Genomic DNA, 56,567 nt, shown 5'->3' with positions numbered 1-56,567 from the left:
GCTGGCCGAGAAGGCCTTCGCCTGAGGCTGTTCCTCCTCGCTGGAGGAGCCGCCTCAGCGCGCCCGCGACAGGTCGTACCAGGTGACCGCCGTCGCGAAGCCGTTGACGGAGCGCCCGAGGCGGCGCTGGTAGGCGACCAGGCCGACGTGGGTGGTCCAGTCGAGGACCCCGGTGACCTTGACCCGCTCCTCGGTGCGGGTGGTGGAGTTGAGGGCTCGCTGGAGGTCACGCACCTGGTCGCCGGCGGAGCCGCGCTTCAGGATCGGGTGCCGGTTGGCGGCCCAGAGCGTCTTCCAGGCGCCCCGGGTCCACAGGTCGCGGACGGCCAGGCCGTGCGTACGCTGCCAGCTGTGGACGGCGGCGCGGAGCGCCGAGCCGTAGTAGCCGCTCATCACGCCGTCGAAGGTCCCGCGGGTGCTGAGCATGCACTTGAGCGCCTTCACGTACGCGGCCGGCGGGGTGTAGGTCGACGTGGCCGGGCGCAGATCGGGGTAGTAGTCGAAGTCGACGCGTACGCCACCGCACCTGACCACCGGCGGGGCGTAGGACCCGCGGCCGACGTCGAGATAGTCGGAGTCGATGTTGATCGTGACGCCGCCGTGGGTCTCGTCGTGGCCGCCGCGATACTGCTTGACCCGGTCGTGGTCGCTCCAGACCGAGTCCGGGATGTAGGTCGTCGAGGTGTTCGCCTTGCCGTCCCAGTCGGCGATCCACAGGTCGGCGGGGTAGGTGAAGCCGCTCGGCTGGGCGCGCCGGACGTCGTAGATCGCCTTGATCCCTGACGCTGCGCTGGAGTACATCGCCGGGCGGTAGCCGAGCACCTTGATCCGGTGGCTCCAGGCGGAGATGAACCACATCGCCGACTCCCGGCAGGTCCGGTTGGCGATGTCGAAGGCCTCCAGGTCGTAGAACATCGTGCTGCCCGCGGCGATCCCGTAGCCCTTGGCGGCGGTGACCGCCGTGTTGGCCTCGTTGATCGCCTGGCGCCTCGCGGCCGCATAGCCGTCGGCCGGGTCCGGGTCGATCTTCGGGTCGTCGCCGTAGCGCGGATAGCGGGGGTTGCACGAAGCCTGCGGGCCGAGCGTGATCGGCAGCAGCCGCCAGCCGCGCGCGAGCTGGTTGCGTACCCAGGTCGCCGAGAGGTACGTCTGGGTGCGGCAGGCGCGCGACCTGCCCGCGATGTAGATGCCAACGCCGGTGAAGTTCGAGTCCGCCCACCAGCGGTCCATCGCGGTCTGCGACGGCGCCTGGCACTGGTCGAAGCCGAAGCCGGTGAAGTTGCCCGGAGTGACCGGGTTGGCAGCCGTCGCGGGGCCGGCCGAAGCCAGCCCCGCGACGGTCATGACGCCTGCGAGGACGCCGGCGCAGAGTGCGCGCCGGGCATGCCTGGAACTGATACCCCCCATGGTTCACGGCATAGCACCAGGACTCGCCACGCGCCATAGCCCGAGCGGCTCATCCCGTGGGCCACCCGGTCGGCGACGCCTCAGTCGACCTCGACCGCGGCTCGCCCGGCGACGTACGAGGGCGCTCCCGACGGGCGCCGGAGCACGACGCTCAGCGAGGCGATGATGCCGAGCGCACCGAGCGCGGCCGCGGCGTAGAAGGCCTCGCGCATGCCCGGTACGACCTCGCCGGGGGTGCCGTTGGCGACGTAGACCGAGGCGATCACGGCCAGGCCGATCGAGCCGCCGAGCTGCTGCATCGTCTGCACCAGACCCGACGCGGACCCGGCGTGGGCGGCGTCGACGCCCTCCAGGCCGAGGGCCGTGGTGGAGGTGAAGACCAGCGAGGCGAAGGCGCCGTTGAGGAGGAACGGAGCCAGGACGGCGCCGGCGTACGTGCTCGTCTCCGACAGCGTGCTCAGCCACAGGAACGACACCGTCAGACCGGTGGCGCCCAAGACGAGCACCCGCGACATCCCGATCCGGGCTGCGATGCGAGGCGCGACCCGGGACATCGCGAAGATCATCAGGGTGAGCGGCAGGAACGCCAGCCCGGAGGCGAACGGACCCATGCCGAGCACGCCCTGCAGGTAGATCACGGTCAGGTAGAACGTCGCGAACTGCGCTCCGACCAGCCCCACCGCGGCGATGAACGCGGCGACGCGGCGGTGGCTGTTGAAGAGGTGGAGCTGCAGCAGCGGGTGGGCGACCCGGCGCTCGGTGAGCACGAGGGCGACCAGCAGGAGCAGGCCGACGGCGATGCCGCCGATGGTGCGCGCCGAGGTCCAGCCGTGCTCCGGGGCGCCGATCAGCGACCACACGATCGCGGCCGCACCACCGGTGGCGGTCACCGCGCCGACGATGTCGAAGCGTCCCGGCCGCCGGGCGGTCTCGGAGACGAGACGGCCGACGAGGGCGAGCACGACGAGCCCGATGGGTACGTTGATGAACAGCGTCCAGCGCCAGGACGCGATGTCGGTCAGGATGCCGCCGAGGATCAGCCCGATCGAGGCGCCGCTGGAGGAGACCGCGGCGAAGAGCGCGATCGCCCGGGCCCGGCCGGCCTCGTCCTTCGCGGACGTGGTCAGCAGCGCGAGCACCTGAGGTGCGGCGATCGCGGCACCGAAGCCCTGCAGGGCGCGGGCGATGACCAGCAGGTCGTCGGTCGGTGCGAGCCCGCCGGCCAGGGAGAAGAGGGTGAAGACGGACAGGCCGGCGACGAACGTACGCCGCCTGCCGAAGACGTCGCCGAGGCGGCCGCCGAGCAGCAGCAGGCCGCCGAAGGCGAGGGTGTAGCCGTTGAGCACCCAGGTGAGCGCCGCCGGGGTGAACTCGAGGTCGTCGGCGATCCGGGGGAGCGCGACGTTCACGACCGCCGAGTCGAGCACGATCATCAGCTGGGCGACCAGGACCAGGGCGATCCCGGCGCCGGCGGCCTTGGTGGCCGCGGGTGGCGTGGGTGGTGCCACGGTGGATGTCATTCGAGAGCTCCTGTTGGAGTCGGAAGAGGAGTACAGTGAAGCGGAGGAAGTCTCCGCTTGGTCTAGACACTACCGGAGAGTGTCTCCGGTTAGCAACGTATTTAGCTGGCCGGGCGGTGGCTGCTGTTAACGTGAGGCCCCCGCAGTGCCGCGGGAGCCACTGAGGAGGTCCTGATGAGAGCCGACGCGCAGCGCAATCGCGAGCGGCTGATCGAGGTCGCCCATGCGGTCTTCAAGGAGCGTGGTCTCGACGCGCCCCTGGACGAGGTCGCCCGGCGGGCGGGCGTCGGTCCCGGCACCCTCTACCGCCACTTCCCCACGCGCGAGGCGCTCCACGAGGCGATCATGGCGACCTGGATCGAGGAGGTCTCCGCCCACGTCGAGAAGGCGATGGCCACCGAGGGCGGGTGTCGCGAGAAGCTGCTCGCCTGGTTCGAGGAGTACGTCGCCCTGCTGACCCGCCACCAGGGCGCCGCCGCCAAGATCACGGCCTCACTGGGGTGTCAGGACTCCCCGCTGCGCACCAAGTGCCAGACCTACGCCGACGCCAACGAGAGCGTCCTGACGGCGATGGCCGACCACGGAGTGCTGCGCGAGGGCGTCGACAACCTCGACGTCTGCCGTCTCCTCGGCGGCGTCGCGACCATGGCCGACCAGTCCTCGCTCGACCCCAAGGACGTACGTCCCATGCTCGACGTCATCGCGAACGGCATCCTCAAGAACTGACCTGGGCTGAGGCAGACTGGAGGTATGTCCTTCACCTCGCCGGTCGGCGGCCCGCAGAGCCCGCTGAAGCTGGAGTTCCCCCAGTCGCTCGCGACCTATGACGACTACGCGGCAGCGCAGAAGTCGGTCGACTTCCTCTCCGACAAGGAGTTCCCGGTCGAGAACTGCATGATCGTCGGCACCGAGCTGAAGCAGATCGAGCGGATCACCGGCCGCCTGACCTGGAGCAAGGTCGCGCTGGCGGGCGTCCTCTCCGGCGCCTGGCTCGGTGTCTTCGTCGGTCTGATCATGTCGCTCTTCGGCGGCGAGAACTTCCTCTTCATCCTGCTCTCGACGGTGCTCCTCGGTGTCGTCTTTGGCCTCGTCTGGTCGCTGATCGGCTACGCCGCCACCCGCGGCACCCGCGACTTCTCGAGCGTCAAGATGATCGTCCCGACCAAGTACGAGGTCCTGGTCGAGCACAAGGTCGCCGCCCGCGCCCGCGAGCTCCTCGCCGACCTTCCGGGTGCCCTCCCCAACCCGTTCTCCTGACGCCGCGCCGAGTCGGCTCGTTCTGACGTCGATCGAGGCCGAGTCGGCCCGTCAAGACGGGCCGACTCGGCCTCGGGTCGCGCGACTCAGCGGCCGTGGGCCAGGTCGTACCAGGTCACCTCGGTGGCCATGCCGGTCGCGGTGCGGCCGAGGCGCTTCTGGTAGGCGACGAGGGCGACGTGGGTGTTCCAGTCGAGGACGCCGGTGATCTTCGGGCGCTGGGGCGCGGAGGTGGCGCTGAGCGCACGCTGGAGGTCGCGGACGCTCTCGCCGGCGGAGCCACGCTTCAGGAGCGGACGGCTGTTGGCCGCCCACAGCGTCTTCCAGGCGCCCTTGGTCCAGGTGGCCCGCACGGCCAGCCCGTGCGCGCGCTGCCAGGCGTTGATCGACCGCACCAGCCCCGCGTCGTACGTCCCGTCGATGGGACCGCCGAAGTTCCCGCGCTCGCGGAGCATGCACTCGAGCGCCTTCGTGTAGATCGGCGAGGGGGTGTAGGAGCCGCTGCGCGGCTTCAGGTCGGGGTAGTAGGTGAAGCTGACCGGCACGCCGCCGCAGTGGGTGACCGGCCGGGCGTAGGAGCCGCGGCCGAGGTCGACGTAGTTGGAGTCGATCTCGATGGTGGTGCCGCCGTGGGTCTCCTTGTGGGGCCCGCGGTACTGCTTGACGCGGCGGTGCGGGTTCCAGGGGGTGTCGGGGATGTAGCGGGTCGAGGTGCCGGCGCGGCCGTCCCAGTCGGCGATCCACAGGTCCGCGGGGTAGACGAACCCGCGCGGCTGGGCGTGCCAGACGGCGTACATCGCCTTGATCCCGGACGCTGCGCTCGAGTACATGCCCGGGCGGTAGCCGAGCACCTTGATCCGGTGGCTCCAGGCGGAGACGAACCACATCGCCGACTCGCGGCAGCGCTTGTTGCCGATGTCGAAGCCCTCGAGGTCGTAGAACATCGTGCTGCCGGCGGCGATGCCGTAGCGCTTGGCGGCCTCGACGGTGGCGTTGGCCTGGTTGATGCCCTGGCGCTTGGCCGTCGCGTACTGGTTCGTCGGGTTCGCGCTGATCCGCGGGTCGTCGCGGTAGCGCGGGAAGTGCGGGTTGCACGACGCCTGCGGACCGAGTGTGATCGGCAGCAGCCGCCAGCCCCGGGCCTGCTGGTTGCGCACCCAGGTCGCGCTGAGGTTGGTCTGGTTGCGGCAGCCGCGCGAGTTGCCGGCGATGTAGATGCCGACGGCGCCGAAGTTGGAGTGCTTCCACCAGCGGTCCATCGCGGTCTGCGACGGTGCCTGGCACTGGTCGAAGCCGAAGCCGGTGAAGTTGCCCGGTGTGACCGGGTTCGCGGCGGCCGCGGGGCTGGGAATGGCCAGCCCCGCGACGCCGACGACGCCGGAGATCAAGCCGGCGCCGAGAGCCCGTCTGACGTACTTGAACCTGGTGAAGTCCCCCATAATTTCGTCACGGTAGTCACAACCGTCACTCAGTTACCAGTGGACTCGCGCAGGCGACGCCGTTTGGTTGACGTGACACTAGGAGTACGGCAGCAGCGTCTCGTCGATCTTCTCCCAGGCCGCCCGGAGCTCTGCCAGGTCCTCAGGTCGCTTCCGAGCCAGGTCGGCCTGCTCGCGTACGTCCTCGCTCAGGTCGTAGAGATGGTCCACACCGTCGAGCCGCAGGTACTTGAGCGGGCCGCGGCGCAGCGCCCGCTGTCCGCGCATGCGCCAGAAGAGGTCCTGGGTCTCGCGCGGCCGGCCGCCGAGGAGGAACGGGACCAGGCTGGTGCCGTCCAACGGGTAGTCGTCCGCCGGGGTGGCGCCGGCGAGCTCCAGGAACGTCGCGGTCCAGTCGGTCGTGGCCACGGGCTCGTCGCTGACCTGGCGGCCGGGCAGGGTGCCGGGCCAGCTCAGGATCGTTGGCACCCGGATGCCGCCCTCGTTGAGCCCCGACTTGGCGCCGGTGAACGGCCATACGTTGGAGAACCGCTCGCCGCCGTTGTCGCTGGCGAAGAAGACGACGGTGTCGCGGAGCTGTCCGGTGCGCTCGAGGGCCCGGACGACCTGGCCGATCGACTGGTCCAGGTCCTCGACCATCGTCTTGTACGTCGCCAGCGAGCCGCCGTCGTTGTGGAAGAGGACACCCTTCTCGCCGCCCTCGATCCGGGCGGTCAGCTCGTCGCTCACCGCCTTGTCGTCCGGGCCCTCCCAGGGCCAGTGCGGCGTGGTGAAGTTGAGGTTCAGGAGCCACGGGGTGTCGTGGTCGCGCTCGATGAAGCCGGCCGCCTTCTCGGTCACGATCTCGGTGTAGTAGCGCAGGTCCTCGACCTCCACCTCGTCCTCGTAGAGGTCGTGGTCGCCGTTGTGGTTGACCTTCGAGAAGTAGTCGAGGCCCCCGGAGAAGTTGCCGAAGAACTCGTCCCAGCCGACCCGCGTCGGGCTGTACCAGGGCAGATAGCCGCAGTGCCACTTGCCGAACAGCGCCGTCCGGTAGCCCTGCTCCTTGAGCAGCGAGGCCAGCGTCGGGTGGTCGAGCGGGATGCCGTGCAGCTCGTTCGGCGACGAGATGGGCTCGGGCAGCCCTCCCGCGAGCCGACCCGGGTAGCGCCCGGTGTAGAGGCCGAAGCGGGTGGGGGAGCAGACCGAGGAGGCCGAGTACGCGTCGGTGAACCGCACGCCCGAGGCGGCGAGCCGGTCCAGGTGGGGCGTGTGGATGTCCGGGGAGCCGTAGGCGGACAGGTCGGCCCAGCCGAGGTCGTCGCCCAGGATGACCAGCAGGTTGGGCTTTCGCTGGGGACGGCTCACCTTGCGGGCCTTGAACGGCACTTCGGTGGCGGCGTTGGCGGGGGTGGCGAGGCCGGTGGCGGCGATCGCACCGGCCCCGGTGGCCAGGAGGCTGCGTCGGCTGAGCGTGCTGGGGGAGGGCACCGTATGGCCTTTCTTTAGTGAATAACTGCAAATAGAAGACTAAGGGGTGGCCTGCCCGGCGGGCGAAGGTCTCGGCCGGCGGACGTTTCCAGGACATTGGTCCTGGTCGATTTGCCCTAACCAAAGCCACAGAGTGGCGTTAACTTGGTAAAGGAACGGATGCAAGGGGGTGGGGGCCTGTGCAGAAGCGACGTGACCGGGTGACGCCGGTCCTCTTCGCGATCACCGTTCTGCTCGCGCTTACGGTCGCCGGGATCATCCATGTCGCCCACGGCGGCGAGGTCGTCGCGCCGTTCGCGGCCGCCGGCCCGGTCAGCTCCACCACGAAGCGGGTCAACACGCCCTACGTCTGCTGGGACGGCAACGGCTCCGGATCGCTGACCCGGTGCCCGGACCCGCGCGGCGAGGACGGCATGAAGTGGGTCTTCCCCGGCTACGCCGACGCCGCCCGGGCCGGCGACTGCGCCCACGCCGACGCCGGCCCGCGCGACCTGTTCGTGGAGTGCTCGATGTCGTGGCGAGGCGGTCAGGTCCACCTCCACTACGCCTACTGGAGCGAGTGGCGGACCGGCGAGCGGAAGTACGCCGCCACCGGGTCGACCCCGAGGATCGAGCAGCGCCCCGACGGAGCCATGTCGCTCTCCTGGCGCCCGCGCCGGCTGCCCACCCCGCACGGCGAGGCCTCCTGGATCACCGCCGAGATGGTCGAGGGCCACGGCTGGAGTGTCGCCGCGTACGCCGGCGACGGCGAGGCCGCCCGGCAGGTGCTCGAGGAGTTCGGTGAGATCCGCGACCTGCGGGAGTGGCGCGGCCTACCCCGCTGACGACCGCTGGCGACCGCTGACGACTCGGGGGTTCGGGCACTTCTGACGTAGATTTCTGCCCGTGACCGAGACTTCGTCCGCTGCCGTTGCGTCCGATCTTCCGCTCCTGGACACCGTGCACCACGCTGCCGGTGACCCCGACCGTGAGCAGCCTTGGGCCGAGCTCGGCCTCAAGGAGGACGAGTACGCCGAGATCAAGCGCATCCTCGGCCGCCGGCCGACCGGCGCGGAGCTGGCGATGTACTCGGTGATGTGGTCGGAGCACTGCTCCTACAAGTCCTCCAAGGTCCACCTGAAGCAGTTCGGCGAGATCCCGCAGGAGACCCCCGCCGGCAAGATGCTCGCGGGCATCGGCGAGAACGCCGGCGTGCTCGACGTCGGTCAGGGCTACGCGGTGACCTTCAAGGTCGAGTCCCACAACCACCCCTCCTACGTGGAGCCCCACCAGGGCGCCGCGACCGGAGTCGGCGGCATCGTCCGCGACATCCTCGCGATGGGCGCTCGGCCGGTCGCCGTCATGGACCCGCTCCGGTTCGGGCCGCTGGCCGAGGAGGACACCCACCGGGTCCTGCCCGGGATCGTGTCCGGCATCGGCCACTACGGCAACTGCCTGGGCCTGCCCAACATCGGCGGTGAGGCCGTCTTCGACGCCTCCTACCTCGGCAACCCGCTGGTCAACGCGCTCTGCGTCGGCGTGCTCCGCCACGAGGATCTCCACCTCGCCAAGGCGTCCGGCGCCGGCAACCTGGTGATCATGTACGGCGCGCGCACCGGCGGCGACGGCATCGGCGGCGCCTCCATCCTGGCCTCGGTGGAGTTCGACGAGGACGGTCCGGCGAAGCGGCCCAGCGTCCAGGTCGGCGACCCGTTCATGGAGAAGCTGCTGATCGAGTGCACCCTCGAGCTCTTCGCCGCCGGCATCGTCCGCGGCATCCAGGACTTCGGTGCGGCCGGCATCTCCTGCGCCACCTCCGAGCTTGCCGCCGCCGGTGACGGTGGCATGCACGTACACCTCGAGCGGGTGCCGCTGCGCGACTCCACGCTCGCTCCGGAAGAGATCTTGATGAGCGAGTCGCAGGAGCGGATGATGGCGGTCATCGCGCCCGAGGACGAGGCGACCTTCATGGACATCTGCGCCAAGTGGGACGTCGAGGCGGCCGTCATCGGCACCGTGACCGGCGAGGGCCGGCTGCGCGTGGACTGGCACGGCGAGACCATCGTCGACGTCGACCCGACCACCGTGGCCCACGACGGTCCGGTCTACGAGCGCCCCTACGCCCGCCCGTCGTGGCAGGACGCGCTGCAGGCCGACGTGGCCGAGAAGCTCCCGCGCGCGGCCTCCGCCGACGAGCTCCGCGAGACCATCCTGAAGCTGGTCGCCTCGGAGAACCTCTGCGACAAGTCCTGGATCACCGAGCAGTACGACCGCTACGTACGCGGCAACACCGTCCTCTCCCAGCCCTCCGACGGCGGCATGATCCGCGTCGACGAGTCGACCAACCTCGGTGTCGCGCTCGCCACCGACGCCAACGGTCGCTTCGCCAAGCTGGACCCCTACGCCGGTGCCCAGCTGGCGCTGTCGGAGTCCTACCGCAACGTCGCCTCGGTTGGTGCCAAGCCGCTGGCGATCTCCGACTGCCTCAACTTCGGCTCCCCCGAGGACCCCGACGTGATGTGGCAGTTCGCCGAGGCCACCCGCGGCCTGAAGGACGCCTGCCTCGAGCTGGGCATCCCGGTCACCGGCGGCAACGTCTCCCTCTACAACCAGACCGGCGACGTCGCCATCCACCCCACGCCGGTGGTCGCGACGCTCGGTGTGATCGAGGACGTCACCACGCGTACGCCGTCGCAGTTCCAGGCCGCCGACGAGGTCGTCGTGCTGCTCGGCGAGACCCACGAGGAGCTCTCCGGCTCGGAGTGGGCCCACGTCGTGCACGGTCACCTCGGTGGTCTGCCGCCGAAGGTGAACCTGGCGGCCGAGAAGGCCTTGGCCGAGCTGCTGCTCGAGGCCCGCTTCGTGACCTCCGCCCACGACCTCTCCGACGGCGGCCTGATGCAGGCGCTGGCCGAGCCCGCGATGTCGTCGGGCATCGGCGTCTCGGTGACGCTCGCCGGCGACCCCTTCGTGGCGCTCTTCTCGGAGTCGGTCGCCCGCGCGGTCGTCACCGTGAGGGCCGACGACCTCGAGCGGCTCACCTCGCTGGCCGAGCGCCACGGCGTCGCGGCGACGAAGCTCGGTGTGACCGGCGGGTCGACCTACGAGGTCGCCTTCGACGGCGGCACCGTCGCGATCCCGCTCGAGGAGCTCACCGGTGTCTGGCGCTCGACGCTGCGGGACGCGCTGGCCTGACGCTCGGCGCGGTCCGCGCGCCGGCGGGCCGCGCCGGCGCGGTCCGCGCGCCGGCGCGGCCTGCGGTGGATGATCCACTCGGCGATCAGCAGGTTCACGATCCAGCTGACCCATGCTGAGGCTGCGGCGGCGCTGGCGAAGGTCGCGTCCTCGGGGCCGATGTCGGCGCCGGTCATGACGTCCGGCACGAAGATCATGATCAGCACCACGCCCCAGAAGCGGTTGGTGATGATCGAGAACGCCATCGCGTAGCTGCGGTACATCCACTCGCGGTGGTCCTTGAAGCGTCGTTGCCGGGCAGCGCGGAAGCCGAGAACGGTGAACAGCAGGAACAGGGTGGCCAGGAAGGTGTTCGCCACCTGCTGGGACGGCCCGGCCATCGGGAACTGGCTGGTCACCAGCGCAGCCACACCGGTCGGGATCGCGGTGACGACGTAGGTGCGTCCGGTCCAGCGGTGCACCCGCGGATGGTTGTTGCGCAGCCACGGCCAGAGCTGGAGCACGCCGCAGCAGAGCATCACCGACCCGAAGAAGATGTGGGTCACCAGCGCGGGGTAGAAGGCCGGCCTCGGTCGGCGGGGGAGAGCGACTGCGACGGGTCCAGCCCGACGTATCGCGGCAGCGCGGTCACCAGGAAGATCACCGTCGCGGCGGCCAGCGGGAAGACCCACCATTGGCGCGCCAGAGGTCGTGGAGGTGTGCTCATGAGCCGTCCGATCTAATAGCGTATGACGTTAACTGTTTATAGATTACGCAGATAAGCCGGGCGGTCAACCGGTTTCGGGAAGGAGCAGGGCATGATGGACGCGATGAGTTCTGACCTGATCCCGCGTCTGTGGGGCAAGCCTCCGGCCGGCCGGCGCGGCCCCAAGCCGGCGTTGAGCCTCGCTCAGATCGTCGAGGCCGCCTACGACATCGCCGACGAGCAGGGCCTGGCCGCCGTCTCGATGGGCCGGGTCGCCGAGGCGGTGGGCTGCTCGCCGATGGCGCTCTACCGGCACGTGAAGAACAAGGACGAGCTGCTCATCCTGCTCGCCGACCGGCTCTGTGCCGACCTGCCCGCGCCCGACCGCGACCTGGGCTGGCGCGAGGGGCTGGCGGCCTGGATGCGTGCCCAGGTCGACCTCGCGGTGCGCAAGCCGTGGTTCCTCGACCTGCCGGTCGCCTCCACCCTTCCCGGGCCGAACCGCCTCGCCTGGATCGACCTGGGCTTCTACTACCTGCGCGACGTGGCGCTGCCCGCCGAGGAGAAGCTGGCGATCGTCGGGATCATCGCGCAGTACGCCCTGGGCGAGGCGAAGATCGAGGTCGAGGGGGCTCTCTCCGACCGCGAGAACCCCTATGCCTCGTTCGAGGAGATGCTCGTGACGTACGCGGATCCGGAGCGTTTCCCGAACCTGATGGCCTCGATGGCCACCTGGCAGCCCGCCGCCCCCGGCGCGGCGTCGGACTCGGACGACCCGTCCGCCTTCGGGCAGAGCCTGCTGATGGCCGGGATCGAGGCGCACATCGAGCGCCACATCGAGCGCGGCGCCCCAGAGTAAAGGTCGATACCCTGGCGGGGATGTTCCCCCACATGCATCGCCTCGCGTCCTGTGTCCTCGCCCTGTTGCTGGCGGCCGCCGCGCTGCTCGTCGGTGCCGCCCCCGCGTCCGCGGGGGAGGGCGGCGCGATCAAGCGGCTGGCCAACGCGGCGCGGGCCGAGGCGGGCCTGGACCCGCTCACCCGCGACTCCGACCTCGACGAGCTGGCGCGGACGTGGGCCTACAAGATCGCCGCCGACGGCGAGCTCTCCCACAACCCCGACCTCGCCGAGCAGGTGCCGGAGGGCTGGCAGGGAGTCGGGGAGAACGTCGCCATGGGCTACCCGACCGGTGCCGAGATGCACCGCGGCTGGATGAACTCCGACGGCCACCGGGCCAACATCCTGGGCGACTACACCCACATCGGGATCGCGTTCGTCGTGGGCGATGGCACGAGCTGGGGCGTCCAGGTCTTCGCGAAGTACCCGCCCGGTGTTCGGCCGACCGCGGAGCCGAAGGCCGAGGCGCCGGCGCCGACCGCTCCGGCCTCGACCAGGGCGCCGACTCCTCGGCAGACCCCGAAGCCCGAGAAGTCGGCGACGGCCTCACCGACCCCGTCGCGTACGCCATCTGCTTCGGCGTCGCCATCGAAGGCGCCCTCGGCGCCGCCGTCCGCATCCCCGTCGGAGTCGACCTCGGCCTTGGCCGGCGACTCGGAGACGGCCGGCCCGGTGACGTTCACCGACGCCTCGGACTCGCCGAGCCCGGCCTCGAGCGGGCTGTTCGGAATCGGGTACGTCGAGATGGCCGTCGCGATCCTCGCGCTGTCCGGCCTCGGGCTGCTCATCGCCTTCCTGCTGGCCCGGCGCCGGCGCCGCGAGCAGCACCGGCGCGACCTCGAGGCCTACCCCGCTCGGCATGTCCGACCCGCCGGGCCCTACCCGGGCGGTGGCCCGGTCCACCGTGGCCAGGTCCATCCCGCCCGGCCGCACCCCGGCCCGCACCCCGGCCCGGGCCGTCCCCGCCCGTTCCCCGGCGACGGCCGCCCGTGGTAATCGCCTAGTCGACGATCGCGGCCACCGGCTGACGGTTGTCAGCAGGAGCCGGCCGAGCCGACGGCGTACGCCGGAAGGCGATGACCGCGATCACGGCTGACGCCGCCATCATCGTGACCGGCAGCCAGAACGCGACCTGCAGGGCCTCGGCGGCGAGCGGAGCGACGGCCGCGAGCTCGGCGGGCGGGACGGAGCTGAGCGCCCCGACGCCGTCGTCGCCCAGCCCGGGAAGTCGGGAGGAGAGTGCGGAGGCCAGGAGCACGGAGACGCCGGCGGTGCACAGCGCGGTGGCGACCTGGTTCATCACGTTGATCATCGTCGACCCGGCCGGGATGGCGCTGTCCTCGAGGTAGCGAGTGGCGATGGTCATCGTCGGCAGCAGCACGAACCCGGCACCCGCGGTCGCGATCGCCTGGGTCACGACGATCGCCGCCATGGACGCGTCGGCGCTGAGCTGGAGCGCCAGGGCGCCGAAGCCCAGGGTGGCGACCACGATGCCGGAGCCGATCACCGGCAGCGGTGGGAAGCGGTCGATGAGGCGGCCGGAGATCTGGATCATGATTCCGGCCGCGATGCCGGCCGGAGCCATCAGCAGGCCCGCGGTGGTCGCGGACTCGCCGCGTACGACCTGCCAGTAGAGCGGAACCAGGATCATCGAGCCGAAGTAGCCGCCGGCGAAGCAGACCAGCAGGGCTGCGCTGCCACCGGTCAGCCGCCGGCGGAGGAGCCGGATGTCCAGGAGAGGGGCAGCGGCGCGGAGCGCGTGCCGGACGAAGAGCGCCACCAGGACGACCCCGGCCCCGATCGGGACCAGCACCTCGGGGGCGATCAGGGTGCCCTCGGCGAACGAGGTGCCGAGGACGAGGAGCGCCATCGCGGGCGGGAGCAGGAGCAGGCCGCGTACGTCCAGACGGGCGCTCGGCCCGGCCTCCAGGCGCGGCAGGTTGCGCAGCCCGAGGACGACGCCGAGCACGCCGAGGGGCAGGTTGATGAGGAACATCCACCGCCACGACATGGTGTCGAGCAGCCAGCCGCCCAGAACCGGCCCGAAGACCGGGCCGACCAGCACCGGCAGGCCCATCAGGGCCATCAGCCGGCCGCGCTGCTCGGGCGGCGCCGAGCGTAGCGTCAGGGTCATCGCGGCCGGCATCACGAAGCCGCCGCCGAGCCCCTGCAGCACCCGGAACGCGATCAGCGACTCCACGTTCCAGGAGGCTGCGACGAGGCCGGAGCCGATCGTGAAGACGCCGATGGCGGTCAGGAAGACCTGGCGGGCGCTGAACCGGCTGATCGCCCACGCCGCGGCCGGGATGACCGTCGCGAGGGCGAGCGTGTAGCCGGTGGCGACCCATTGGATCACGGGTAGCGAAGCGCCCGTCTCCTGGGAGAGACGGGCGATCGCCACCGCGACGATCGTGATGTCGATCGGGATCATCACCGTGCCGGCGATGACGGTGAGCACGATCGTGGTCGGGCTCGGGGAGGTGCGGGGTCCGGGTGTCATGCGTCCAGTCTGGAAGCTAAAGTGAACTTGAGGTCAAGGGGGTTCGGCCCGACCGTTCAGCTCGATCGCTCCATGGTGCGTACGCCGACGAGCACCCCGGCCGCCGCGACGACTGCCGCCGCCACGAAACCGCTGATGACGACATCGGCCGGGAACTCACCGGCGAAGAGCGCGCGCTCCGCCTCCACGACGTACGTCATCGGGTTGATGTCGCTGAGGAACGTCAGCCAGCCGGGTGCGCCGTCGAGCGGGAGGAGGACGCCGGAGAGGAGCAGCAGCGGGAAGATCAGCATCTGCTGCACCGTCCAGAAGATCCAGTCCTGCTCCTTCGCGGCCGTCGCCAGGGCGAAGCTGAACGCGCCGAGCCCGATCGCGAAGAGCGAGACGATGACCGCTCCGACCAGGACCCCGCCGAGGTGGAGGTCGAAGCTGAACGGCGTCACCACGACGAGGATGACCGCGGCCTGGAACAGGACCGGCACGACCTCCTTCAGGGCCCGTCCGACCAGCAGCGACGGCCGGGAGAGGGGCGAGACCAGGAGCCGCTCGTGGGAGCCCGAGCGGATCTCCGCGGTCAGGTCGGCGCCGGTCATCGAGGCACCCATCAGCGCCGTCATGACGACGATGCCGGGCACGAACCACTGCAGTGCGCTGCCGTTCTCGACGGCGGGCAGGAGCGGTGCGAACAGGCCCAGGAAGACCAACGGCTGCACCATCGCGAAGAGCATCGACGCGGGCTGGCGCAGCTTGGGCGTGAGCTCGCGGACCAGCACGGTCCAGGTGTCGGTGAGGAACCCGGTCGGCTTGCTCAGTGGCTGGGTCGTACGTCGGACCCGGGTGGCGGGGACGGTGAGGGTGGTCATGCTGCTGCTCCTTCGGTCTGGGTGGTGGAGTCGGCCGACTCGCGCAGGCTGCGGCCGGTGAGGTCGAGGAAGACGTCGTCGAGGGTGGGGCTGTGGACCTCCATCCGGATCGCCGGCGTGCCGTGGGCGGCCAGGTCGATGGCCAGCGCGGGAGCGCTGTCGGCGCCGCGCGGGGTGCGGATCGAGACCTGCGTGCCGGCGCGCTCGATGAGGGTCGGGCCGGACAGCACCGACTCGGCTCGGGTGGCCGCTGTCGTGGCGTCGGCCTCGGTGCCGAAGCCGAGGAGGACCAGGTCGCCGAGCTTCTCCTTGAGCCGCGAGGCGGTGTCGTCGGCGATCACCACGCCGTGGTCGACGACGATGACCCGCCCGGCGAGCGCGTCCGCCTCCTCGAGGTAGTGGGTGGTGAGCACGATCGTGGTGCCGTCCTCGTGGAGCCGGCGGATCTGCTCCTGCAGGTTGGCGCGGTTCTGCGGGTCGAGGCCGGTCGACGGCTCGTCGAGGAAGAGCACCTCGGGGTGGTTGAGCAGCCCGATCGCGATGTCGAGACGCCTCCGCTGGCCGCCGCTGAGCGTCTGGACCGGGCGGTCGGCGTACTCCTGCAGGTCGAAGGCGGAGAGCAACTCGTCGATGCGGGCCTTCGCGGCCGCCCGCGGGATGCCGTGGGCGCGCGCCTGGGACATCAGCTCGTCGCGGCCGCGCTGCACGAAGGCCGCGGCGTTGCCCTGGCCGACATAGCCGATCGAGCGCCGGACCGCTGCACGGGAGCGGACGACGTCGTGGCCGGCCACCTCTGCGGTGCCGGAGGTGGGCGGGATGAGCGTGGTCAGCATCCGCAGGGTCGTCGACTTGCCGGCTCCGTTGGGGCCGAGGAAGGCGACGAGCTCGCCCTGATGGATCTCGAGGTCGAGCCCGCGAACGGCCTCGACGGTCTTCTTTCCGCGGGTGAAGTGCCTGGTCAGGGCCTCGGTGCGGATCACCGGCCGCTGGTTGGTGTGGTTCGTCATGCCTCCAGCCTCTGACCTCATCCGGCCAGTTTCTGTCCGCTTTCGAAAAATCTTTGCGCGATCCGGTTTAGAAGTCCGAGCAGCGGGTAAGAGGGGGTAGCGCGACACGGTCGGCTCGAGGAGGGGGCGAGCCGACCGTCGCGCGATCTCGGACCGGTCTGCGCGAATCAGGTCACGACCTGGCCGCAATGACGCCTAGAGTCGACGGCATGAGCACGAGCGCCCGGATGCTGCAGCTGCTCTCGCTGCTGCAGACCCACCGTTTCTGGCCCGGCACGGAGCTGTCCGTACGCCTCGAGGTCAGTGAGCGTACGCTGCGTCGCGACATCGAGCGGCTGCGCGATCTCGGCTACGACGTCGATGCCACCCGCGGGGTGGCCGGCGGCTACCAGCTCCGGGCCGGCAACGCGCTGCCGCCGCTGCTGCTCGACGACGAGGAGGCCGTCGCGATCGCGGTGGGGCTGCGCACCGCCGCGGCCGGCCTGGTCGCCGGGATGGGCGACACGTCCGCCCAGGCGCTGGGGAAGGTGGTCGCGCTGATGCCGCCGCGGCTGCGTCGGCGGATGGACGCGGTCGCCTCGCAGACCGACTCGCTCCCCTGGGGCGGCCGGGTGCCGTTGGACGCCGGCGTGCTCGGCGTCCTGGCCCAGGCCTGCCGCGACGACGAGGCCCTCACCTTCACCTATCAGGCGCCCGAGGCCGAGCCGACCCGGCGTCGCGTCGAGCCGCACCGGCTGGTCACCATCGGCAACCGCTGGTACCTCCTCGCCTACGACCGGGTTCGCCACGACTGGCGCTCCTTCCGGGTCGACCGGATCAGCGAGTCGACGACCACCGGCCAGATCTTCCGTCCGCGGGAGATCCCCGGCGGCGACGCCGCGAGCTACGTGCAGGCCGGGATCCGCTCCCGGTCCGCGGTCCACGACATCTGCGTCCTGATCCACGTCGAGCCCGAGGTGGTCGCGCGGCGGGTGGGGCGCTGGGGTGAGGTCGAGCCCGCCGAGGGTGGCTGCCGGCTGCGGATGCAGGCCGACGACCTGGGCTGGCCGATGATGATCCTCGCCGGGGTCGAGGCCGAGTTCACGGTCGAGCAGCCCGCCGAGCTGGCCGAGATGGTCCGGCAGGCGGGGGAGCGGTTCGTCCGCTCAAGCCCCTGAATCGGCGGAGCGACCTAGCCATTCCTCGCGCAGCAGCCCGTAGACCACCAGGTCGCGGCGCTCGCCCGGGTAGGCCTGCGCCCCGCGCATGGTGCCCTCGTGGGTGAACCCGAGCCGCTCGGCGACCGCCCTGCTGCGCTTGTTCATGACCGAGGTGTCGATGATCGCCCGGGCGATGTCGTACTCGTTGAAGAGCACGTCGAGCAGCGCCGAGACGGCCCGGGTGACCAGGCCACGGCCCTCGTAGGCCTCGCCGAGCCAGTAGCCGATGGTCGCGGACTTCTCGTAGAGGTTGATCCGCGCGGTCGTCGCGCCGGCGACCTCGCCGTCCTGGCGGATGACGCACGGGATCGCCTCGCCCTTGACCCACTGGGTGAGCAGGTAGGTGCCGAAGCTGGAGATGCTGATCATGGACTGGTCGCCGTGCGCCCACGGCTCCCACTCGCGCAGATGGTCGAGGTTGGCGTTGATGAGCCGGTGGACGGCGAAGTCGGTCGATCGGTCGCGCAGGACCATCTCCGCGCCGCTCCCGAGGTCGATGCTGAACAAACTGTGCTCCTACTGGGCCGGACCGGGACCTGCAGCGTAGCCGTCCTGCAGCGCATCCAGGAGCAGCGTGCCGTAGGCGCGCATCTGTCCCAGCACCGGGACGACCTCCCCCTCGAAACGGCAGATGACCGCGTACGCCGCCCGCCGGCCGCCCACGTCGAGCAGCCCGACCTCGGCTCGGACGCCGTCGTCGGTTCCGGTCTTGCTCCACACCTGGAGCTCGTGGTCCGGCTCGGTGTGGGCCAGCGGGTCCAGGCCGAAGGCCGAGGAGACCATCGACAGGTCCGTGGACGCCGCCAGCCAGGACATCACGGTCGGGTGCGGCGTACGGAAGTAGGAGACCCAGTCGGCGGCACAGCCGATGGAGAGCATCGGCGGGTCCTCCGGCGTCCGTACGTCCCGGACGGAGTCGTGCAGCATCGACCCGCCCGGGGCGAGCCGAGCGGCGACGGCCTGGACCGGGGTGAGACCGACGTGGTCGAGGAGCACGTTGGTGGCCAGGTTGTCCGAGACCGAGCCGACCAGTCGGGCACAGTCGTTCAGGGTCAGCGCGGGGACGTCGAGGTACTGCCACAACCCGCTGTCTGCCACCGGCGCGACGCTGTCCTTGCGCAGCAGCAGGTGGCCGAGCGACGGGTCGTCCTCGAGCAGCTCGGCGAGGTGGTGGAGCAGGAAGATCTTGCCGACGCTGGCGGTCGGCAGGAGACGGTCCGGGGTGGACTCGACGAGGGTCTTGCCGGAGCCGGTGTCGACCGCGAGGATCGACCACTCCGTGAACTCATGCGGGTGAGCCTAAACAGAAGAAGACGACTGGTCTTCGCGCAGCTCGCCCACGACCTGGATCTTCTGCCAGATCTTGCGGGAGAGATCGACGGTGAGGCGCTCGACGGTGCTGACCGTGTCGAGGACGACGTTGTCCTGGGAGTCCTCGGCGCAGAGCGCGGCCGTCTTGCCGACGAGGCTGAGCAGCTCCGAGCAGTACTCCAGGTAGTGGATCAGCTCGTCGGCGTCGAGGGTGAGCTCGCCGCTGGCCGAGGTCGCCGTGAACCCCGTACGCAGCCGCTCGGGGTCCTTGGCGAGCTGGTGCATGTCGATGATGTGGGCCAGCGACCGCAGCCGGTGCAGCAGCCGCAGTGCGCGCGACCGCAGCAGCCGCTCCGGGATCGTGTAGAGGAAGAAGATCGCGACTGCGGCGAAGACGAGGTCGTTGACCGTGCTCTCCATCAGCGGCAGCCACTGCACGCCGGTGAGGGTCTCGTCGCCGAACGCCGTCGCGAGGCCCCAGACGATGGCGACCAGCGTCAGCACGAGGACCGCGACGATCAGCGTCCGCGAGACCGCACGCGTCCACACCAGCCGCCGGCGGAGCCGTTCCCCGACGCCGGAGGAGCCCCGGATCAGGCCGATCAGCTGCTCCGCGACCTTCACCAGGCCGCGGTCGGGGAAGCGTGCCGCGATCCGTCCGCGCAGCGTCTCCGCGGTCCTCAGGACCATCTCCGACTCGAGTCTCTCCAGTCCCACGTCACCGGAGCGTAGTGCTCGCGCGTCGCCGTCGTGGGAAACTGCCACCGATAGGCTGGCGACGTGCCAGCCCGACTCAAGCCCGCGGCCGCCGCCGACGTGGCCGAGGCTCTCGATCGCGTCCGCGCCGAGGAGCCCGCCAAGGCCGACCTACGACTCCTCACCAAGCACTATCTCGCCCTGCTCGAGGAGCGCGCGCCGGGGAAGAGCGTCGAGGTGCGCGTCCCGCCGTACGCCGCGGTGCAGTGCATCGAAGGGGTCAGGCACACGCGCGGCACCCCGCCGGCGGTGATCGAGACCGACGCGGCCACCTGGATCGCCCTCGCCACCGGCGCGATGACCTGGTCCGAAGCCGTCGACCAGGCCCGGGTCAGGGCCTCGGGAGAGCGCACCGACCTGTCGGCGTACCTGCCCTTGTAATCTCACCCTATGACCCTCTCCACCGAAGACATCAAGACCCGTGTAGACGAGCTCTTCCCGGGGATCCGCAAGGACCTCGAGGACCTGGTGCGGATCGAGTCCGTGAGCGCCGATCCCGAGCGCCTGAGCGAGGTGGAGAAGAGCGCGGAGAAGACCCGCGACCTCTTCGCGGCCGAGGGCTTCGAGGTGGAGATCGTGCGTGCCTTCGACGGCGCCCCGCCGGCGATCGTCGGTGAGAAGAAGGGCCCCGAGGGCGCTCCGACGGTGCTGCTCTACGCCCACCACGACGTCCAACCCGAGAACGACCACGCCGACTGGGACACCCCGCCGTTCGAGCCGACCGAGGTGGGCGACCGCCTCTACGGACGCGGCGCGGCCGACGACAAGGCCGGCATCGCGGCCCACATCGGCGCGATCCGCGCCCTCGGCGACGACCTGCCGGTCACCGTTCGGCTCTTCATCGAGGGCGAGGAGGAGGTGGCGTCCGCGACGCTTCCGCAGCTCCTCGAGAAGTACCAGGACAAGCTGAAGGCCGACGTCATCGTCATCGCCGACTCCGGCAACTGGGACATCGGCGTCCCGGCGCTGACCACGTCGCTGCGCGGCCTCATCCGCGTCGACGTCGAGCTCCGCACCCTCGGCCACGCCGTCCACTCCGGCATGTGGGGCGGTCTGGCCCCCGACGCGATCATGGCTCTCGTACGTCTTCTCAACACCCTCTGGGACGAGGACGGCGCTCCGGCGGTCGAGGGGCTCGTCTCCGGCCCTGCGGCCGACGTCGAATACCCCGAGGAGCGGCTCCGCGCCGAGTCGGGCGCCATCGCCGGCCTGCAGTGGGTCGGCAAGGGCAGCGCGGTCGAGCGGATGTGGACGCAGCCGGCGATCACGATCACCGGGCTGGACGCTCCCAAGGTCGACGGCGCCTCCAACACGCTGTCCCCGAGCGCCCGCGCCAAGGTCACCATCCGGATCGCCCCGGGCGACTCCGGCGAGAACGCCGTCGCCGCGCTCACCAAGCACCTCGAGAAGCACGTCCCGTGGGGCGCCGAGCTGACCACCAAGGTCGTCGACACCGGTGAGCCGATCGCCCTGGACGCGACCGGCCCGGCCTACGACGCCGCCCGTGCCGCGTTCACCGAGGCCTGGGACGGCACCGCCCCGATCGACATGGGTGTCGGCGGCTCGATCCCGTTCATCGCGGAGTTCCTGGAGGCGTTCCCGCAGGCCAGCGTGCTGGTCACCGGCGTCGAGGACCCCGACACCCGCGCCCACGGCGCCAACGAGGGTCTCCACCTCGCCGAGTTCCGCCGGGTCGTCGTCGCCGAGGCGCTGCTTCTCCAGAAGCTGGGCGTCTAGGAGACACCGGGCAGCGTCAGCGCCACCCGGGTGCCCTCACCGGGGCGGGAGTCGAGCTCGACCAACCCGTGGTGGCGGCTGGTGATCTGGTCGACCAATGTCAGCCCGAGCCCAGCTCCGCGCGAACCACCGAGCGCGGAGTTGGTGCCTCGGTAGAACGGCTTGTAGACCTCGGACTGCTCCTCGTAGGCGATGCCGACACCGGCGTCGGCCACGATGATCGTGACCTCGCTGCCGGCGCTGTAGAGCATCACCTGCACCCGTGACCCGCGGTAGCTGTAGGTGAGCGCGTTCTTCACCAGGTGGAGGAAGGCGGCCCGCAGCTCGCGCGGGTCACCGACGACGTACGCCGGACCGGTCGGCGTCGTCAGGACGCACTCGATGTCCTTCTGAGCGGCGTCGGGATCGAGCTCGTCGAGCACGTCGTCGAGCATCTCGGAGACCTCGATGGTGGTCTGGCCGGGCGCGTTGGCCGGGTCGCTGATCCGGGAGAGCAGCAGCAGGTCGCTGACGATGCCCTCGATCTGGGCGCTGCGTACGGTCAGCGTCTCCACCTGGACGATCCACGGCAGGGTGTTGGGCTGCTCGTCGCTCAACGCGGCCAGCGACGTGCCGAGCGCGTTCACCGGGATCCGGAGCTCGCGGGCGACGGCCTCGATCAGCTGGTTGCGCTCGCGGTCGGCGTCGGCGAGCTGCTGGGCGAGGTCGCGCTCCTGGGTGTAGGCGTTGGCGGTGAGCACGATGCGGCCGAAGTCGCGGCCCAGCTCCATCGCCAGCCTGCCCTCGGCATCGGTCCAGGTGGGCCGGCCGGGGGAGCGGAGCAGGACGATGTGGCCGAGCCACTCGTGGTCGGCGCCGACCGGAACCACCAGCGCGCTCTCCGCCCCGAGGGTCTCGAAGAACCTGTCGACGACGGCGGCCTGCTCGTTCCACTCCGCGGAGTCGGTGATCCGATCGCGGCACAGGATCGCGTAGGTGCCCTCGGCCCAGTAGCGGGTCGTGTTCCGCGCGGTGAGCGCCGCCAGGCCGGGGTCGGGCTCCCAGTCGAGGCCCGGCGTCGCGTGCACCACCATCGCCCGGCGGGGGCCCTTGGTCGCCATCCAGATCCCGTCGGCACCCAGGCCGCGGATCAGCGCGTCGTGGCTGGCGTCGAGCACGTCGGCCAGGCTGAGCTTGGAGCTGGCGTCGCGCAGGAACTCCTTGGCGGTCTCCAGGTTCGCGGCACGCTCGTAGAGCCGCTCGCGCTCGATGTAGCCGAGCACGACCCGCCGGGCACGTTTCGCGAACCGGTTGAGCACCCGACGCTGCGTGAAGTCCGGCCGGCGGCCGCTGACCGGCATGTCGATCGAGAGGCATCCCTGGAGGGAGCCGTCGTCGCCGTAGATGGGCGCGAGCAGCATGTCGTGGGGGTGCCAGGCGTCGGGGGCGTCGATCATGTTGGTCGTGGAGACCCAGCTGCCCTCGTGGAGGTTCACCCGGTCATGGGGGATGAACCGCCAGGCGCCCCAGTTCTCGCCGCGGGAGAGGTTGATCTGCACGTCCGCGAGCGGCCACCGGGCGCCGAGGACCTCCTCCGCGGTCTCGCGCCGCCCGTGGGCGGCGTTCAGGCCGCTCGTGAAGCCGTGGATCGCGACCATCTCGACCTCGTCGCCGCGGACCACGTTGATCGCGGCGATCCCGAAACCGAGCAGCTCGCAGATCCCCTCGGCGATCATCTGCAGAGCGGGATCGGCCACCGGCAGCGACGTCCTGCTCGGCGTGCTCCGCGGCACGTCGAGGGCATCGACTGACTGTTGTGGGGGCATCCTTGCTCTCAGGTAGGTCGGTCAGGGCGGTGTTGCAACGGCGTGGCAGTCCTGAGGACCTGGGCACCACGGAGTGTTGCACGAAACACCCAACCTGTGCAGGCGTCGGGCGCCGTCTCGACCAGATTGTGACGTTCGGTTAACCGAACGAGATCATGTCGTTGGCCAGCGGAAGGACGAGCGAGACGCGGGTGCCGGTGCCGGGCTCCGAGCGCAGCGTGACCCGGCCGTCGTGGCGGCGCGCGACCCGGTCGACGATGCTGAGCCCGAGGCCGACGCCCTTCCGGCCACCGATCGCCTGGCTGCTGCCGCGGTAGAACTCGGTGAAGACCTGCATCTGCTCGGCTGCGGGGATGCCGACCCCGTTGTCGGTCACCGAGATCGCGGCCTCGTTCGCGCTCTCCACGATGTAGAGACGTACGTGACCACCACGGTGGGTGTAGACCAGCGCGTTGTCGACCAGCCGCAGGATCGCCGCCTTGATCTCGCTGCGGTCGCCCAAGACCTGCACGCTGTGGGAAGGCACGTCGATGGTCACCTCGATGCCACGCTTCTCCGACTCGTACGTCCTCTGCTCGAAGATCTCGCGGAGGAGAGGCACCAGGTCGACGTAGGCCAGGGTCGGCCGGGACGAGGGGTCGGAGAAGCGGGAGAACAGCAGCAGGTCGTCGACCATCGCGACCAGCTGGTCGGACCGGCTGATCAGGTTGCCGACCTGCTGGAACCAGGCGGTCGAACCGCGCTCCTCGTGACGCAACGCGTCGATGCCGGTGGTGAGGGCGGAGAGCGGGTTGTGCAGCTCCTGCGCCACCGACTCGATGAGCTGGCTGTGCACCTTGTCCGCGGTGGCGAGCCGCTGCGCGAGGTCGCGCTCCTGGGTGTAGGCGTTGGAGGTGAGGACGATGCGGCCGAAGTCGCGCCCGAACTCCATGGCGAGACGTCCCTCGGCGTCGGTCCAGCGTGGCCGGCCCGAGCCGCGCAGCAGCACGAGGTGGCCGAGCGCGGTGGTCTCCACGCCGATCGGCACGACCAGGAGCGAGTCGGCCTCGACCGCGTCGAGGAACTCGAGCCCGATCTTGGCGAACATCCGCTGCTCCGGGTCGCTCTGGTGCAGCCGGTGGCGGAGGAGCTCGCGGTTGACGATCGCGTGCTGGCCCTCGTTCCAGAGCCGGGTGGTCTGGTAGGCCTGGCCCGCGGCGATGTTGCCGCTGTCGTTGGCGTTCCACCGGAGGCCCGGCGAGGCATAGACCACGGACCCGCCGTCACCGGCCTGAGCCTGCACGTAGAGACCGTCGGCGTCGAGACCTCGGCTCATCGCCTCCTGGGTGGCCTCGAGAACCCCCTTGAGGCCGAGCTGGGAGTTGGCCTCGCGCAGGAAGCTCTGGGCCTCGAGCAGGTTGTTGGCCCGCTCCTCGAGGTATTCGCGTTGCAGCGTGAGCAGCACCGCCCGTTTCGCCTGGCGCGCGAACCGGTTGAGGATCCGCTGCTGCCGCCTCCCGGGGCGGCGGCCGTTGGTGGGACGGTCGATGGAGAGTACGCCGACGAGCTCGCCGTTCTCGTCGTAGAACGGCGCCAGCAGCTCGTCGAGCCGGTGCCAGTCCTGCGGGTCCTTGAGGATGTCCTCGTCGGTGTCGGGGACCCAGTAGCCCTCCGCCTCGCCGATGGTGTTCTTCTCGTGCGGGACGAACTTGATGTCGCCCCAGTCCTCGGACATGTCGAGCAGGTCGGTGACGACCGAGACCGGGAACCGGGTGCCGAGCATCTCGGCGACGGTCATCTCGCCGTCGGTCGTGTGACCGGTCTCGTCACCGTACGCGGCGACTATCTCGAACTCGTCACCTCGCCGGATGTTGATGACGGCGGCGCCGAAACCGACGAGCTCGGTCACGCCCTCGGCGATCAGCTGCAGGCCGGGATCCGGGGTCGGGTACGCCTCGGAGGCGCCGTCTGGCACGTCCGGACCCTCTGAGGGCGTACTGGTCATGAGCTCTCCGCCGAGATGAAAATGCAACCCGTTCCCGGGGCGTCAGGTTAAACAATGGGCAGCGTCACACGGAATGTGCTTCCCACGCCAGGGGTCGAGTCGACCGATATCAGCCCCCCACGGCGGCTGACGATGCGTGACACGATCGTCAGACCGAGGCCGGTGCCCGGTTGCTTGAGGGCGGTCGGGTTGGTCGAGCGGAAGAACTCGGTGAAGAGCCGCTCCTGGTCCTCCGGCGAGATGCCGAGGCCGTGGTCGGTCACCCGGAGCTCGAACCAGCCCGGGCTGGTGCGAGTGCTCACGATGACCTGGCCGCCGTCGGGACTGTATTTGATCGCGTTGGTCACCAGGTTGATCACGACCCGGTCCAGGTCGCCCGGAGCGAGGGTCACATGGACGTCGTCGGGCGGCATCTCGAAGACGAGCTCGTGGGCGTCGCTGGTCGGCATCTCGGCGCTGAGCTGGCTGTAGACCTCCTCGAGCACGCGCGCGACCTGGATCGGCACGGTGGTCGGCAGGTGGTCGGGGTCGGAGACCTTCGACAGCATCGCCAGGTCGGCCACGATCTTCTCCGTGCGGTCACGGTTGCGGGTGAGCGCGGTCAGGACCTCGGCGTACTCCTCCTCGGACTCCGCGTAGGGCAGCGACTCGATGTTCCACCGGAACGCGGACAAGGGGTTCTTCAGCTCGTGGGCGACCGTCGCGATCAGCCGGCTCTTGTGGGCCTCGAGCTCGCGCAGGGAGTCGACCGCCGCCTTCTGGCGAAGGTAGGCCCGGGAGTTGTGGACGACGCGGCCGAAGTCGCGGCCGAGGTCGGCGGCGGTGATCAGCTCGAGCTCGCTCCAGTGGGGCTTGTCGGGACCACGGCCGAGGAGCATCGCGCCGTACCAGGTCTGGCCGGAGCCGATCGGGACCCCGACGATCGAGCCGACCTTGTAGTGGCGGATCCACTCCGTGATCCGCTGCTGCGCCTCCGGGTCGGGGTGGGGCAGTCGCTCGGCGCCGTCGGGGGTCTGGACGGTGATGCTGCGCTGGTCCCACAGGTATTGCCCGTACTCGACCATGAACGGGCTGGTCAGGTCGCCGATCGGGAGCTTGAAGTCCTCCCGGTAGACCTTGGTGCGGATGCCCCGGCCACCCGGCTTGGACATGTGGAGCCAGAAGTCGGTCAGGTCGAGGACGTCGACCAGCCCGGTGCTCAGCGAGTTGAGGATCTCGTCGGGGTCCAGCTCACGCCCGGCGCGGCGGATCACGTCGCGGGCGGCCTCCGCCAGGCGTACCTGCTCGGAGAGCTCCTCGCGCTCCAGGGCGAGCAGGATCGCGCGCTGGGCCTGCACCGCGTGGCGACTGAGCACGGCGCGCTTCTCCCGGTCGGGGCGCAGGCCGTCGGTCGGGATGTCGACCATCAGCGTGCCGCGAAGCCTGCCGGTGTCGTCGCGCAGCGGCGCGACCAGGAGGTCGAGGGGGTTCCACGCGCCGGCGGCACCGCTGGGCGCCATGGCAGGAACCCAGCCGTACGCATCGGCGGGCGACTCCAGCCGCTCCGCCGGCACGAACTTGAAGGTGCCCCAGTCGTCGGCCCGGGCGAGATCCGCCTCCAGTTGCTCGATCGGGGTGACGGTGCCGAGCAGGTCGGCGCGGGCGGACTCCTGGCCGGAGACCACCACCATGTGGAGGTGGCCGTCGGCCCGGGCGACGCTGATCGTGGCCATCTCGAACCCGGCCAGCGCGGTCAGGCTGTCGGCGATCAGCTGAAGGTCGGAGAGGTCTTCGCCCGGGGTGAGAAGACCACCGATCTCTGCCAGATCGGTGGTGATCGTCGTCATCGTCGTGGTGAGGTCGCTCCTGGCGCTCTTCCCGCCCAACGGTGGTGGGGCGAATCCCGGCGGCACCGTCAGACGGTGACCGCCGGCGGGCTTGGGCGCAGGAGATGTCATCGGGTCGATTATCCGGGAAGACCGTCCCGGGCGGTAGGGCAGACGTGGATAGTTCTTTGCATTCATGATCCCCAGACGTTCATGTGACCACTCTTACAGGACGGTCAAGGGTTCGTGGATCGCCAGAGTGCGGCCTTACACTCGATGCCGTGGTCAACCTCACCAGCTCAGGTAGGCACGTGTCCCGACGCAAGGGTGGCGACGGCCGGCTCACCGCCGCTCTCGACCCCCACGACCAGGGTCCCCAGGACCACTGCGGAGTCTTCGGTGTGTGGGCGCCGGGCGAGGACGTCGCGAAGCTGACGTACTTCGGCCTGTACGCGCTGCAGCACCGTGGCCAGGAGTCGGCCGGCATCGCCGTCAGCAACGGACGCCAGATCCTGGTCTACAAGGACATGGGCCTGGTCAGCCAGGTCTTCGACGAGCCGACCCTCGAGTCGCTCAAGGGCCACGTCGCCATCGGCCACGCACGTTACTCCACCACCGGCGCCTCGGTGTGGGAGAACGCGCAGCCGATCTTCAAGCCGACCCCGGACGGCTCCGTCGCGCTGGGCCACAACGGCAACCTGATCAACGTCGCCGAGATGCGTACGGCCGTGGAGGCGCTGCCCGAGCACTCCGAGGGACGCCACGCCCCGGTGTCCACCAACGACACCTCGCTGCTCACCGAGCTGCTCGCCTTCCACCCCGACTCCTCGCTGGAGGCGCGTGCGCTGGAGGTGCTGCCGACCATCCGCGGCGCCTTCTCGCTGGTGTGGATGAACGAGGACACCCTGTTCGCCGCGCGTGACCCGCAGGGAATCCGCCCGCTGGTGCTCGGGCGTCTCGACCGCGGCTGGGTGATCGCCTCCGAGGACGCCGCCCTGGCCACCGTCGGCGCGAGCGTGGTGCGCGAGGTCGAGCCCGGCGAGATGATCATCATCGACGAGTCCGGCCTGCGCTCGGTGCGCTTCGCCGAGGCCGACCGCAAGGGCTGCGTCTTCGAGTACGTCTACCTGGCCCGCCCCGACGCCAACATCGCCGGCCGCAACGTCCACGAGTCCCGCGTCGAGATGGGCCGCGAGCTGGCTCGCGAGTACCCGGTCGACGCCGACCTGGTCATCCCCGTGCCCGAGTCCGGCATCCCGGCAGCCACCGGCTACGCCCTCGAGAGCGGTCTGCCGTTCGGGCAGGCGTTCGTGAAGAACGGCTATGTGGGACGTACGTTCATCCAGCCGTCGCAGACCCTGCGCCAGCTCGGCATCCGGCTCAAGCTCAACGTGCTCGAGCACATGGTGCGCGGCAAGAAGGTCGTCGTCGTCGACGACTCGATCGTGCGCGGCAACACCCAGCGCGCCCAGGTCCGGATGCTGCGCGAGGCCGGTGCGCTCGAGGTGCACGTGCGGATCTCGTCGCCGCCCGTCAAGTGGCCCTGCTTCTACGGCATCGACTTCGCCACCCGCGCCGAGCTGATCGCCAACGGCCTCTCCGTCGAGGAGATCGCCGCCTCCGTCGGTGCCGACTCGCTGGGCTACATCTCGCTCGACGGGATGATCTCGGCGACCCGTCAGGAGCGCTCGTCGCTGTGCACCGCCTGCTTCACCGGTGAGTACCCCGTGGAGCTGCCCGACCAGAGCATGCTCGGCAAGCACCTCCTCGAGGTGTCGCTGCAGTCCCCGACCGCGGGCAAGGCCCTGCCGGTCCTGAACAACCCGTGATCGGAGATCCATCAGTGAGCCAGACCGAGCCGACCAACGCGTACGCCGCAGCAGGTGTCGACATCCACGCCGGTGACCGCGCCGTGGATCTGATGAAGGTCTGGATCGAGAAGTCCCGGCGCCCCGAGGTGCTCGGCGGGGTCGGCGGCTTCGCCGGTCTCTTCGACGCCTCGGCCCTGAAGGCGTACGAGCGGCCGCTGCTGGCCACCTCCACCGACGGTGTCGGCACCAAGGTCGCGATCGCGCAGGCGATCGACAAGCACGACACGATCGGGTTCGACCTGGTCGGCATGGTCGTCGACGACCTGGTCGTCTGCGGCGCCGAGCCGCTGTTCATGACCGACTACATCGCCACCGGCAAGGTCGTCCCGGAGCGGGTCGCGGCGATCGTCAAGGGCATCGCGGAGGCCTGCGTCGAGGCCGGCTGCGCGCTGGTCGGCGGCGAGACCGCCGAGCACCCGGGCCTGCTGGCCGCCGACGAGTACGACGTGGCCGGCGCGGCCACCGGGGTCGTCGAGGCCGACAAGCTGCTCGGTGCCGACCGGGTCGAGGCGGGCGACGTCGTCCTCGCCATGGAGGCCTCCGGTCTGCACTCCAACGGCTACTCCCTGGTCCGCCACGTGCTGCTCAACTCCGGCGCCTACACGCTCGACCAGCAGGTCGCCGAGTTCGGCCGTACGCTCGGGGAGGAGCTCCTCACCCCGACCCGCGTCTACGCCAAGGCCTGCCTGGACCTGGCCCGCGGCACCCGCACCCACGCCATGTCTCACGTCACCGGCGGCGGCCTCGCGGCCAACCTGGAGCGGGTCATGCCCGCGGAGCTCTCCGCGCGCATCGACCGCACCACCTGGACCCCCGCCCCGGTCTTCGACCTCGTCCGCCGCACCGGCTCCATCGCCCTGGAGGACCTGGAGATGACCCTCAACTGCGGCGTCGGCATGGTCGCCCTGATCGCCCCCGAGGACGTCGACGAGGCCGTCCGCATCCTCGCCGGCTACGACATCCGCGCCTGGGCCGCCGGTGAGGTCACCGCGACCCCGGGCGGCAAGGTCGAGCTCACCGGGGCGTACGCGGGCTGGTGAGCTCGTAGGAATACCCGGTTAACCGGGTATTCCTGCACTTCTCTGGCATTGCAACACCTGAGAAGTGCAGGTTTCACCGGTTAACCGGGTATCCCGTTCAGCCGATCAGGCCTTACGCACCTGCACGACCGACGGCCGCGGACCGGCGAACTCGCCCTCACCGGCGGTGCCCTCGACGTAGTCGGGGAAGCGCGAGTTCGGAGCCTCCCAGGTCCCCTCCTCGCCCGGGTGCTGGACGGCGACGAAGACGGAGCCGTCACGGTCGTGGATGACCGGACCACAGGTCTCGGCGTCGCGCGGCACCGAGAGGAACTGCTGGACGTGGCCGCGCTCGGGGCCCTCCAGCGGAACCTTGAAGAGACCGTCGTTCTTCTGGATCGAGCTCGGCGCACCGTCGGTGGAGATCCACAGGTTGCCCTCGGAGTCGAAGGCCAGGTTGTCCGGGCAGGAGACCGGGGAGACCTTGTCCTGCGGGTAGCCCGCGAAGTAGGTCGACCCGTTCACCGCCGGGTCACCGGCGACGATCACGAGGTTCCAGCGGAAGACGCGCGAGGTGTGGTCGCCGTCGTCCTCGGTGATCTCGATGACGTGGCCGTCGCGGTTGGTGTTGCGCGGGTTGGCCTCGTCGGCGGCGGCCTTGCCGGTGGTGCCGCGCTGGGAGTTGTTGGTGCACGCGACGTACACCTTGCCGGTCTTCGGCGAGGGCTGGACGTCCTCGCAGCGGTCCATCTTGGTGGCGCCGGCCTTGTCGGCGGCGAGGCGCGTGTAGACCAGGACCTCCTCGACGCTCATCCCGGCGACCTTGCTGCGGCCGTTGACGACGAGCGGGATCCACTGGCCGTAGCCGTCGAACTTGCCGTCGCTCGGCAGCGTGCCGGTGCCGTCGATCTCGGCGGCGGGGGAGTCGCCGTGGAAGCGGGCGACGTAGAGGCTGCCCTCGGTCAGCAGATCGAGGTTCTTCGCCCGGTTGTTGGGGTCGTACGTCCGCTTGGAGACGAACTTGTAGAGATAGTCGAAGCGCTCGTCGTCGCCGGTGTAGGCCACGACCTTGCCGTTCTCGGCGATGACGACGTTCGCGCCCTCGTGCTTGAGGCGGCCCAGCATGGTGTGCTTGCGCGGCGTCGAGGTCGGGTCGGTCGGGTCGATCTCGACGATGTAGCCGAACCGGTTCGGCTCGTTGGCGTAGTCGGCCGAGCGCGCGTCGAAGCGCGGCTCGATGGCCTCCCAGCCGTAGGTCGAGGCCTTGTCGGCCAGGCCGTAGCGCTTCTCCTCTGCGGAGGTGCCGGTGGCGCGGAAGTAGCCGTTGAAGTTCTCCTCGCCCGACAGGATCGTGCCCCACGGCGTGGTGCCGCCGGCGCAGTTGCCGATCGTACCCAGCGCCACGGTGCCGGTCGGGTCGGCGGCGGTCTTGAGCAGGTCGCTGCCGGCCGCGGGACCCGTGATCTTGAACGGGGTGGAGGCGGTGATGCGGCGGTTCTTCGGAGCCGAGGGGACGTACGTCCACTTCTCGCCCGGCGCGGAGCGCTCGAGCTCGACGATGCCGAAGCCGTGGGCTGCCATCGCGATCTTGAGCTGCTCGGTGGCGTCGAGGCCGGGCGGGAACATGATGCCGGCGTTGACGTACTCGTGGTTGCAGCACAGCAGGGCCTTGGTGCCGGCCTTGTTGGTCACGATGACGTCGGTGTAGTCGTTGTTGTAGCCCCAGGCGAGCGCCTGCTTCTCGGCGGTCTGGTTGTTGACGTCGAACGGAACGCCGCCCGGCAGGATCGGGTCGCCCCAGCGGATGATCGGGTCCCACGTGTAGCCCTGCGGGACCACGAAGGTGTCCTCGGTCGACGCGACCGGGGTGATCGCCTTGAACGGCAGGTTCGTACGTCCGGCCGAGCCGCGACCGGCGGCGAGACCCGCCTGGACGGGGCTGGCGGCGGCCGCCAGACCGCTGCCGCCGACGGCGAGGGCGACGGCGCCCGCACCGGCGAGCCCGAGCGCGTGGCGGCGGCTGAGCGCCTTGCCGGCGATGTCACGGAAGTAGCCGTTGTCGGAGGTGTTCGGCGCGGGCTTGGCGCACGCGCTGTCGCACTTGAGGGCACAGGTCACGGCGCTGCGCTTGCCGCGCGTGTGGCCGGCCATGGGCAGGAGGGACAGCATGGTGCGGCGGCCGTTCGTGACGGCGGGCGCAGCCTGGTCGCTGCTGCACGAGGGACAGGCGGTGTCGGTCTGGATGTCGCTCAGTTCGGTCACTGCATTTCCGTTCAAGACGCGTTTTGTCAGGTCTCCCAAGAATCGGAAGGGAGGCTATGCGCGGCGAGACAACCGACCGGCCCCGCAATCTGTCGTCGAAGTGAACGGGGGATGACGAGTCACGGGGCCGGTCATCAGGCGGGGAATCGTGTGACGTCGGTAACATTCGCTGCTAGCGAACGCATTTTCGACACCCCGGCGTGCGGATTCTTGGGAGTAACCGGTAGCGTTGTCCTTACGAGAAACCTGTGAACAGCCCGGGACTATCCCGGCCAAGTGCGACGAGGGGGCTGGACCCTATGGGGCGCGGCCGAGCGAAAGCCAAGCAGACGAAGGTCGCACGCGACCTGAAGTACCGGACCTATGAGACGGACTTCGGGGCCCTTGCGCGCGAACTTCACGGTGATGACGACACCAGTCAGAAGTCCGGTCAGCAGCCGGACGACTATGACGACTGGTCGGACTACGACGCGGGATCCTCGCGCGACTAGGATCGGTCGACCAAAGCGGTGACGCCTTGGTCGACAGCATCCTCAGTCCGATCGACCTCGTGTCGATCGGCTCAGGACAACCTCCCCGTGAGTGCCGTAACCGGGTAGGCGACCGCCGTGAGGCGTGCCGTCGAAGGCGACGTGCAACCACTCCTCCCCGAGCGGGATCAGGGTGGGCCACGGAAGGTTCGTGACGTACTCCGATCGGAGCTCTGCGACCTCGTTGAGGTCCAGGTCGAAGATCGGGTAGCGAGCGCGGACGCGACGCGGGTTGTCGCGTCCGTCGCTGGCGCCTACCACGACTGTGCCGCCCAGCGGGACAAGCGTGGTGCCCTCGGTGGCCGTCCGGTCGGTTCGTGCTGCCCGCAGGCTGAGCGCGTCCAGGCTCGGCCCGGTGGCGAGCATGGGATGGAAGTCGAAGTACTTCCTCGCGCTCACGTAGCCGACCAGCCACTCGCCGTCGTGGCGCACCAGGTGGGGGTCCCAGACCCCGACCGACGCGACCCCGTCGGTGGGCAGCGCCAGCGGTGCCGCGTCGAGGACGTGCTCGCCACGCGTCAGGTCCGCGCGCGAGCGGGCGATCGCGACCCCGACGGGGCTCCAGGGCTTGCTCGGATCCGTCTTGTCGGGCGCCTTGAACCCGCCCCAGGTGCTGGTCGTGACCAGCCACTCGTCCCCGTCACGGACGAGATGGGTCGCGTGGTCGCCGTAGACCAGCCCGTCCCGGCGGAAGTAGAGCGCGCCCCGATGGACCATGTCGTACGTCGCCGGGTCCAGCGCCCACACCGAGGTGTGCGCGGTGGGGAAGAAGCCCGGCCCGGCGCTCGTGGCGGTGAGCAGGACGCTGCCGTCGTCGTCGAGGAACGGCGAGCCGTCGGCGTACGTCACGACCCGGATGTCGCGCAGGCCGAGTTGCCCGAAGGCGCCGGTGCGCACGTTCTCGGCAGCACCCTCGTGGCCCGTCGAGAGGCGGGCGAGCCAGGACTCGTCACGTGGCTCGATCCCGAGCTCGGAGAGGTCGACCCGTGCCCTCGCCACCCATTCGCCACCTTCCTGGGTCAGCGCGGTCAGCATCGTCCCCGTCAGCGTCAGCGCGAACCGCTCGACCCCGCGGCCGGTCCGGCCGTGGCGTCGGCTCGCGTGAGACGTACGCCGCGCCCCGGTCGTCACCGCCAGCGACACCCGTCGCCCGTCGAAGACGCCGGTGAGCACATCCTCGCCCGAGGTGAAGGTCAGTGTCACCGGGCCGGCACAGGCCGCCTCGATCGCGGCGTTGGCCGCGGGCCGGGACGGGCTGGTGGACTCGACCGCGATCGTGATGGGGCGCTGGCGACGTACGATCTCGAATTCGGGGAACATCGGCTCCAGTCTTCCGGGCACCTGGCCTTTGATCTAACGCAGCCCCCGGACATAGGCGGTCGCCCGCCGCAGATCGTGGAGACGCGCCTCCCAGGTGATGCCGAGGAAGAGCAGCAGCAGTCCGGCGGCGCCGAGCACCCACCACTGCCGCAGAGACTCCGCCGACGGCATCTGCGCCAGGGCCAGGACCGAGGCGACCAGGGCGCCGCCGACCAGCGGCGCCGCCCAGCGCAGCCAGGCGCCGCCGATGATGAAGGCGAGGCACGCGATGCCGAGCACCGCGGTTCGCATCGAGACCGGGTCCTGGAGGGCTGCCGGGACGGACGGGATGAGCGCCAGGAAGACGCCAGGCCCGAGGACCGGCAGCGAGGCGACCTCCCGGTCGAGGCGCAGCTTGACCACACCGAAGACGATCAGCGCGATCGCGGGCGGTAGGGTGTAGGACTCCCAGGTCGCGACCGAGGTGTCGACCAGTCGGATCCACAGCGCGATGGTGGCCAGCGAGGCGCCGACCCAGCCGAGCCAGCGGCGCTCGTGATGGGCGATCGCGTGCGCCGAGACGGCGGCTCCGGCCAGGATCAGCAGGATGCTCAGCCAGGGGAGGTCGACGCCGCGCTCGCCGACCGCGGTCGGTCCGTCCGGGGTCAGCACGATCGTCGGGCCGAGGCTGACGGTGCCGACGACGATCGTGACGACCGCGGCCACCGCGGCGGCGATCTCGGCCGAGGGCAGCAGGCGGAAGATCGTGACGAGGGTCAGGATGACGATGATCCCGGCCGCGGCGTACGGCTTCGCGATGTCGTTGAGGTCGGCGAACATCCAGCAGAACGCGGTCAGCGTGACGACCCAGTAGGGGGCGGTGACGGCCTTGGTCTGCAGCTCCCGAGTGAGCCGGTCGACGGCGACCGCCGCCGCGGTGAGCACACCCGCCACGATCAGCGCGAGCAGCTCGTTGCCGAAGGCGGCGCCGAGGGAGCCGAGGCCGAGCAGGCCCGCGACGGTGAGCCTCGGGCCCGACTGCTGCGCCTCGTGACGCAGGATCGTCGCGATGCACATGACGCCGGCGATCAGCAGCAGGATCGCCAGCCAGTCGGTGTCCAGCCGCCAGCCGTCGGTGAAGGTACCCAGGACGACCGACACCAGGGCACCGGTCGCGGCCGCGGCCTCGGTGGAGGGGCTGCGGCGTACGAGCACGACGGCGCCCATCGCGACCACGATCACGACCGCGGTGTAGGGGCGCTCCACGTCGGCCAGCCGGGCCGCCTGCCACACGGCGGCTGTCAGGGCGAGGATCCAGTAGGCCGTCGCGACCTCCTTGGTCGCGCCCGACTGCACCCGGTCGACGATGACGGCGAGGACGGTGAGGATGATGGTCACGGCCAGCGCCAGCACGTCGCCGGAGAGGACGGCCGCTGAAGCCGCGCCGATCCCGACGGTGCCGGCCACGGCCAGCGCGGGAGGCTGGCGGTGGTGCAGGCCGATGGCCGCAGCCAGGACGGTGGCGATGGTCAGCATGACCGCCGCCCAGGTGACGTCGACGGCGCCGATCCCGATCGAGATCGCCCCGCAGGCCGCGGCGGCCCACCAGCCCGAGGCCCGGAAGCGGAAGAGCGTGATCAGGCCGAGGACCGTGACGATCGCGCACGCGGCCCACTGCCGCTCCACGTCGATCAGCGGCGCCAGCGACCACAGGCCGAGGGTGAGGGTCGCGACCGAGTAGCTGGCGGCGACCTCGCGGTCGGGGCCGAGCAGACCCTGACCCGCGTACGCAGCCGCGCCCGCCAGTGCCAGCGCGACCACCACGGTGAGCAGGTCGCTGGGCAGCGCCGCGGCGAGGGCGATCAGACCGAAGATGCCGGCCGCGAGGAGCCGTGGCCACCGCTCGGCCCACCAGGCCAGCGCGACCGCGACGCCGAGCAGCAGCAGGGCGGGCACCAGCAGCGGCATGCCGTAGCAGGCGGCGGTGATCGCCAGCCCGGTGACGCCGCCGGCGATGAGGATCCAGCTGACCGTCTCCCGGTAGCTGCGGAACGCGGGCGGGTTCAGCCGGTAGAACCAGGCGGTCCCGAAGGCCATGATCGCGGCCATCGCGGGCAGGGTCAGCCAACCGGGCAGCAGCGGCTCCGGCCCGGTGACCCGGGAGAACGCGGACTCGGTCCAGGGCACCGCCGCGAGGCGGATCGAGGCGGAGACCGCCAGGACCAGCACGGCGAGGCCGAGAGCGATGGCGTACGGAGTCAGCGCGGCGGCCGACCAGCGCCAGGGACGCGGCATCGCCATCAGCGCGCCGGCGGCGACCAGGGTGACCACGATGCCCACGACCGTCAGCGTGACCGCGCCGTCGTCGAGGGCGGGCTGGGTGAAGGTGTAGGCCGCGATCAGGAGCGAGACGCCGACCATCGCGACCTTGGCGTCCTTGGGCAGCGGGAACAGCAGCGCGACGACCGCCAGCACCGCGGCGGCGCCGAGCAGCAGGGGCAGCGTGCCGCCACGCAGCAGCTCGGAGCCGGTCAGCGCCGGGTCGGTCAGGCCGCGTACGAGCAGCATCAGCCAGAAGCCGGCCATCACGACCATGGCACCGATCGTCAGCGCCTGCAGGTCGGTCTTGCTCGCCACGATCACCACGACGAGCGCGATGACTGCGGCGACCAGCGGGAACCAGATCAGGTCGGAGATGAGCTCGAGGCCGATCAGGGCGGTGAGCACGCCGGCCGCGGCCGCCACCTGTGGCCCGATCACCGAGGTGAGCTTCTCGGTGCGCGCGCCCACCAAGGACATCGCGGTGCCGGCCAGGAAGACGGCGACGCCGACGATCACCAGGAAGCCACGGTCCCAGTCGGCGCCACCGAGCCAACCGGCGTACTTCATCCCGGCTATGTCCAGGGCGAGCAGTCCCAGCGCCAGGGTCCAGACGCCTTCGGTGCCGGCACGCAGCTCGAGATGCAGCAGCAGTGCGCCACCGATCGTGAAGAGCGCGGTGAAGACGAGCAGCATCGTGGTGCGGCCACCGACGCCCATCGCGGCCCAGGCGACCGCGAGGAAGATGACGCCCGCGACCAGCAGGAAGAGCACGCCGACCCCGACCAGGATCAGCGGCACCGTGATCGGCGCACGCCGCGCCGCGGGCGCGCCCGGGAACGGCGCCGGCCCGGCGGGTGCGCTCGCGGCGGGCGCGGCCAGCGGAGCAATGACCGGCTCGGGCTGGGCGGGCTCGGGCTGGATCTGCGGAGGCGGCGCCGAGGGCGGTGCGGCGACCGGCAGCGGAGCGGGCGGGGGCGGCGTGGTCGGACGTGCCGCGCGGCTCGCCTCCTCCCGGATCGAGCGCAGCCGGGTCATGAGTACGTCGGCCCGCAGCAGCGTCCCGTAGAGCTCTTGGGCGACGGCGTTCTCCAGCGGCAGCCCGCAGTGCGGGCACGGGCTGGTGCCGGGCTCGAAGGCCTCCCGGCAGTCGGGGCAGCGACCAGGATCGGCGTACTTCACAGCCAACCATCCTTGCGTAGTTCCGCCGATGCGGGTGCGGGAAACGCAGAGCAACGGAACAGCGCCGCGAAATGCCGACCGGCTCCGACCGATAACTGCTGGTCGGAGCCGGTTGGTGCTTGTGGGCAGGGGCGGGGTCGAACCGCCGACCTATCACTTTTCAGGCGATCGCTCGTACCAACTGAGCTACCTGCCCAAGCGAGGTGAAACATTACCGGAAACGACCGCGACGTTCCGAATCGGGACCCCCAGGCGGACGTACGGCCTCGCTTTGGCGGCCCTGGACGCGGGCCTCTAGGATGTCCCGGCAGGCCCCCTTCGTCTAGCGGCCCAGGACCCCGCCCTTTCACGGCGGTAGCGCCGGTTCGAATCCGGTAGGGGGTACACAGTCTCTTCATGTCCCGAGTCTCGTCGCCGCGCAGCACCCCGGCATCCGCACGGATACTCATATCCGAGGCGTACGCCGCCGGGTTGGTGCCACACTTCGGTCTGTGAGTGCGTGGACGTCGCCGGCGGCGATCGAGGTCGAGAGCCGGCTCTTCCGTGCTCTCGCGGTCCTGCGGGTGGTCGTGCTGATCAACGCCGTCGGGCTGACGATCTACCGGGCCGGTAACTTCGTCTCGCCCGCAGCCGCGCTCGTCTGCGCGCTCGTCATGGTCGGGTGGACGGCCTTCGTCGTCTGGGCGTACGCAGCCCCGAGCCGCCGCACGGCCGCGCTCGTCGGCGCCGACCTGGCGATCGCGCTCGGACTCCTGCTCGTGACCCCGCTGGTGAAGAGCCCGGCGTTCCAGGCGAGCGTGCCGGGGTTCTGGGTGAGCGGCGCGCTGCTCGCGTGCGCGATCCACTACCGCTGGATCGGTGGCCTGCTGGCCGGTGTCGCGCTGGCGGCGGCCGACCTCGGGCTGCGGCAGCAGAACGACCAGTCGATCTACGGCAACGCGTTCTTGCTGGTCATCGGGGGCCCGGTGGTCGGTTACATGTGCGAGTCGGTGCAGCGGATGGCGATGGAGCGCGACCAGGCCGAGCGTGCTGCCGCGCGGGCCGAGGAGCGGGCGCGGCTCGCGCGAGCGGTCCACGACGGTGTTCTCCAGGTGCTCGCGCTCGTCCAGCGCCGCGGCGGCGAGCTCGGCGGTGACGCCGCCGAGCTGGGCAGGCTCGCGGGGGAGCAGGAGCGGGAGCTGCGCGCCCTGATCCGTGGGGAGCAGCCCGGTCGCGGCCCGGCGGCCGGACTGGCTCATGGGATGGTCGATCTGGCCGCCGCCCTCACCGAGCTCGAGACCGGCACCGTGACCGTCTCCGGGCCGGCGACCGCCGTCGAGATGCCTGCCGACCGGGCAGGGGAGATCGTGGCGGCGACCCGCGCGGCCCTGGACAACGTACGCCGCCATGTCGGCGAGGATGCGCGCGCCTGGGTGCTCCTGCAGGCCTTCCCCGATCATGTCGAGGTCTCGGTGCGCGACGAGGGCCCGGGAATCCCCGACGGTCGCGTCGCGGAGGCGGAGCAGGACGGCAGGCTCGGCATCGCCGGGTCGATCCGTGGCCGGATCCTCGATCTCGGGGGCACGGCCGAACTCATCACGGGAGGGACGGGAACGGAATGGGAACTGACAGTTCCGCGAGGGTGATGGTCGTCGACGACCACCCGATGTGGCGTGACGCGGTCGAGCGCGACCTCGCCGGCGCCGGGTTCGAGGTCGTCGCGACCGCCAGCACCGGCCGCGAGGCGATCACCCGGTTCGCCGCGACCAGACCGGGGGTCGTGGTCCTGGACCTGCAGATCCCCGAGCCCGACGGCGTCCAGGTCACCACCGAGGTCGTCGCGCTGCACCCGTCGACCAAAGTGCTCATCCTGTCCGCCTCGGGCGAGCAGAACGACGTGCTCGCCGCGGTCAAGGCCGGCGCGACGGGCTACCTGGTCAAGTCGGCCTCGCGCGAGGAGCTCCTGGAGGCTGTGGAGTGTGTCGCCGCCGGCGAACCGGTCTTCACCCCCGGCCTCGCCGGGCTGGTCCTGGGCGAGTTCCAGCAGAGTGCCGCCACCGAGGTACGCGGCGACAAGCCCACCCTCACCGACCGTGAGACCGAGATCCTCAAGCTGGTCGCCAAGGGACTGAGCTATCGCCAGATCGCGGACCGGCTGGTCCTCTCCCACCGCACGGTCCAGAACCACGTACAGAACACGCTGCGCAAGCTCCAGATGCACAACCGGGTCGAGCTCACCCGCTACGTCATCGAGCAGGGCCTCGACGGCGACGACTGACGTGTCCACCGCCCGCCATGGGGGAGAATCCAAGGGTGGTCTCGCTTCTCTACCTTCACGGCGTCGGCAACGGTGACCCGCGCGACGCCTGGCGCCGTGCGCTGGACAGGTCGCTGCAGGACGTCGGCTATCCGGGGCTCGACGAGGTCGAGGTGATCGCGCCGAAGTATCCCGACGTGCTCCGCACCGACGACGGCGACAAGACCATCAAGATCCCGCCGATCACCGCGCTGCGGCTGAGCGCCGAGGAGCAGCGGGCCGTACGCCGGCGGGTCGAGCGCGCGACCGCGGAGCTGGAGTCGATCCTCGGTGAGCCCGTGCCCGCGTCTCCGGTCGGCGTCACCGACTCGCTGGCGCCGATCGTGCTCCGGGTGCTCCGCCAGGCCCACAACTACGTGACCAAGCCCGGGATCCGGGCGCGTACGCTCCGCATGGTCCTCGACGAGCTTCCCGAGGACGGGGAGATCGTCATCGTCGGGCACAGCCTCGGCTCGATCATCGCGATCGACCTGCTCCGACGGCTCCCGCCGAAGCTGACGGTCACCGGGCTGGTGACGATCGGGAGCCCGGCCGCCCACCCGAACCTCCACGAGGACTCCGACCGGCTGGAGATGAAGGCCCCGGTCGACCACGTCGGCTGGTGGGTCAACGTCTGGAGCAACGGCGACGCGGTGACCGGGCTCCGCGGCATCTGGCGCCACTTCCCGTGGGCGCTCGACCTCCAGGTCGGGCTCGGCCTCGACCACCGCACCACCACCTACCTGCGCTCCAAGCCGGTCGCCACCGCGATCGGCCGCGGCCTGTTCGGCTCCCTCTCCAAGGAGATCGCGGTCGTCGAGGGCACCCCCGACGTCGCGCTCAACTCCCTCGAGGTGCGCCTCGCGCTCTGGCTCGCCTACGCCCAGTTCCTCCGCGACCACCTCAAGGGCGCTACCCAGGAGCGCTTCGGCGCCGCCCTCCGCGTCGTCCAGCACGAGGTCCTGGAGCGCCTCATCGAGAACTACCAGGCCGATGACGTACGCATCCCCCAACAGCTCCTCGACCTGCGCGTCGCCCCGGACGCCCCAGGTGACCTGCCCCGGCCCAAGCCGCTGACCCAGCTCTCCAAGGAGGAAGCGGTCCTCGCCCTGGTGGCGCTGGCGACCGCCAACCCGGTGCGGCCCTATGAGATCGACGTCCCCGATGACGTACGCCGCCAGGCATTCCACGACCTGACGGTCTGGATGGGGCTCGGTGGCGGGCTCGGCGAGAACCTGCACATCGCGATGCAGTCGGCGTCGAAGGCGGTCTACCCGGTCGACCAGTGGAAGCTCTGGGTCGGCATCGGCATCGGCGCCGCCGTGCTGGTCGCCGGCCCCATCGGGCTCGCCCTCGCCGCCCCGGCCGGGCTGGCCGGGGGAGCGGCGATCATCGGCGCGCTCTCCGCCTTCGGCCCCGGCGGGATGGTCGGCGGGCTCGTCACCGCCGGCGCGATCACCACCACCGGCGCCGGCACCATCGCCGCCACCCTCGTCTCCAGCTCGTCCAGCGCCGAGGACGTCGAGGTCACCGTCATCCAGCTCCTCACCGCCGCCATCCTGCGCTCGCGCGAGGGCCTCGAGCAGGACCTAGGGGTCTGGCTCGCGATGTCGGAGATCCAGCGCCAGACCGGCCGCGAGGTCGCCCGGCTCGCTGCCTACAGCGACGAGAAGGCTCCCGGTGTCGAGGCCCTGCGACGCAAGGCTCGTGCGGCCGAGCGAGCCATGGCGTACATGGTCAAGAACCGTCTCGTGGAGGGCCTCACCGACGAGGAACCGAAGGGCGAAGAGGCCTTCGAGGAGTAGGAGGCGTCCCCGATTGTGAATCCTCCGCACCCATGGGCTATGTTTTTCCCGTTGCCGCAGAGAGCGGAAACAAACAAGGCCCTGTAGCGCAGTTGGTTAGCGCGCCGCCCTGTCACGGCGGAGGTCGCGAGTTCAAGTCTCGTCAGGGTCGCAAGAGTCGAAGGCGGCGTGTGACTTCCAAAGGGAAAGTCCACGTCGCCTCTTGCATTTCATGGCGGCCTCCGGCCGCGGCGGGGATATCCCCGCACCCCTTAGTTACGCGGGGTGATGTGTCGCATGGGGGCTCCGGCCCACCGGGTGTGTCGCGCGGGGGTGCGCGGTCATCCGCTGGTCGAGCCGCCGGAGCCGCTAGGCGGAGGCGTGTCGAGACCAACACGGTCCTTGGCGTGTGCGAGGGGCTCGCCGTTTGCCCCTGTTTGGTGTGGCTGGAGGGTCTTGTTTCCGTTGGTGTGACTTGTGAGTCGGGTGTTGTTTCGGGACGGCGTGACACGCCGGGCCGTGGCGAGCGCGAGGGCCGTCGAGCGTGGGAGGGTGGTCGTCCTGCTTCGGCAGGAGTCTCGGGCCAGAGATCCCCCGATCTCACCCCCCGGCTCGGGCCGTTCGACCCTGTGGGATATAAGCCGATTTGGCGGTAACGTGCGGGCTGCTGTCCTCTCGTGAGAGTATTCAGCCGCTTGTGTCGACGTCGCAGCTCGGCATGGCACGGGGGAACGACTAAGACGTTCGGTATTCAGGAGGCAACACCACCATGTCGTCGTACTACCCGCATCGGCCGCCCCATGCGGCGAGTGCGGACGAGCTTGCGTCACGGATGCAGACGAACGGTGCCTACCGCACCCCGGCCGCGCCGGCGCAGCAGCAGCCCTCCGCCCTCGGGTGGGACCAGCGTCCGCAGCAGTCTCAGGCCCAGCCGCAGTACCAGGAGCCGGCGATCCAGCAGCCGGCCGTGATGGCGCAGACCACCGGCACGCACTGGCCTCAGTTCGTCAACAACAACCGTCTCATCGGTGCGCTCGTCGCCGGCTTCGGTGCCACCCAGCTCGCCACGATGTTCGGCTACTGGATCTACGGCCTCGGCATCATGGAGGGCCCGCTGGACTTCGCGTTCTTCAACGGCGTCATCCTCACGCCGAACGCCACCGCCAACGAGGCCGGCTTCGCCGTCTCGCAGTGGTTCGCTGGTATGGGCTTCCACTACTTCAACGGCATGGTCTTCGCGCTCGCCTACGCCCTGGTGATCTTCCCGTGGCTCGGCAAGACCCACACCACCTCGAGCAACCTCGCGCGTTCGCTCGGCATGGGCATGTTCCTCGCCACCGCCTCCTGCGGTTGGTGGATCCCGGCCCTCCACCCGGAGGATGTCATCGGCATCGACCCGGGCTTCTTCTCGATCAACCTCGGGTGGGGCACCGTCCTGGGTGTCTACCTGTGGCACGTCGTCTGGGCGGTCGCCCTCGGCCTGTTCTTCAACCCGCAGGACTGATCCACAGCACATAGACGAGAGCCCCAGCCGAAACGGCTGGGGCTCTCGCTCATTTGCGACCGCTACATCTGAACCCAGCGCTGGAGCGCCCCTCGTCTGGACGCAGCGCAGTGAGGAGCGCAGCGACGAACGGAGCGGAGGAAGACGAGGGTCAAGCGGAAGCGCTGCGCGAATTGCGGAGCAATCGCAAATTACTCAGGCCAGGCGTCGAAGACCTGGCCACCGTTGGTGGTCAGGTGGTTGTGCAGCTGCTCGCCGGCAGCGGCGTCGCGCAGCGTACGCAGCACGAGACGGCGGCCGTCGGAGGGATTGGCACTGGGCGGTCCCGGCGTGAGGGCCATGGTCTCGGTGACCCGGTCGGTCAGCAGGCGCAGGTGGCTGCGCTCGCCGCCGGCGTAGATGACGTGGGTGTGCTCGAGCGGGGAGGCCCAGAGGATGTTGCCCTCGACGACGATCAGGCGTGAATCGGTGGCCATCACCTTCATCTCGACGTCGGTCATGTTCTGGATCATGTCGGCGCCGGCCACGATCGACTCGCCCTCGTGCAGGAAGGCGGGGAGCGCGTGGGCGAGGTTGGCCTCGACCAGCGCGGCCTCCTCGCGGGCGCGCTGCTGGCCACCGTAGGCGCTGCCGACGGCGCGCTGGGCGCCGGTGTTCGGTGCCTGGCCGTAGGCGCCGGTGTTGGTGCCGTACTGGCCCTGGTTGGGGTAGTAGGAGCCGGTGTTCGGGTAGGCGGATCCCGGGGGCGGGTAGGAACCCGGAGCGGGAGCCACGCCGTAGCTGTTGGTGGGGACGGGCTGACCGTAGGCGTTGCCGCCGCCGTACTCGCCACCCCAGCTGGCATCGACGTTGAGCTGCGCGCCGGCGGCCCGGGCGGCGTAGTCGAGCGTCGGGAAGAAGTCGTGGAAGGCGTCCTTGTCCCGGATCTTCATCGTCGTCGAGTAGGACGACCCGGGCACCAGGGCCTCGATGATGAAGTCGCCCAGGCTGGGCGGCGGCGGGACACCGATGAAGGTGACCACGGCGAGGTTGACCGAGAAGACGCGCTCGTGGAACTCGAACATCACCCGGCGGTCGGTCAGGAACGCGTGGCCCGACGCATTCCCCTCGTGGGGGAACTTGACCGCGACCCGAGCCCACTGGACCTCACCCGGCTGAAGGAGCGACTTCACCAGCAGCCAGTCGCGGCTCTCCGAGGCGATGGCTCGGCTGTTGGGATCATGCGCCATCCGTCGGTGGAAGTCCTCCACGGGTCGGTGGCCCACGGTGATGGACGCCGAGGCCCTTCTCATTGAGCGCATGGTCGCAAACCCTAGCCCTTCCTCCCTCTAGTGTGGACAGTTTGTACCAGCAGGGTCGCGAACTTGTGGAATCCCCTGATGTAGATGACACCTCAACTCTGCGTGACCGCTCCAAGCACCTGCCTATTGACAGAAAACTGACAGGCCATCCGGCCACCCTCTTCTGTGGGTATCCCTGACGACGGGGATCAGCGAGGGGATGGGATTGAGATGACTGTTTCGCCTGTGGCGACGGAGAGGGAGACGTCCGGCGTGCACTGGAGCGAGCTGCCGTGCGCGATCGAGGACGGTGATCTGTGGTTCGCTGCGACCAGCGCCGACGCTGACCGGGCCAAAGAGCTGTGTCGTACGTGTCCGCTGCAGCGTTCCTGCCTGCAGGGTGCGATCGCCCGCCAGGAGCCGCACGGGGTGTGGGGAGGCGAGGTCTTCTACGAGGGGATCGTGGTCGCTCGCAAGCGCACTCGCGGCCGTCCGCGCAACGGAGAGCTCCACCAGCGGGACCTGGAACGCCAGGCTCGCGCAAACCTGCGGAAAAATACGTCGGAAGCAGTTGCGTAGCTGTATCTGTCACCCGGCAGAATAGCTCCTGTGGGGATTGAGATAAGTCCAGAGCGCTTCGACGCACTCGTGGATCAGGCGCTCGACGCGATCCCGGACGAGCTGGCCGCCCAGGTGCACAACCTCGTCGTCCTCGTCGAGGAGTGGCCGCCGGAGAGCGAGCCGCAGGACACCCTCGGGCTCTACGACGGCGTGGCGCTGACCGACCGCAACGACCTCTACGGGCTCACCCTGCCGGATCGCGTCTTCATCTTCCGCCAGCCGCTCCAGCAGATGTGCGTGGACGAGGACGACCTGGCTGCCGAGATCCGCATCACCGTGATCCACGAGATCGCCCACCACTTCGGCATCGACGACGAGAAGCTCCACGAGCTCGGCTGGGCTTGACTATTTGCGATTGCTTCGCAATTCGCGCAGCGCTTCCGCTTGACCCTCGTCTTCCTCCGCTGCGCTCGTCGCTTCGCTCCTCGCTCCGCTGCGTCCAGACGAGGGGCGCTCCAACGCTGGAGCTCAGTGATGCATCAGGAGGTAACCGAGGCTGACCGCGGCGGTCCCGATCGCGAGGGAGCCGAGGACGTTCAGGGCGGCCGACCGCCACTGGCCGTTCTCGGCCAGCCGGACGGTCTCGTAGGAGAAGGTCGAGAACGTCGTCAGCGCTCCGCAGAACCCGGTGCCGACCAGGGTGAGCACCCACCCGGGAAGTACGCCGCCCGCGGCCGCGCCGGCCAGCAGCCCGAGCAGCAGGGAGCCGACGGCGTTGACCGCCATCGTCCCCCAAGGGAAGTCCGTGCCGGTCCGCTCGCGGACGTAGAGGTCGGTCAGGTAGCGGGCCGGTGCGCCGATCGCGCCGCCGAGCAGGACGAGCAGGGCGGTCATCGACCCTCCTCCTGGGCGGGGTCGGGGTCGAGGTCGGGATCGACCCCGCCGACCACGACCTCCCGGCCGCTGTCGAGCACGACGACCCGGCCGAGCGTGAGCCCGAGCCAGGCGGCGCCGACCCCGGCGACGACCGAGACGAGCAGGTAGAGCATCGCAAGCACGGGTGCGGGCCCGGCCAGGTCGAAGGTCTCGAGCTCGTAGGTCGAGAACGTGGTGTAGCCGCCGAGGACGCCGACGCCCAGGAACGGGCGCAGGTAGCGGCCCCAGAACGGGACCGCAGACCACGGGCCCAGCACGAACGCCATCAGCACACCCAACAGCAGGCAACCGGAGACGTTGGCGAGGAAGGTCGCCCACGGCCAGGCGCCATCACCGTGGGGGAGAGCCGTCGCGAGCCCCCAGCGGGCGAGCGAGCCGAGCGCTCCGCCGGCGGCGATGGGGGCGAGCAGGTCGCCATGCTCACGCAGCACGCGGAACAGCGTACGGGTTCTAGAAGCGGGGACCGGCCATCTGGGCCGCACTCCACCGGGTGGGGCGGCCGCCGGCGGCCTGGGTGAGGTATTCGCCGAGGAACCAGCGCTGGAAGGCGACCTGCTCGGGAGAGCGGGCCAGCACGAGCAGCCGCTCCTGGCGGCAGAACTCGTCGATGAGGTCGAGCATGTCGAGGAAGCGGCGCATCGTCTCGGCGGCGGATCGCGGCATGCGTACGTGCAGGTCGGCCGTCTCCCGGTCGCTGCCGGGGCCGTGGCCGATCACGCCGGAGAGCTGGCCGTGGCCGAGCCCGTCGAGGAGCTGGCGCTCCAGCGAACCGAACAGAGCCGAGAGGCTGGCTGCGAGCGGGTAGTCGTCGGCGTGGGCGAGCGAGAGGAGGCGTACCTCTCGCCTCAGCTCGCGGAAGTGGTGCTGGAAGCCCTTGTAGAGGGCGAGGGGTACGCCGAGGATGCTCACGTCGACGGTGTCGGAGCCGAGGCGCTCGGGCTTCGGTGGTGCGCCGACAGGGCCGGTGATCACGCCCTCGACGCCGTCGCCCTCGTCGATCTCGGACGCGGGGGTGAACCAGACGGTCTTGCCGGACGCGTCGATGTCGGCGCCCCAGGCGTCGGAGACGCTGGCCACGATCGAGAGGCCGCGGCCGACCGTCAGCAGGACCTCCTCCTCGTCGTCGAGGGCGAGCGGGACCGGCAGCAGCGGCGGCTCGGTCGAGGCGTCCCGGATCTCGACCCGAGGGTGGTCGACGGTGCCGCGCATCCGGATCGTCACCGGGGCGGTGCCATGGAAGAGCGCGTTGGAGACCAGCTCGGAGACGCCGAACTCGGCACATTCGACGAGGTCGGTGCGCTCGATCTCCTCACAGGCCGCGCGGACCCAGGCGCGGGCGTCCTGAACAGCTCGAGAGCCGGTGCGGAGCAGGAGAGCTGGCCGGCTCAACGGCATGGTCTCCTCCTGTCTCGCGGCTCGGAACGCACGCGATCGTCTGTGTGCTGTTCGTTGCAAGAATTTTCCGCACTTGAAGGTGTCCGATCTGGGCCCTGGACGACTAGGGCACAAGGTCCCGGTCGCCCTCACAGATTAAAGTGAGCCGGTTTCGACTCGGTAACGGACACGCGGCGAAAACGCATGCGCACCGGCGGTGCGGCAACTGTGACGAAGTAGTCGCGCCCGGGAATGAACAGATCCGCCTGGATGGTTCAGAATATGGGTGGAACGTTCAAAAAGGTCTCGTATTGAGGTAGGGGATTAGGCAATGTCAGCGGACCAGGCAAAGCACCGGGTCGTCATCATCGGTTCCGGCTTCGGGGGTCTCTTCTCCGCGAAGGCGTTCAAGGGCCGCGACGACGTCGAGGTGACCTTGATCGCGAAGACGACCCATCACCTGTTCCAGCCGCTGCTCTACCAGGTGGCGACCGGAATCCTCTCGCAGGGCGAGATCGCTCCGCCGACCCGGGACATCCTGCACCGGCAGAAGAACGCCAGCGTGCTGCTCGGCGAGGTCACCGAGATCGACACCGAGGCCAAGTCGGTCAAGGCAAGCGTCCTCAACCAGGAGATCAACGTTCCCTACGACTCGCTGATCGTCGCCGCCGGTGCCGGTCAGTCCTACTTCGGCAACGACCACTTCGCCGAGTTCGCCCCCGGCATGAAGTCCATCGACGACGCCCTCGAGCTGCGTGGCCGGATCTTCGGTGCGTTCGAGATCGCCGAGCTGACCGCCTCCCGCGGTGAGCCGATCGGCGACCTGCTCACCTTCGTCGTCGTCGGTGCCGGTCCGACCGGTGTGGAGATGGCCGGCCAGATCGCCGAGCTGTCCCGTCGCGTGCTGAAGAAGGACTTCACCCACATCCAGTCCGAGAAGGCCCGCGTGGTCCTCGTGGACGCGGCGCCGCAGGTGCTCCCGCCGTTCGGCGAGAAGCTCGGCGCCAAGGCCGAGAAGGCCCTGGAGAAGGCCGGTGTCGAGGTTGTCCTCGGTGCGATGGTCACCCACGTCGACGAGTTCGGCATCGAGATGAAGTTCAAGGACGGCCGGACCGAGCGGATCGGGTCGATCGCGAAGATCTGGGCCGCGGGCGTGCAGGCCTCGCCGCTGGGCAAGACCCTCGCCGAGCAGACCGGCGCCGAGCTCGACCGTGCCGGCCGGATCGCGGTCAACCCCGACCTGACCCTGCCGGGCCACCCGGAGATCTTCGTGGTCGGCGACATGATCAGCCTCGACCACCTGCCTGGTGTCGCGCAGGTCGCGATCCAGGGTGGCAAGCACTCGGCCAAGACGATCAAGGCTCGCCTGAAGAACAAGCCGGAGCCGGGCGACTTCAAGTACTTCGACAAGGGCTCGATGGCCACCATCTCCCGCTTCAACGCGGTCCTGATGATGGGCAGCTTCAAGCTCTCCGGCATCCTCGCCTGGTTCGGCTGGCTGCTGGTCCACCTGGCCTACATGACCGGGTTCCGCAACCGGCTCACCGCGACCCTCCACTGGATGATGTCGTTCATCGGCAAGGACCGCTCCGAGCGCACCACCACGATGCAGCAGATCTTCGCCCGCGAGGCGCTCGAACGCGTGCCTGGGGGCATGGCTGCTCTCATCGACGATCCGGCCGAGGTCGCCCTGCAGGTCGAGCGTCGCCGCAAGGAGCTCGAGGACCAGGCCGCCGAGGAGTCGCGCTTCGCCGACTCCCACACCTCGTAGGTCCCCACCGCTTCTGACCGGCCCGCCGCAGACCATGTCTGCGGCGGGCCGGGTCATTTCCGGGTCCTCTGATTCGTGCTTGCTATTGTTTGCGGACACGGTGTCTCATTAATCTGTGGTGAGACGTCTGATCGGAGGAGGAGAGACGTGACCGAGGTGACCAAACGGCTGGTCGAGACGACCGACGGGCTGCAGCTCGCGGTCTACGAGCGCGGGCCGGCCGACGCCGCCACCGTCGTGCTCGTCCACGGCTACCCCGACAACCACTCCGTCTGGGACGGCGTCGCCGAGGTGCTCGCCGAGCGCTTCCACGTCGTCGCCTATGACGTACGCGGCACGGGGGAGTCCGGGGTCCCCGACTCGACCTCCGGCTACCGCCTGGCGCAGCTCTCCGCGGACTTCAAGGCGGTCATCGACGCCGTCTCGCCCGATGCGCCGGTGCACGTCGCCGCCCACGACTGGGGCTCGATCCAGACCTGGGAGTCGGTGACCTCGCCCGACCTGCGGCATCGGCTCGCGACGTACGTCTCGATCTCGGGGCCCGACCTCGGGATGGCGACCACGTGGCTGCGCGAGCGGACCCATCTGGGGAGCTCGCTGCGCCAGCTGGCCCATTCCTGGTACGTGTTCGCGTTCCAGCTGCCGCTGCTGCCCGAGGCGATGGTGCGCTCGGGGCTGCTCGCACGGTTCGTCGGTGGTGGACCGCGACCGACCAAGGACCAGGTCAACGGCGTCGAGCTCTACCGCGCCAACTTCCTCGGCAAGCTGCTGCGGCCGGAGCCGCGGCCTACCGACGTACCGGTGCTGGTGATCGCACCGCGCGGCGACGCCTACGTGACGGTGCCGCTGCAGACCGAGGCACCTCGGGCGTACGCGTCGTCCCTGGTCACACAGGTCATCGAAGGCGGACACTGGGTGGTGGCCGCGGACCCTGAGCTGGTCGCGGGCGAGATCGTGGCCTTCATCGAGAAGGAGGCAGGCCGATGAGCAAGGAGACGAAGGAAGCCAAGCGGGGGCACGAGCCGGCCAAGGTGGCCCTCCACCCGCGGAACGTGAAGTTCGACTGGAGCCGGCTGCCGCTGGTGTGGATCCCGGGCGAGGCCTTCGCGTCCCACTACATCAACGTGCTCCACCTGCTCCTACCCGAGGGCGAGCGGTGGTTCGTCAAGGTGTTCTCCGAGATCCTGCCGCTGATCGAGGACGACCAGCTGCGCGAGGACGTGATCGGCTTCATCGGCCAGGAGGGCGTGCACGCCGCCGCCCACCAGGAGGTGCAGGACTACTTCACCGACAACGGCCTCGACGTACGTCCCTTCGCGGCTGAGATCGAGGCGCTGTTCCGCAAGATCCTGGGCGACCGCGACCTGACCGGCCGGGCCAAGGAGGAGTGGCTGATCGAGCGCGCCGCGATCATCGCCGGCCTGGAGCACCTCACCGCGGTGCTCGGCAACTGGGTGCTCAACTCGCCCGCCCTCGACGAGGCCGGCGCCGACGAGACGATGCTCGACCTGCTGCGCTGGCACGGCGCCGAGGAGGTGGAGCACCGCAACGTGGCGTACGACGTCTTCCAGCATGTCGACGGGCGCTACCTCCGCCGGGTCCGTTCGTACCTGCTCGGGGGCACGGCGCTGCTGATCCTGTGGTGGCGCGGCGCCCGCTACCTGATGGACCACGACCCGACCGAGCCGGATCCGGAGAAGCGGCCGAAGGCCGGACTGCTCAAGCTGATCGACGCCGAGCGTCGTGGCCTGGCGCCCGGGATCGTACGCATCGGGTGGGCGACCTGGAAGTTCTTCCTGCCCGACTACGACCCGTCCAAGGAGGGCTCGACCGCTCAGGCGGTGAGCTACCTGGCCAAGTCGCCCGCCGCGCTGCGCGCCGACGCCATCGCGGAGGGCTAGCGATGCCTGCGCACTACACCGTCCCCGACATCCCCGACTCGAAGCTCTACCGGGGCTTCGAGGCGATCGTCGGGGGCTACTGGACCAAGGCCGCCTACCGCTCCTGGAAGCGTCGCAAGCCGCTCGGCCGGATCGACCGAGACCTGCACGTACGCGTCAGCCGGATCGACGAGGAGGGGCTCGACGTCAAGGCGATCTGGTTCGAGCGGGAGGACGGCCTCGACCTGCCGGCCTGGGACCCGGGCGCCCACGTCGACGTGGTGCTGCCCAGCGGCCGGCTGCGGCAGTACTCGCTCAACTCCGACCCCGACGACCTCTCCGCCTACCGGATCAGCGTGCGGCGGATCGACCCGACCGCCGGCGGTGGCGGTGGGTCGGTCGAGGCGCACTTCCTCTCAGAGGGTGACCGGCTGGTCCTGAAGGGACCGCGCAACGCGTTCCCGTTCGTCGACTCGCCCGCGGGCTACCTCTTCGTCGCCGGTGGCATCGGGATCACCCCGATCCTGCCGATGCTGCGCGACGTGGTGCGGCGGGGCGTGCCGTACGAGTTCGTCTACACCGGTCGCTCGCGCGAGACCATGCCGTTCCTGGCGGAGATCCGGGAGATCGTCGGCGACCACGAGATCCAGCTGTGGCCCGACGACGAGATGGGTACGCCCGACGCGGCCAAGATCATCTCGCTGGCGCCCGAGGGGGCGGCGCTCTACTGCTGCGGTCCGATGCCGATGATCGAGGCGATCCGCGCCCAGATCCCCGACCCGCTGATCGACACGCTGCACTACGAGCGGTTCTCGCCGCCGCCGGTGCTCGGCGGCAGGCCGTTCCGGGTGCGGCTGGAGGACTCCGACGTCGAGGTCGAGGTGGGCGCGGAGGAGTCGGCGCTGACCGCGGTCCGCCGGGTGCGGCCGGCCCAGGCGTACTCGTGCCAGCAGGGGTTCTGCGGCACCTGCCGGGTGCGGGTGCTCGAGGGGGAGGTGGAGCATCGCGACCACGCGCTCGCCGACTACGAGCGCGACGGCCACATGATCCTCTGCGTCTCGCGGGCGAAGGGCACCGTGGTGATCGACGGCTGACGCCGCGATAAGGGTTTGCTCGGCGGCCTGCGGGCTGATGTCCTGTGCGACATGACTGCTCTCGCCCTTCCCGCGCTCGACCTCTACGACTCCTGGGCGGCGTCCGTCGCCGAGTTCGGCGGGGCGCATGTGGACGGCGCCGGCATCCCCGACGAGGAGGCCGCCGACGTCAGCCGGGAGGCGTGCGAGCGGCTGGTCGCCAAGGCCGCACTGGACCGCGACCTCACGGTGCCGCCGCCCGCCGGGCGGGTCCACGCCTCGGCCTTCTGGATCACCGACGACGGTGAGGTCGTCGGGTTCATCCAGCTGCGGCACGCGCTCAACGAGTTCCTCGAGAACGTGGGCGGTCACATCGGCTACTCGGTGCGGCCCTCGGCCCGTCGCCAGGGCCACGCTCGGCGAGCCCTGGGCCTCGTGCTCGACGAGGCCAGAGCGCTGGGTCTGGAGCGCGTCCTGATCACCTGCGACGAGGACAACGCGGCCTCGGCACGCACCATCGAGTCCCAGGGCGGCGAGCTCCAGGACGTCATCGACGCGGCTGCGTACGGCTACGGGCTCACCCGGCGCTACTGGATCAAGCTGTGAGTCAGGACGGAGTCGCGACCGAGGTCGAGCTGGAGTGGGCGCTGGCCGGTGACGTCGCCGCGCCCGACGAGCAGGTCGAGGAGGTGCTGACGGCGCTGCGCGCCACCGGACGTACGCCGGAGGTGGGTGTCGACGTGCTGCGGGCCGCCGCGTTCCGGCTGGTCTCCGAGGACAGGCTGGACGAGGTCGGGCGGGGCTGGCTGGAGCTCCTCGACGCGGTCCGGGCGCACCCGGACGCCCGGTTGGCCGACCTGCCGCCGGCACGCACCGACTGAACTCAGCTCGAGAGCGAGCGTCGGCGGCTCGCCAGGCTGGTGAGGCCCTGCGCAGCGGCGCGGACGAGGGTGACGTGAGCCTCGGGCCGGAAGCGGCCCACGGGGCCGGTGATGCTGATCGCGGCCAGGGCGCGGTCGCCGCCCTCGGCGAGCACCGGGGCGGCCACGCACTGCAGGCCGGCGGCCGACTCCTCGCGCTCGAACGCGACGCCGTGCTCGAGCGCGGCGGCGAGCTGCCGCTCCAGCAGGCCGGGGGCGACGATGGTGTGCGGCGTACGCCGCTCGAGGGGACTGCTGAGGACCTCCTGCTGCACCTCCGGGTCGGAGAAGGCGAGCAGGACCTTGCCGATCGCGGTGCAGTGGACGGGCATCCGCCCGCCCGGCCGGGAGGGTGACTTGGCCTGGCGGTGGCCGCCGATCTTGGCGACGTAAACGACGTCGTGGCCCTCGCGTACGCCCAGGTGAACGGTCTCGTGGGTGCGCTCGTAGAGGTCCTGGAGGAACGGCATCGCGAGCTCCAGGAGGCTTCGCTCGACGGAGGCCCGCATGCCGAGCTCGAAGAGACCGCCGGAGAGGCGGTAGCCGAGGTTGGTGCGGTCGAGCAGACGGTTGGTGACCAGGTCGCCGGCGACCCGGTGGACGGTCGCCTTCGGGAGCCCGGTGCGGCGGACGAGCTCGGCCAGGGAGAGCACCTGGTCGTCGACGGTGAACGCGCGCAGGATGGTCACGGCCTTGCCGAGCACGGTGTCGAGGTCGGCAGGCTCGTGGGGCATGGGATCACCGTACCGGTCAGCGGGACGCCGGGTCCGCTGGATCGGCCCGTCTGCTGAGACCGTGGAGCCATGAACGAAGTGACCTCCCCGCCTGATGCTGCCGTCGCGGCCGCCGCCGACCGGCTGCTGACCGCCGCCGCCACGGGCATCCCCGTGCCGCCGATGCGGGACCTGCTCGACGCGACCGATCTGGCGACCGCGTACGCGATCCAGGAGCGGCTCACCGCCGCCCGGGTCGCCGGCGGCGCCACCATCGTCGGCCGCAAGATCGGGCTCACCTCCAAGGCGGTCCAGGAGCAGATCGGCGTGGACACCCCGGACTTCGGCGTGCTCTTCGACGACATGGCGTACGCGGACGGGGACGTGCTCCCGGCCGACGCGATCCTGCAGCCGCGGGCCGAGGCCGAGATCGCCTTCGTGCTCGCGTCCGACCTGGCCGACGGCGACCTCTCCTACGACCAGGTGCGCGAGGCGATCGACTACGCCGTCGCGGCGATCGAGATCTGCGGCAGCCGGATCGCGGACTGGAAGATCGCCTTCGGCGACACCGTCGCGGACAACGCCTCCGCGGGCGCCTACGTCCTCGGCGCCGAGCGGAAGACGCTCGACGAGTTCGAGCCGCGCGAGGTCACCATGTCGATGTCGATCGACGACGAGGAGGTCTCGACCGGCACCGGCGCCGCCTGCCTGGGCGACCCGGTCAACGCGGTCCAGTGGCTGGCCCGCTACGCCCGTGACTTCGGCGAGCCGCTGCGCGCCGGCCAGCTCATCCTCTCCGGCGCCCTCGGCCCGATGCGGCCCATCGCCGCCGGCAACACCGTTCGTTCCACCGTGTCCGGTCTCGGCACGGTGACCTTCAGCGTAGGGAAGTGACCAACATGGCCAAGACACAAGTGGCGATCATCGGGTCGGGCAACATCGGCACCGACCTGATGATCAAGGTGATGCGTACGTCCCAGCACCTGGAGATGGGCGCGATGGTCGGCATCGACCCGGACTCCGACGGTCTGGCTCGCGCGGCGAAGTTCGGCTTCGCGACGACCTCGGACGGTGTCGAGGGGCTGATCGGGCTGCCGGAGTTCGACGACATCGAGATCGTCTTCGACGCGACCTCGGCCAAGGCGCACGTCGCCAACGCGGCCGCCCTGGAGCCCTACGGCAAGCGGCTGATCGACCTCACTCCGGCCGCGATCGGGCCGTACGTCATCCCGGCCGTCAACATCGACGAGCACATCGATGCCCCCAACGTGAACATGGTGACCTGCGGTGGGCAGGCGACGATCCCGATCGTCGCGGCCATCGCACGGGTGGTCCCGGTCGCCTACGGCGAGATCGTCGCGTCGATCTCCTCGAAGTCCGCCGGACCTGGGACCCGTGCCAACATCGACGAGTTCACCGAGACCACCTCGGGCGCGATCGTCACCGTCGGTGGCGCCAGGCGCGGCAAGGCGATCATCATCCTCAACCCGGCCGAGCCGCCGCTGATCATGCGCGACACGGTGTTCGCGCTGGTGGACGGGGGCTCTCGGACTCTCGAGGAGCTGGCCGCGGAGATCACCGAGTCGGTCGAGAAGATGGTCGGCGACGTCGCTGCGTACGTCCCCGGCTACCGCCTCAAGCAGAAGGTCCAGGTCCACCCGATCCCTGCGGACCAGCCGGTGGAGACCCTGCTGGCCTCGCCCGACGAGGCCCGGCCCACGCATCAGGTGTCGGTGTTCCTCGAGGTCGAGGGCGCCGCGCACTACCTCCCCGCGTACGCGGGGAACCTCGACATCATGACCTCGGCCGCGCTGCAGATGGCTGAACGGATCGCCGCGGCGAAGGAGAACTGACGATGAGCACGCCCATCTATGTCCAGGAAGTCTCGCTGCGTGACGGCATGCACGCCGTACGCCACCGGATCACGCCCGAGGACGTCAAGCGGATCGTGATCGCCGCCGACGAGGCCGGCGTCGACGCCATCGAGGTTGCTCACGGCGACGGCCTGACCGGCGGCTCGGTCAACTACGGCCCCGGGTCCAACTCCGACTGGGAGTGGATCGAGGCGGCCGCGTCGGTCATCAAGAACGCCCGGCTGACGACGCTGCTGCTCCCCGGTGTCGGCACCATCGAGGACCTGCGCCGTGCCTACGACCTGGGCGTCCGGTCGGTGCGGGTCGCGACCCACTGCACCGAGGCGGACGTGAGCGCCCAGCACATCGCCGCCGCCCGCGAGATGGGGATGGACGTCTCCGGCTTCCTGATGCTCAACCACATGGCGCCGACCGAGGTGGTCGCGCAGCAGGCCAAGCTGATGGAGTCCTACGGCGCCCACTGCGTCTACATCACCGACTCCGGCGGCCGGCTGACGATGAACGACGTCCGCGACCGCGCCCGGGCCTACCGCGACGTACTGAACGACGAGACCGAGATCGGCATCCACGCCCACGAGAACCTGTCGCTGTCGGTGGCCAACTCGGTCGTCGCGGTCGAGAACGGCGTCTACCGGGTCGATGCCTCCTTGGCCGGTCACGGTGCCGGCGCCGGCAACTGCCCGATCGAGGCGTTCATCGCCGTCGCGAACCTGTCCGACTTCAAGCACAACTGCGACCTGTTCAAGCTCCAGGACGCCGCCGACGACATCGTCCGCCCCCTCCAGGACCGCCCCGTCCGCGTCGACCGCGAGACGTTGACGATGGGCTACGCGGGTGTCTACTCGTCGTTCCTCCGCCACGCCGAGAACGCCTCCGCCCGCTACGGCGTCGACACCCGCGACATCCTGATGGAGTGCGGCCGCCGCGGCCTCGTCGGTGGCCAGGAGGACATGATCGTCGACATCTGCCTCACCAAGCTCGCCGAGCGCGAGGCCGCCGACGCCTGATCGGCCGCTAGCTCGAAGATCGCAGCCACCAGGTGGCTGCGATCTTCGACCTTGTTGCTCACCCGCCTCGACGAATGCTGACGCGGCGGAGGATCTCGTCGACGACCTCGGTGAGCGGCGGGGTGGCGTCGATGAGTTGGCCGGGCGGCACCTGCTCCTTGGTCTCGTGCATCCGGATGCAGATCTCGCGCTCCTCGGGCCGGCCGCCCCAGTCGGTCGGGTCGACGCGTACGCGCTCGTCGATCCGCCGCAGCATCGTGTCGCGGTCGACGTCGAGGATGAAGACCGCGTCGAAGAGGTCGATGAACTTCGCGTGG

Annotated in this window: 52 protein-coding genes and 3 tRNA genes (2 of these 55 running past the window's edge); 30 read left to right on the top strand and 25 right to left on the bottom strand. The window is 70.1% G+C overall.

Translation table 11 applies throughout. The features are described from left to right. A protein-coding gene (purQ, locus tag G5C66_RS12970) for a phosphoribosylformylglycinamidine synthase subunit PurQ (RefSeq protein ID WP_165111370.1) crosses the window boundary here: on the top strand, window positions 1-25 show its end. It extends 644 nt beyond the left edge of the window; 25 of the gene's 669 nt are visible here — the last part of the coding sequence; its start codon lies beyond the left edge, outside the window; it ends in the stop codon at window positions 23-25. Between the two features lie 29 nt (window positions 26-54). Here the strand turns inward: purQ and G5C66_RS12965 are convergent, their stop codons facing one another. Then, entirely contained in the window at window positions 55-1,344 is a 1,290-nt protein-coding gene (locus G5C66_RS12965; RefSeq protein WP_241248462.1) for a glycoside hydrolase domain-containing protein, read from the bottom strand. Between the two features lie 143 nt (window positions 1,345-1,487). Beyond that, window positions 1,488-2,927 (bottom strand): MFS transporter, encoded by a 1,440-nt coding sequence (locus tag G5C66_RS12960; RefSeq protein WP_165111368.1) that lies wholly within the window; start codon window positions 2,925-2,927, stop codon window positions 1,488-1,490. A 174-nt stretch (window positions 2,928-3,101) separates the two neighbouring features. On the opposite strand from G5C66_RS12960, the gene G5C66_RS12955 reads away from it, so the two are divergent. Both G5C66_RS12955 and G5C66_RS12950 read left to right on the top strand, forming a co-directional pair. Then, a complete protein-coding gene (locus G5C66_RS12955; RefSeq protein ID WP_165111367.1) occupies window positions 3,102-3,653 on the top strand; it encodes a TetR/AcrR family transcriptional regulator in 552 nt (183 codons plus the stop codon). Between the two features lie 24 nt (window positions 3,654-3,677). Beyond that, window positions 3,678-4,184: a YflT domain-containing protein gene (locus G5C66_RS12950; protein WP_165111366.1), complete on the top strand. Its 507-nt coding sequence runs from the start codon at window positions 3,678-3,680 to the stop codon at window positions 4,182-4,184. Window positions 4,185-4,270: 86 nt separating this feature from the next. On the opposite strand, the gene G5C66_RS12945 is transcribed toward G5C66_RS12950, so the two are convergent. Continuing rightward, complete coding sequence (locus G5C66_RS12945) at window positions 4,271-5,623, bottom strand: glycoside hydrolase domain-containing protein (protein WP_165111365.1); 1,353 nt, start codon at window positions 5,621-5,623, stop codon at window positions 4,271-4,273. Between the two features lie 78 nt (window positions 5,624-5,701). Then, entirely contained in the window at window positions 5,702-7,093 is a 1,392-nt protein-coding gene (locus tag G5C66_RS12940) for a sulfatase-like hydrolase/transferase (protein ID WP_338144163.1), read from the bottom strand. A gap of 179 nt (window positions 7,094-7,272) precedes the next feature. On the opposite strand from G5C66_RS12940, the gene G5C66_RS12935 reads away from it, so the two are divergent. Further along, window positions 7,273-7,917 (top strand): hypothetical protein, encoded by a 645-nt coding sequence (locus G5C66_RS12935; RefSeq protein ID WP_165111364.1) that lies wholly within the window; start codon window positions 7,273-7,275, stop codon window positions 7,915-7,917. A 61-nt stretch (window positions 7,918-7,978) separates the two neighbouring features. After that, window positions 7,979-10,267, top strand: a complete 2,289-nt coding sequence (purL, locus tag G5C66_RS12930; protein ID WP_338144162.1) for a phosphoribosylformylglycinamidine synthase subunit PurL — start codon at window positions 7,979-7,981, stop codon at window positions 10,265-10,267. Here purL and G5C66_RS12925 read toward each other — a convergent pair. Both G5C66_RS12925 and G5C66_RS25580 read right to left on the bottom strand, forming a co-directional pair. Further along, window positions 10,174-10,812, bottom strand: coding sequence for a DUF2306 domain-containing protein (locus G5C66_RS12925; protein WP_206444024.1), 639 nt, complete (start codon window positions 10,810-10,812; stop codon window positions 10,174-10,176). The genes purL and G5C66_RS12925 overlap by 94 nt on opposite strands. Further along, window positions 10,809-10,973, bottom strand: a complete 165-nt coding sequence (locus G5C66_RS25580; protein ID WP_206444023.1) for a hypothetical protein — start codon at window positions 10,971-10,973, stop codon at window positions 10,809-10,811. The genes G5C66_RS12925 and G5C66_RS25580 overlap by 4 nt, the downstream gene beginning before the upstream one ends. A gap of 103 nt (window positions 10,974-11,076) precedes the next feature. On the opposite strand from G5C66_RS25580, the gene G5C66_RS12920 reads away from it, so the two are divergent. Both G5C66_RS12920 and G5C66_RS12915 read left to right on the top strand, forming a co-directional pair. Then, the gene (locus tag G5C66_RS12920) at window positions 11,077-11,811 is read left to right on the top strand and encodes a TetR/AcrR family transcriptional regulator (protein ID WP_241248461.1); all 735 of its coding nucleotides are present in this window, start codon (window positions 11,077-11,079) and stop codon (window positions 11,809-11,811) included. A 20-nt stretch (window positions 11,812-11,831) separates the two neighbouring features. Then, on the top strand, window positions 11,832-12,845 hold the full coding sequence (locus G5C66_RS12915; protein ID WP_165111362.1) for a CAP domain-containing protein: 1,014 nt from the start codon (window positions 11,832-11,834) through the stop codon (window positions 12,843-12,845). Window positions 12,846-12,849: 4 nt separating this feature from the next. Here the strand turns inward: G5C66_RS12915 and G5C66_RS12910 are convergent, their stop codons facing one another. From G5C66_RS12910 to G5C66_RS12900, 3 genes are read right to left on the bottom strand one after another with little or no spacing between them, the layout of a single operon-like run. Then, on the bottom strand, window positions 12,850-14,349 hold the full coding sequence (locus G5C66_RS12910; RefSeq protein WP_165111361.1) for a DHA2 family efflux MFS transporter permease subunit: 1,500 nt from the start codon (window positions 14,347-14,349) through the stop codon (window positions 12,850-12,852). Between the two features lie 56 nt (window positions 14,350-14,405). Further along, window positions 14,406-15,212: an ABC transporter permease gene (locus tag G5C66_RS12905; RefSeq protein ID WP_206444022.1), complete on the bottom strand. Its 807-nt coding sequence runs from the start codon at window positions 15,210-15,212 to the stop codon at window positions 14,406-14,408. Next, entirely contained in the window at window positions 15,209-16,219 is a 1,011-nt protein-coding gene (locus G5C66_RS12900) for an ATP-binding cassette domain-containing protein (protein ID WP_206444021.1), read from the bottom strand. The genes G5C66_RS12905 and G5C66_RS12900 overlap by 4 nt, the downstream gene beginning before the upstream one ends. A 209-nt stretch (window positions 16,220-16,428) precedes the next feature. Here G5C66_RS12900 and G5C66_RS12895 point away from each other — a divergent pair, with 209 nt between their 5' ends. Beyond that, a complete protein-coding gene (locus tag G5C66_RS12895) occupies window positions 16,429-17,376 on the top strand; it encodes a helix-turn-helix transcriptional regulator (protein ID WP_165111360.1) in 948 nt (315 codons plus the stop codon). On the opposite strand, the gene G5C66_RS12890 is transcribed toward G5C66_RS12895, so the two are convergent. The 3 genes from G5C66_RS12890 to G5C66_RS12880 are packed head-to-tail and all read right to left on the bottom strand — an operon-like array spanning window position 17,365 to window position 19,446. Then, window positions 17,365-17,925, bottom strand: a complete 561-nt coding sequence (locus G5C66_RS12890; RefSeq protein ID WP_165111359.1) for a GNAT family N-acetyltransferase — start codon at window positions 17,923-17,925, stop codon at window positions 17,365-17,367. The two genes, G5C66_RS12895 and G5C66_RS12890, sit on opposite strands and share 12 nt — an antisense overlap. 9 nt (window positions 17,926-17,934) lie before the next feature. Further along, on the bottom strand, window positions 17,935-18,687 hold the full coding sequence (locus G5C66_RS12885) for a serine hydrolase (protein WP_165111405.1): 753 nt from the start codon (window positions 18,685-18,687) through the stop codon (window positions 17,935-17,937). A 30-nt stretch (window positions 18,688-18,717) separates the two neighbouring features. Next, on the bottom strand, window positions 18,718-19,446 hold the full coding sequence (locus G5C66_RS12880) for a hypothetical protein (RefSeq protein ID WP_165111358.1): 729 nt from the start codon (window positions 19,444-19,446) through the stop codon (window positions 18,718-18,720). A gap of 63 nt (window positions 19,447-19,509) precedes the next feature. Here G5C66_RS12880 and G5C66_RS12875 point away from each other — a divergent pair, with 63 nt between their 5' ends. Continuing rightward, window positions 19,510-19,866 carry a sterol carrier family protein gene (locus G5C66_RS12875; protein WP_165111357.1) on the top strand — a complete coding sequence of 119 codons (357 nt, stop codon included), beginning with the start codon at window positions 19,510-19,512 and terminating at the stop codon, window positions 19,864-19,866. Window positions 19,867-19,875: 9 nt separating this feature from the next. Then, window positions 19,876-21,222 (top strand): dipeptidase, encoded by a 1,347-nt coding sequence (locus tag G5C66_RS12870; protein ID WP_165111356.1) that lies wholly within the window; start codon window positions 19,876-19,878, stop codon window positions 21,220-21,222. Here the strand turns inward: G5C66_RS12870 and G5C66_RS26835 are convergent. The 3 genes from G5C66_RS26835 to G5C66_RS12855 form a co-directional block, all read right to left on the bottom strand. Further along, complete coding sequence (locus G5C66_RS26835) at window positions 21,219-22,958, bottom strand: ATP-binding protein (protein WP_165111355.1); 1,740 nt, start codon at window positions 22,956-22,958, stop codon at window positions 21,219-21,221. The genes G5C66_RS12870 and G5C66_RS26835 overlap by 4 nt on opposite strands. 208 nt (window positions 22,959-23,166) lie before the next feature. Continuing rightward, entirely contained in the window at window positions 23,167-24,981 is a 1,815-nt protein-coding gene (locus tag G5C66_RS26830) for an ATP-binding protein (RefSeq protein ID WP_165111354.1), read from the bottom strand. Window positions 24,982-25,058: 77 nt separating this feature from the next. Then, the gene (locus tag G5C66_RS12855; protein ID WP_165111353.1) at window positions 25,059-26,948 is read right to left on the bottom strand and encodes a sensor histidine kinase; all 1,890 of its coding nucleotides are present in this window, start codon (window positions 26,946-26,948) and stop codon (window positions 25,059-25,061) included. Window positions 26,949-27,127: 179 nt separating this feature from the next. Between G5C66_RS12855 and purF the strand changes: the two genes are divergently transcribed. Then, the gene (gene purF, locus G5C66_RS12850; RefSeq protein ID WP_165111352.1) at window positions 27,128-28,645 is read left to right on the top strand and encodes an amidophosphoribosyltransferase; all 1,518 of its coding nucleotides are present in this window, start codon (window positions 27,128-27,130) and stop codon (window positions 28,643-28,645) included. A 14-nt stretch (window positions 28,646-28,659) separates the two neighbouring features. Then, a complete protein-coding gene (gene purM, locus G5C66_RS12845) occupies window positions 28,660-29,727 on the top strand; it encodes a phosphoribosylformylglycinamidine cyclo-ligase (protein ID WP_338144161.1) in 1,068 nt (355 codons plus the stop codon). Between the two features lie 105 nt (window positions 29,728-29,832). Here the strand turns inward: purM and G5C66_RS12840 are convergent, their stop codons facing one another. Then, a complete protein-coding gene (locus G5C66_RS12840) occupies window positions 29,833-31,968 on the bottom strand; it encodes a PhoX family protein (RefSeq protein WP_338144160.1) in 2,136 nt (711 codons plus the stop codon). Window positions 31,969-32,267: 299 nt separating this feature from the next. Here G5C66_RS12840 and G5C66_RS12835 point away from each other — a divergent pair, with 299 nt between their 5' ends. After that, a complete protein-coding gene (locus tag G5C66_RS12835) occupies window positions 32,268-32,459 on the top strand; it encodes a DUF3073 family protein (protein ID WP_165111350.1) in 192 nt (63 codons plus the stop codon). A gap of 42 nt (window positions 32,460-32,501) precedes the next feature. On the opposite strand, the gene G5C66_RS12830 is transcribed toward G5C66_RS12835, so the two are convergent. The 3 genes from G5C66_RS12830 to G5C66_RS12820 form a co-directional block, all read right to left on the bottom strand. Next, complete coding sequence (locus G5C66_RS12830; protein WP_165111349.1) at window positions 32,502-33,818, bottom strand: glycoside hydrolase family protein; 1,317 nt, start codon at window positions 33,816-33,818, stop codon at window positions 32,502-32,504. Window positions 33,819-33,851: 33 nt separating this feature from the next. After that, window positions 33,852-37,298 (bottom strand): SCO7613 C-terminal domain-containing membrane protein, encoded by a 3,447-nt coding sequence (locus tag G5C66_RS12825; RefSeq protein ID WP_165111348.1) that lies wholly within the window; start codon window positions 37,296-37,298, stop codon window positions 33,852-33,854. 122 nt (window positions 37,299-37,420) lie between these two features. Beyond that, window positions 37,421-37,494: transfer RNA gene (locus tag G5C66_RS12820), tRNA-Phe, on the bottom strand. 115 nt (window positions 37,495-37,609) lie between these two features. On the opposite strand from G5C66_RS12820, the gene G5C66_RS12815 reads away from it, so the two are divergent. The 6 genes from G5C66_RS12815 (at window position 37,610) to G5C66_RS12790 (ending at window position 42,861) form a co-directional block, all read left to right on the top strand. After that, a tRNA-Glu gene (locus G5C66_RS12815) sits at window positions 37,610-37,682 on the top strand. Between the two features lie 107 nt (window positions 37,683-37,789). Beyond that, a complete protein-coding gene (gene macS / locus G5C66_RS12810; protein ID WP_338144159.1) occupies window positions 37,790-38,923 on the top strand; it encodes a MacS family sensor histidine kinase in 1,134 nt (377 codons plus the stop codon). Beyond that, window positions 38,896-39,555: a response regulator gene (locus tag G5C66_RS12805; protein ID WP_165111347.1), complete on the top strand. Its 660-nt coding sequence runs from the start codon at window positions 38,896-38,898 to the stop codon at window positions 39,553-39,555. The genes macS and G5C66_RS12805 overlap by 28 nt, the downstream gene beginning before the upstream one ends. A gap of 35 nt (window positions 39,556-39,590) precedes the next feature. After that, window positions 39,591-41,378 (top strand): lipase family protein, encoded by a 1,788-nt coding sequence (locus G5C66_RS12800; RefSeq protein ID WP_165111346.1) that lies wholly within the window; start codon window positions 39,591-39,593, stop codon window positions 41,376-41,378. Window positions 41,379-41,455: 77 nt separating this feature from the next. After that, window positions 41,456-41,529: transfer RNA gene (locus tag G5C66_RS12795), tRNA-Asp, on the top strand. A 660-nt stretch (window positions 41,530-42,189) separates the two neighbouring features. Beyond that, window positions 42,190-42,861: a hypothetical protein gene (locus G5C66_RS12790; protein WP_165111345.1), complete on the top strand. Its 672-nt coding sequence runs from the start codon at window positions 42,190-42,192 to the stop codon at window positions 42,859-42,861. 191 nt (window positions 42,862-43,052) lie between these two features. Here the strand turns inward: G5C66_RS12790 and G5C66_RS12785 are convergent, their stop codons facing one another. Next, the gene (locus G5C66_RS12785) at window positions 43,053-44,162 is read right to left on the bottom strand and encodes a hypothetical protein (protein ID WP_165111344.1); all 1,110 of its coding nucleotides are present in this window, start codon (window positions 44,160-44,162) and stop codon (window positions 43,053-43,055) included. Window positions 44,163-44,387: 225 nt separating this feature from the next. On the opposite strand from G5C66_RS12785, the gene G5C66_RS12780 reads away from it, so the two are divergent. After that, window positions 44,388-44,720 carry a WhiB family transcriptional regulator gene (locus G5C66_RS12780; protein ID WP_338144158.1) on the top strand — a complete coding sequence of 111 codons (333 nt, stop codon included), beginning with the start codon at window positions 44,388-44,390 and terminating at the stop codon, window positions 44,718-44,720. Window positions 44,721-44,750: 30 nt separating this feature from the next. Then, a complete protein-coding gene (locus G5C66_RS12775) occupies window positions 44,751-45,107 on the top strand; it encodes a metallopeptidase family protein (protein WP_165111342.1) in 357 nt (118 codons plus the stop codon). 123 nt (window positions 45,108-45,230) lie between these two features. On the opposite strand, the gene crcB is transcribed toward G5C66_RS12775, so the two are convergent. From crcB to G5C66_RS12760, 3 genes are read right to left on the bottom strand one after another with little or no spacing between them, the layout of a single operon-like run. Further along, window positions 45,231-45,596, bottom strand: coding sequence for a fluoride efflux transporter CrcB (gene crcB / locus G5C66_RS12770; RefSeq protein WP_165111341.1), 366 nt, complete (start codon window positions 45,594-45,596; stop codon window positions 45,231-45,233). Beyond that, a complete protein-coding gene (locus G5C66_RS12765) occupies window positions 45,593-46,069 on the bottom strand; it encodes a CrcB family protein (RefSeq protein ID WP_165111340.1) in 477 nt (158 codons plus the stop codon). Before G5C66_RS12765 ends, crcB begins: the two co-directional genes overlap by 4 nt. 19 nt (window positions 46,070-46,088) lie before the next feature. Beyond that, window positions 46,089-47,033: an ATP-binding protein gene (locus G5C66_RS12760; protein ID WP_165111339.1), complete on the bottom strand. Its 945-nt coding sequence runs from the start codon at window positions 47,031-47,033 to the stop codon at window positions 46,089-46,091. Window positions 47,034-47,343: 310 nt separating this feature from the next. Here G5C66_RS12760 and G5C66_RS12755 point away from each other — a divergent pair, with 310 nt between their 5' ends. From G5C66_RS12755 to G5C66_RS12730, 6 genes are all read left to right on the top strand, one after another. Then, on the top strand, window positions 47,344-48,783 hold the full coding sequence (locus G5C66_RS12755; protein WP_165111338.1) for an NAD(P)/FAD-dependent oxidoreductase: 1,440 nt from the start codon (window positions 47,344-47,346) through the stop codon (window positions 48,781-48,783). A gap of 147 nt (window positions 48,784-48,930) precedes the next feature. Further along, a complete protein-coding gene (locus G5C66_RS12750) occupies window positions 48,931-49,770 on the top strand; it encodes an alpha/beta fold hydrolase (protein ID WP_165111337.1) in 840 nt (279 codons plus the stop codon). After that, window positions 49,767-50,684, top strand: a complete 918-nt coding sequence (locus tag G5C66_RS12745; RefSeq protein ID WP_165111336.1) for a metal-dependent hydrolase — start codon at window positions 49,767-49,769, stop codon at window positions 50,682-50,684. The genes G5C66_RS12750 and G5C66_RS12745 overlap by 4 nt, the downstream gene beginning before the upstream one ends. Window positions 50,685-50,686: 2 nt before the next feature. Continuing rightward, window positions 50,687-51,757, top strand: a complete 1,071-nt coding sequence (locus G5C66_RS12740; protein WP_165111335.1) for a PDR/VanB family oxidoreductase — start codon at window positions 50,687-50,689, stop codon at window positions 51,755-51,757. Window positions 51,758-51,808: 51 nt separating this feature from the next. After that, window positions 51,809-52,342 (top strand): GNAT family N-acetyltransferase, encoded by a 534-nt coding sequence (locus G5C66_RS12735; RefSeq protein ID WP_165111334.1) that lies wholly within the window; start codon window positions 51,809-51,811, stop codon window positions 52,340-52,342. Then, entirely contained in the window at window positions 52,339-52,617 is a 279-nt protein-coding gene (locus G5C66_RS12730) for a hypothetical protein (protein WP_165111333.1), read from the top strand. Before G5C66_RS12735 ends, G5C66_RS12730 begins: the two co-directional genes overlap by 4 nt. A 2-nt stretch (window positions 52,618-52,619) precedes the next feature. On the opposite strand, the gene G5C66_RS12725 is transcribed toward G5C66_RS12730, so the two are convergent. Further along, window positions 52,620-53,390, bottom strand: coding sequence for an IclR family transcriptional regulator (locus G5C66_RS12725; RefSeq protein WP_165111332.1), 771 nt, complete (start codon window positions 53,388-53,390; stop codon window positions 52,620-52,622). A 69-nt stretch (window positions 53,391-53,459) separates the two neighbouring features. Here G5C66_RS12725 and G5C66_RS12720 point away from each other — a divergent pair, with 69 nt between their 5' ends. From G5C66_RS12720 to dmpG, 3 genes are read left to right on the top strand one after another with little or no spacing between them, the layout of a single operon-like run. Further along, the gene (locus tag G5C66_RS12720) at window positions 53,460-54,263 is read left to right on the top strand and encodes a 2-keto-4-pentenoate hydratase (RefSeq protein WP_165111331.1); all 804 of its coding nucleotides are present in this window, start codon (window positions 53,460-53,462) and stop codon (window positions 54,261-54,263) included. 5 nt (window positions 54,264-54,268) lie between these two features. After that, window positions 54,269-55,222, top strand: coding sequence for an acetaldehyde dehydrogenase (acetylating) (locus G5C66_RS12715; RefSeq protein WP_165111330.1), 954 nt, complete (start codon window positions 54,269-54,271; stop codon window positions 55,220-55,222). Window positions 55,223-55,224: 2 nt separating this feature from the next. Beyond that, window positions 55,225-56,250 carry a 4-hydroxy-2-oxovalerate aldolase gene (gene dmpG, locus G5C66_RS12710; protein WP_165111329.1) on the top strand — a complete coding sequence of 342 codons (1,026 nt, stop codon included), beginning with the start codon at window positions 55,225-55,227 and terminating at the stop codon, window positions 56,248-56,250. A 58-nt stretch (window positions 56,251-56,308) separates the two neighbouring features. On the opposite strand, the gene G5C66_RS12705 is transcribed toward dmpG, so the two are convergent. Further along, window positions 56,309-56,567 carry the 3' portion of an AAA family ATPase gene (locus G5C66_RS12705; RefSeq protein ID WP_165111328.1) on the bottom strand. Its footprint extends 251 nt past the window's final position, so the window shows 259 of its 510 coding nt (coding positions 252-510); its start codon lies off the right edge, out of view; it ends in the stop codon at window positions 56,309-56,311.

It is taken from the genome of Nocardioides turkmenicus (assembly GCF_011045035.1).
Taxonomy (GTDB): Bacteria; Actinomycetota; Actinomycetes; order Propionibacteriales; family Nocardioidaceae; genus Nocardioides; species Nocardioides turkmenicus.
The sequence above is the reverse complement of the archived record's forward strand: the minus strand, read 5'-3'. Positions and strand labels throughout refer to the sequence as shown.

Excerpts from the sequence above, each read along its gene's own strand:
- G5C66_RS12895 (WP_165111360.1), top strand. The coding sequence starts at position 16,429 with ATGAGCACGAGCGCCCGGATGCTGCAGCTGCTCTCGCTGCTGCAGACC.
- G5C66_RS12760 (WP_165111339.1), bottom strand. The coding sequence starts at position 47,033 with ATGCCGTTGAGCCGGCCAGCTCTCCTGCTCCGCACCGGCTCTCGAGCT.
- G5C66_RS12950 (WP_165111366.1), top strand. The coding sequence starts at position 3,678 with ATGTCCTTCACCTCGCCGGTCGGCGGCCCGCAGAGCCCGCTGAAGCTG.
- G5C66_RS12830 (WP_165111349.1), bottom strand. The coding sequence starts at position 33,818 with ATGTTCCCCGAATTCGAGATCGTACGTCGCCAGCGCCCCATCACGATC.
- G5C66_RS12960 (WP_165111368.1), bottom strand. The coding sequence starts at position 2,927 with ATGACATCCACCGTGGCACCACCCACGCCACCCGCGGCCACCAAGGCC.
- G5C66_RS12735 (WP_165111334.1), top strand. The coding sequence starts at position 51,809 with ATGACTGCTCTCGCCCTTCCCGCGCTCGACCTCTACGACTCCTGGGCG.
- G5C66_RS12965 (WP_241248462.1), bottom strand. The coding sequence starts at position 1,344 with ATGACCGTCGCGGGGCTGGCTTCGGCCGGCCCCGCGACGGCTGCCAAC.
- G5C66_RS12905 (WP_206444022.1), bottom strand. The coding sequence starts at position 15,212 with ATGACCACCCTCACCGTCCCCGCCACCCGGGTCCGACGTACGACCCAG.
- G5C66_RS12805 (WP_165111347.1), top strand. The coding sequence starts at position 38,896 with ATGGGAACTGACAGTTCCGCGAGGGTGATGGTCGTCGACGACCACCCG.
- G5C66_RS12755 (WP_165111338.1), top strand. The coding sequence starts at position 47,344 with ATGTCAGCGGACCAGGCAAAGCACCGGGTCGTCATCATCGGTTCCGGC.
- G5C66_RS12720 (WP_165111331.1), top strand. The coding sequence starts at position 53,460 with ATGAACGAAGTGACCTCCCCGCCTGATGCTGCCGTCGCGGCCGCCGCC.
- G5C66_RS12715 (WP_165111330.1), top strand. The coding sequence starts at position 54,269 with ATGGCCAAGACACAAGTGGCGATCATCGGGTCGGGCAACATCGGCACC.
- G5C66_RS12870 (WP_165111356.1), top strand. The coding sequence starts at position 19,876 with ATGACCCTCTCCACCGAAGACATCAAGACCCGTGTAGACGAGCTCTTC.
- G5C66_RS12915 (WP_165111362.1), top strand. The coding sequence starts at position 11,832 with ATGTTCCCCCACATGCATCGCCTCGCGTCCTGTGTCCTCGCCCTGTTG.
- dmpG (WP_165111329.1), top strand. The coding sequence starts at position 55,225 with ATGAGCACGCCCATCTATGTCCAGGAAGTCTCGCTGCGTGACGGCATG.
- G5C66_RS12955 (WP_165111367.1), top strand. The coding sequence starts at position 3,102 with ATGAGAGCCGACGCGCAGCGCAATCGCGAGCGGCTGATCGAGGTCGCC.
- G5C66_RS12910 (WP_165111361.1), bottom strand. The coding sequence starts at position 14,349 with ATGACACCCGGACCCCGCACCTCCCCGAGCCCGACCACGATCGTGCTC.
- G5C66_RS25580 (WP_206444023.1), bottom strand. The coding sequence starts at position 10,973 with ATGAGCACACCTCCACGACCTCTGGCGCGCCAATGGTGGGTCTTCCCG.
- G5C66_RS12855 (WP_165111353.1), bottom strand. The coding sequence starts at position 26,948 with ATGACATCTCCTGCGCCCAAGCCCGCCGGCGGTCACCGTCTGACGGTG.
- G5C66_RS12745 (WP_165111336.1), top strand. The coding sequence starts at position 49,767 with ATGAGCAAGGAGACGAAGGAAGCCAAGCGGGGGCACGAGCCGGCCAAG.
- G5C66_RS12900 (WP_206444021.1), bottom strand. The coding sequence starts at position 16,219 with ATGACGAACCACACCAACCAGCGGCCGGTGATCCGCACCGAGGCCCTG.
- G5C66_RS12835 (WP_165111350.1), top strand. The coding sequence starts at position 32,268 with ATGGGGCGCGGCCGAGCGAAAGCCAAGCAGACGAAGGTCGCACGCGAC.
- G5C66_RS12740 (WP_165111335.1), top strand. The coding sequence starts at position 50,687 with ATGCCTGCGCACTACACCGTCCCCGACATCCCCGACTCGAAGCTCTAC.
- G5C66_RS12785 (WP_165111344.1), bottom strand. The coding sequence starts at position 44,162 with ATGCGCTCAATGAGAAGGGCCTCGGCGTCCATCACCGTGGGCCACCGA.
- G5C66_RS12725 (WP_165111332.1), bottom strand. The coding sequence starts at position 53,390 with ATGCCCCACGAGCCTGCCGACCTCGACACCGTGCTCGGCAAGGCCGTG.
- G5C66_RS12945 (WP_165111365.1), bottom strand. The coding sequence starts at position 5,623 with ATGGGGGACTTCACCAGGTTCAAGTACGTCAGACGGGCTCTCGGCGCC.
- G5C66_RS12920 (WP_241248461.1), top strand. The coding sequence starts at position 11,077 with ATGAGTTCTGACCTGATCCCGCGTCTGTGGGGCAAGCCTCCGGCCGGC.
- G5C66_RS12790 (WP_165111345.1), top strand. The coding sequence starts at position 42,190 with ATGCAGACGAACGGTGCCTACCGCACCCCGGCCGCGCCGGCGCAGCAG.
- crcB (WP_165111341.1), bottom strand. The coding sequence starts at position 45,596 with ATGACCGCCCTGCTCGTCCTGCTCGGCGGCGCGATCGGCGCACCGGCC.